Below are 57671 nucleotides of genomic sequence, written 5' to 3' on the forward strand. Positions count from 1 at the left end.
CGCATACCGGCCACCCAGCGCAAGGTCGCCGCTGATCGGCTCGAACCATCGCGAGAGCCGTTGAGGGTTTGTGCACGCGTTCCACAAGTCGGTGACATCGGTGTCGAATGTGCGCTCCAGAACAACCTGGTGCACGCCGCCACTGGTCACAAGCTGACGAATCACCGAATTGATCTCGCTGGCAATGTTCATTGGGCATCGCTCTTCGTCGACGATTTCCCTCGGCGCACCTCAGCGTCAAGGGCAGACAGCGCATCGCCCCACAAGCCCCGGAACTGCTCCAGCCACGTGTCGATATCACGCAGCGCGGCCGGGTCGAGCGAGTAGAGGCGTCTCGTGCCCTCTGCGCGCGAGTGCACAAGGCCCGATTCACGAAGTCTTCGCAGATGACGAGAGGTGGCAGGTTGCACAAGCCCGAATTCCGTCTTCATCACGTCAGTCAGCTCGCCCGCGGACACCTCGTTGTCGGCGAGGCACTCAACGATGCGGCGTCGAGCCGGATCAGCAAGGACTGCGAGAGCTTCCATGCAGTGAATATAACAGATTGTGTTATATACATCTAGGAAAACTTTCCGACGCGACAACGGTGGAGTCAGCGCGGGAGCCGAGGCCAGCACCGGAGCTTCAGTCTCGGTCGTCGGGAACTGTGCTCGGTTCCTCCATCTCCACGACCACCTCGGCGTCGGGAGATGCCTCTTTGAATACCCACGTGCGGTAGGCGTAGAAGCGGAAGATCATGGCCAAGCCGACGCCGATGATGTTCGTCGAAATGTTGTACGTCAGCTGGTCACGCATGTCGAGCAGGTACCAGGTCACGCCCAGCGGGATGACGGTGATGATCATTCCGGCCATGTTGACGGCGATGAAGAGCGAGATGCCGCGCAGATTCGAGCCAGTGGTCCGGTCCCCATAGGTCCAGAGCCTGTTACCCATCCATACGACGGCCATCGAGATGATGGTGGAGACGATCTTGGCCTTGATCGGGCTGCCCTCGAGCAGCGGGGGGATCGACCCCAGGCCGTATGCGAGGACATTGGACAGGCCCACGTCGACGATGTATCCCAAACCACCGACAGTGAGGAACTTGAACGCTTCCGCCGCGAGGCGCCGCACACGGGCCGACAATGACTCTTTCATTACAGTCACCGAGTCTAATCGGCCAGGTTTCGGACTCGCTGAATGCCCGCGATCGCGGCGTGCCCGGGGATCACGGGGTCTCCCCCGGCGCCGAGGTGGTGGTGCGCTCCCCCGGTTCCGGAGCATCCGCGGCCGTCGCGGCTCGCTGGGCTGTCTGGGCTCGTCGGTTCCGCCACATCGCCAGGACGAACAGCAGCGCGGTGGTCACGGCCAGCGCCGGCCAGAACGTGTACCGGAAATGGTTCGACGGGACGATCGGGAAGTATCCGAACACATAGAACAGCGCCGAGGTGGACAGCATCGTGATCTCGGGCAAGAAGGTCCGTGTCCCGGCAGTCTTCACCGCCCTCGCACCCACCGACGTCGTCTCTCGAGTTCTGGCGCGATAGGCGAAGACCAGGAGGAGACCTGCGAGAAGAGTCCAGAACCAGGGCTTGAACAGCATCGGGAAGGTGTCGAGTGCGAAGTCCTCCACATAGGGCTTGACGATGTAGTCGGCCTTGGCATCACCCTGCTCGATGCCGACATCCGCCGCGGCCCCGTGCCACTCGGCCGGCCAGTACTCCACGACAGAGGAGAAGAAGTAGAAGGAGAAGACTGCCGCCCGGTACTTGGCATAACGGAGGGGGTGGGTGATCACCTCGGTCACCCACAGGTCCTTCAGCTCCTCCTGGTGGGCGATCGGCGAGAACGGTTCTCCAGTCTCACCCTTGCCGTAGCAGTTCCAGTAGGCGTCCCAGATCTCGCCCTTCTCCAGGCATTTGTCGCGGGCCGTGCTGATCTTGTCCTTCAGCTCGGCAGGAGCGTCCGATGCCTGGAGATCGCCGTTGGGCACGGAGAACATGACGTCGTCAAGGAAGATCTGCGAGATCTGACCGGTGGCCTCCACGTCCTCCTGCGACGCGATGGCCGCATCCGTGGCCTTGAGGCCTGCGCCCAAGACGACGAGGACCAACAGCGAGGCCACCGCCGTCGCAATCCCTCGCCGGGCAGCGAACCGGGCACCAGCCCCTCCCCCGAACTTGGCAAAGCGTCGACTGCTGCGCAGCCGCTTGACCAGGAGGTATCCGATGTAGACCGCTATCGGGACGATGGCGAAGATGGCGTTCTTCCTCAGTCCGAACGCATACACGAGCAGCACCAGAGCCGGGATCCAGAGCAGCCAGGTCTTCGGGACGAAACGAGTGATGATGAGGAGGACGACGGCCAGCAGTATGGCCACGGCCATCTGCGTGTCCTTCCACATCGTCGTCATCTGCGACACCACCCACGGGGTGGCCATGATCGCCGGCCCAAGCAGCGACGCCCACCGTGGTGCGCCCCACCTGTGTACGATCACGCCGAGTGCCCAGCAGGCGAGGGCGAGGATCACGACCTGCAGGACGAACAGGCTTCCGGCTGCACCAGTGATGCTGATGAGAACACGCCACACGGCACTCATCACCGGCGGGTGCCAGTCGGAGAACGGAATGTCGCCGGTGGCTTGGGCATACTGATTGCCGATGTCGACATTGGCGCGCCCCGGGAAGAAGAGCGCGGTGAAGACCACTGCTGGCACAAGTGTCAGCAGGGCGAGGAAGGCGTCCCAGGCGATGGCTGAGGCGAAGAAGCTTCGCAGCTTCGTTGGTTTCGGTGCCGTCATGAGGCGAGCGGGGTCCTCGCAGCAGACGACTGGCGAACAGTCTGACGCGGCAGGTCAAGTTCCGAGGCGCCGGCTTCCGGCACGCTGACCGCCGGTAACCCCAGGTAGGCCAACCGCGAGGTCTCACGTCTGGCACGGCGCAGACCGTCCAAGGTCAGACCCACGCTGCCGAGCAGGAAGGCCAAGCCCATCAAAGCGGTGGCGAGGATGGCCGTCGGGAACCTGGGCACCAGCCCGGTCTGCCAGAACTCCCACACCACGGGCAGCCCGAACAGCAGTGAGGCGAGCGCAAGAATGGTGGTGATGACACCGTAGAACAGCCTCGGCCGTTCATGCCTGACCAGGGCGGAGATGAGCCCGAGGATGCGGAACCCGTCCTTGAACGTCGAGAGCTTGGACTCGCTGCCGTCGGGACGGTCGCGGAAATCGATGGGCACCTCGGTGCTGGGCAGGCGCAGCGACATCATGTGCACGGTCAACTCGGTCTCGATCTCGAAGCGTTTGCTGATCGCGGGGAACGACTTCACGAATCGGCGGGAGAAGACCCGGTAGCCCGAGAGCATGTCGGTGACCTGGGACTGGAACAGCCAGCCGGTGAGCCGATTGAACATCATGTTCCCGGCCTCGTGACCGGGTCGATACGAGGTGGACTCCTGATTGTCCTGACGCACGCCGAGCACATGGTCATACGGCCCAGAGACCAGAGTCTCGATCATCTCGGGCAGATGAGAGGCCTCATAGGTGTCGTCACCGTCGATCATCACGTAGATGTCGGCGTCGATATCGGCGAAGGCGCGCCTGACGACGTTGCCCTTGCCCGGGGAGTTCTCCTTGCGAACGATCGCGCCCGCCTCGGCGGCTCTCTGCGAGGTCCGGTCATTGGAGCAGTTGTCATAGACGTAGACGATGATTCCCGGCACGGCCGCTTTGAGATCACGGACCACCTTCGCCACCGTGATCTCCTCATTGTGGCAGGGCACGATCGCAGCGATCCTGGTGGTGTCCTCGAGCATGCGGTGATCCCCTCGTCGTTCTCGTCCGACCGCGCTACCGAAGCAGCAGGCGACCATGACCCTCAGCTACCCAGGGATACGGGCGCGAAGTGACGATGAGGTTACGAGAACGCGAACTGCGCCGGTCCTTCCTCGCGGCTTCCGCCACTGTTCACACTCCCGTCATCTCCCTCGCCGAGGTGGAGCGTCAGTCCTGCGACAAGTCGACCTTCAATGCTTCAAGAAGCTTGTAGACTGTCGAGGACGGATTGTCGTCGGGGAAGTCAGTGCCGTCATTGCGATGTCGCTTCTCGAGAGATTTAGCTCGACGCACAGCTTCAGTCCGGCGATTCATATAGTCTGCAGCAGCCAAATGCTTGCCGTCGGACTGATCAATAGCGTTGCGCATGCTGATCGCCTGATCGGTCTCTAAGAATGCTGTCTGCGTCGCATGGTGCAAGACCAGCCACAGTTCGAAACACGGATTGCTGACGGCTGTTGCGACACCGTTGTCACGGGCTTAGGTCATTGCACCCTTTAGGTTGGGGTGGGGAACGGGACTTTCAACGTCAAAGACGCACCAGTATTGATCGATGTCCAAATCATTGCGCCGTTTGTCTTCACAGGCTGAATCGACAAGCGTGGACGGGACCGCACCGGTCTCCTCGATCAGAACCTCGACCGCAGTCCTCTCTGCCGACTCCGGCAACCTACTCAGCGCAGATATGTACTCTGGCTCAGTCGCTGCACCCTCCACGTAGATCCGAAACGTCGCGCGAACGGCCTTCGTCTCGGTTGTGCGCTTCAGCGACTTCTTTTTGTCTCGACGTGTTCGAGCGCTCATCCGATCAGCCCCAGCTCACGCAGAACTTCCGGTCGCGACACATCCGGCAACGCGCCGAATCGACCACTGAGATATCCCGCCTCGATGTTGCGCGATCGACGGACGCTTTCGCCGGCATAGTCCGCGAGTGCACCAAACCTCGTTGCTCCGTCCGGCCCTTTCTCCGTCAACCGGATCTCATCGCGATTGAGCCGGTTGAGCAGGTTGGTGTCGTGCGCGGTGAAGATCAGCTGCGCATTATTGGGATTCGAAGAGGGGTCTTGGAAGAACTTCACCAATTGAGCAGTCAAGATCGGATGAAGACTCGAATCAATCTCATCAAAGAGAACAACAGAGCCGTTCTCGATCGCGACCAAGATCGGACCAATCAGGTTGAACCACTCGCGGGTGCCCGCTGATTCAGCAGCGAATTCAAATGCCACTCTCTCCCCCGAGATCTCGTGGACGAGTTGAGCATTCTTACGTGCACCTCCCGTGCTGACCCTGCCTGCACGAATCGCTGGGCCCTTCGCAATTTCAACATCAGATATTCCCAGATCGGCCATCTTCAGCAAGGTCAATGCGTTGTGGCGGCGTTCTGCTCTGCCCCTGACTTTCAACTTCTCTTCGCCATCGAACATCGTGTCCAAGTCAGCATCATCGAAGGCATCGAACAGATCCATTTGCTGATCAGCTGCACCGTCGAACAAGCTCAGTGTCGACTGGCGTTCCAGTTCAGGCAGTCTCGAGGTTCCTTCGAACTGTTTGCCCAACGGGGTCATCTTCAGCAGCTCGTGAGTGAAACCAGAAGTATGAGGTTCGTCAAAACGACGCATAATCGACAGCGCCAAAGTCCTGTCGGTCAAGAGCGCACGAGTTCCCGACAGCTCGCCGAGGCCCCTCTGCAGTGTCAGTTCGTTCCCTTCGCGTTCGAACAGTTTCCGCCGTCGGCCCGCAGGATAGTGATAGAGCGCCTCAAAGCTGACACTATGTCGACCGATGTCGAGGTAGTAGTCGAAGCGAATACCGGACACAGTCATCTCGATGACGAACGATGAGTCGCTGTCCTTCGCATCACCGAACAAGAACGGCTCGACTGGGATCTCCTCATCCCACGACCGCAACGAGGTTCTCACAGCATCACTGACCCACAACATTGCGGCCAGAATGTTGGATTTGCCCGAAGCGTTGGGGCCGAAGACACCCGCCGCCGGCACCAGGGAAGCAGGGAGATTCGTTTGTGCTCTCGTTATCGGCCGCTCATCATCTACCGCAACCATGGAAAGTTCCGCTAGCTCTCGCATGGAGCGGAAATTTTCCACTTCAAACCTAATCAGCATGCCATCTCCCTACGTTTTAAGTGCATTTTTCGTCGTAGATTGCCGAAATCGGAATATTAAATGCGCCTACGAATAGAATACCCCGCGAAACGACCACTAGCAGCACTTCGCTCTGAGAATCGCTTCCCCGTGCCGAGTTGTGGGCGATTTGTGCTGATTCAGCGATGAAATTCAGCACAAAACGCCCACTCTTCCAGGACCTCGCTGCCACTCCACCGCACCGTGCCACTGACCGGGCGACCCCCGAATCCGCGTGTTCTTGGTCACGAACGGCCAGTTGTGCGTCTTTTTATGACGCCCGTGCCCGAAGCAGAGCGGCCGCCTTGGCATGCTGAATCATCGGCACTACTGGACCGTAGGTTCATGCTGCCGATTCCCATCCCCCACCCACGCGAGGAGACGCCTGTGATCGAGCTGGCCAGTCTGCGGAAGACCTTCGGAGACACCGTCGCTCTCGAGGAGATCGATCTGTCGGTCCCCGCCGGAGAGATCCATGGCATCGTCGGCCGTTCCGGTGCCGGCAAATCCACACTCATCAGGTGTCTGACAGGACTCGAACGTCCGAGCTCCGGCACGGTCTCCATCGACGGCACCGACATCACCGACCAGTCCGGTTCAGGACTGCGCGAGGCCCGCCGCTCCATCGGCATGGTCTTCCAGCACGTGAACCTCCTCGATTCGCGCACCGCCCTGCACAATGTGGCCCATCCCCTCCAGATCGCCGGAGTCTCCAAGGCCGAACGCCTGGCCAAGGCCCGTGAACTGCTCGAGATCGTCGGCCTCGGCGACCGTGCCGACAACTACCCCGCCCAGCTCTCCGGCGGACAGAAGCAGCGCGTGGGCATTGCCCGGGCACTGGCTGCCGAACCCAAGGTTCTGCTGTGTGATGAGCCCACCTCGGCGCTGGATGCGACCACCACGGATCAGATCCTGGGCCTCATCCGCTCCCTGCGCGATCGCCTGGGCATCACCGTCCTCATCATCACCCACGAGATGTCGGTCATCCGCGAAATCTGCGACTCGGTGACACTGCTCGCCGATGGTCGCGTGGCCAAGACCGGCAAACTCGCCGAGGTGATCTCCGAGCCCGGCTCGACCCTGGCCAAGGATCTCGTCCCCCTTCCACCCATCGGTCTCGACGACAAAAGTTCAGCTGAGGGTTCAGAAGTCAGGGCGACCCGCCTTGTTGAGGTCTCCCTGGCCGGGACCAGCCTGCCGACGGTGCTCACCAGCGCACAGGCTGTGGGGGTCGGCGCCGATTCGATCCTCGCCGGCGCCGTCGAAACCATCGAAGGAAAGCAGGTCGGGCGCATCCGCTTCACGGTTGCCTCTGCTGCCGCGTCGAAGGAGCTCATCACCGCTCTGGAAGCCGAAGGAATCTATGCGGAGGAGGCAGCCTGATGGACGATCCAACATGGTTCGACAACCCGGCGATCACGCAGCAGATGCTGCCCGCGACCATCGAAACCCTGCTCATGACAGCCTGGTCGACTGGCCTGGCCGTACTCATCGGCCTGCCCCTGGGAATCTGGCTGTTCACCAGCTCGAAGGGCGGACTCACCGCACGTCCCGTGCTCTACCGGGTGCTGTCGATCATCGTCGACATCACGCGCTCGATCCCCTTCATCATCCTCATCATCGCCCTCATTCCCTTCGCCCGCTTCGTGGTGGGCTCAGCCCTAGGGTGGCAGGCGACTGTGGTGTCGCTGACCATCGGGGCGATCCCCTTCTATGCCCGCCTCGTCGAGAACTCGCTGCGTGAGGTCTCCGAAGGCAAGGTCGAAGCGGCACTGATGATGGGGGCATCGAACGGACAGGTGGTCCGGCAGGTCTACGTCCCCGAGGCGAAGCCCGGCCTGATCGGAGCCGCCACGGTCACCTCGGTGACTCTGGTGTCCTACACGGCTATGGCAGGTGCCGTGGGCGGCGGCGGGCTCGGTGCGCTGGCGATCTCGTATGGTTACCAGCGCTACCAGGCGGACACGATGATCGCCTGCATCATCGTCCTCGTCCTCATCGTCACACTCATCCAGTTCATCGGCGACCGCATCGCCCGCGCCGTCGATCACCGCTGATCAGCACCATCACTGACTTTCACCACACTGACGCAACACATCACTCAAGGAGAACCATGAAGACCAAGCTCATCGCCATCGCTGCGAGTGCGACCCTGCTGCTCTCGGGCTGCGGCCTCGTCGGCGGCGGATCCGACTCCATCGGCGAGAAGGACGGCGACATCACCAAGCTCACCATCGGTGCCACCCCGGTGCCGCAGGGTGACATCCTGAAGTTTGTCGACGAGAACCTCGCCGAGGAGGCCGGGCTCGACATCGAGGTCACCGAGTACACGGACTACACACTGCCGAACAAGGCACTGTCCGACGGTGACATCGACGCCAACTACTTCCAGCACAAGCCCTACCTCGACTCCGAGGTCGAAGGCCAGGGCTACGAGCTGACCGCGTTCGAGCCGATCAATCTCGAGCCCTTCGCGCTGTTCTCCAAGGACATCAAGGACGTCAAGGATCTGCCCAAGGGTGCGAAGATCGGCATCAACAACGATCCTGCCAACCAGGGTCGTGCACTGAAGATGCTCGAAGAGGCCAAGGTCATCACCCTCAAGGACGGTGTCGACGCGGTCGATGCGAAACTCTCCGACGTTGAGGACAACCCGAAGAAGGTCGAATTCGTCGAGGCCGACGCCGCTCAGCTGGCGCGCACCCTCGAAGACGTCGATGCCTCGGTCATCAACGGCAACAACGCTCTCGAAGCCGGACTCAGCCCAGCAAAGGACGGAATCCTCCTGGAATCGGCCGAGAACAACCCCTACGGCAACTTCCTCGCCTCGCGGACCGAAAACAAGGACGATGAGAACCTCAAGAAGCTCGACGAGCTCCTCCACTCCCCCGAGGTGAAGAAGTTCATCGAGAAGAAGTGGTCCGACGGATCGGTTCTGCCCAGCTTCTGAGGCTGAGCCTCTGAAGCTCAAGACTTCTTAGGATCGGAACGTCGAACCCCGGCTCCAGTTCCGATTCCGGCTCCAACGGTCGGTAAGTTCTGCTCGATTTTCTCGCGATTCTCGAGCAGAACTTACCGACCGTTGGCGTTTTGTCAGCGATGAGCGGCCACTACCGGAGGAGGTCGTGCAGCGCCCTGGCCGCGGCGCCGAGCTCGGCCTCAGCCGCCGGCTGTGCCGCCGAGGGATTGCTCGATTCGCTCAAAACTGCGACAGCGATGGACTGCCCGTCGGCATGATCGACGACACCGATCTCATGGCGCAGGTGCAGCAGAGTCCCTGTCTTCGACGACCAGGTCATCGCGTCTGAGGCAAAGTCGGGTGCGAGTCTGTGCCTGATAATGTTGCCGGCCAGAAGGCTTCGCAGCTTCGATGCAACGACTGGGTCGATGCGGACGGGGCGCCAGATCTCCTGGAGGAGGTCGACCAGTCCCGTTGCTGTGCCGACATTCGCCTGTGAGACGTCGAGCTGCCAGATTCGGTGACCGGCTTCCTGACTCGGCCCGGATCGAGCAATGTCGTAGACGAGGTGGGCGTCGGAGTCCGGAAGACTCTCCAATGGAGTCTCCACCAGTGCGCCGAGGTGGTGCCTGATGTGAATGCCACTCAGCCCCATCCGCTCAAGTTCGTCTTGAATCTGATTCGGAGCGAGCACGTCGAGCAGAGCATCTGTGGCCGTGTTGTCACTGAAGCTCACCGACAGCATCACGAGGTCCTCGAGCGCGATCTGCGCCGGGTGGCGAAAACGACTCGTTCCGGTCGGCCCGTCCCCTCCGTAGTGATCAGGTCCAATCGCGATCGGCTGAGCTCCGTCGAGGACTCCCTCACTGATGCGGTTGAGCACGGCGAAGGCGATCGGGACCTTCACCACGGAGGCCAGAGGCATCGCCTGATCGCCAGAGGTGGAGATTTCCCGACCGCTGTCTAAGTCACGGACCACGATGGTGGCACGCAGGCCCGCGGCGGCCAGCTGCGCATTGACGTCGTGGATGACGCGGGCATCGCCAGTCATTTCGAACCGCCACTCACAGGCGTCCCCGCAAGGACGTTTTCGCCACGCGTCCCAGCGGGAACGTCATTGCTGCGCGTGCCCGCGGGGACGCCTGCGAGGCAGTCGGCGATCTCATCGCTGAACTCGCTGAGCACGGCGGCATCGTCATCGGAGGTGGCAGCAAGCACATAGCCTCTTTTCAGTTCCGGCTCGATCAGCGGACTCCATTCGAGTCCCAACTCCTTAGCTTCGACGGCACTGCACAGCAGCAGATCACCTTCGCCGAGGACTCCGGCGACTGCCGCGGGATCGGAGGAATCCATGACCACTTGGTACGGCAGCAGTCCCGCCACCTCGGCGGCACGGCGGAGCCGACCACGAACATGTGAAACGTCATCCTCGATCAGCAGTCTCAGTCGCTTCCCCGACAGTTCGGGACCAGCACCGGCAATCCTCGACCTGGCTCGGCGCAGCGCGGCCAGACGCACAGGCCCGGACAATGCCGTTCGGTGCGCACACCCCAGCTCGACTACCCAGGTACCGTCCGACTCCGGCACCGCTTGCAGCGCTGCCCTGACCCTGCGTGCCGACAGGTCATCGAGGCGCCGCGCCGGTAGTTCGGGATGGATATCGATGCTGATGCCACCGGACTTCGCCGAGGCGGTGAGAACGGCCAGATCCCTCGTCGTGCATGAGCGTGGAACCGCCAAAGACACCGGCCGAAGTCGGGCCCGGTCGGCATCGAGCAGCATCGTATCGGCAAGGTCAACCAATCGCCTGGCCGAGGCCAGCATGTCCTGTCCGAATGGGGTCAGGCTCACGCCGCGACCCGAGCGATCGAAGAGTCGTGCTCCAAACCGCTTCTCCAATCCTGCGATCCGTCTGCTCGCCACCGGCTGCGGAACTCCGCTCGCTGCTGCGCCGAGCGTCATGCTTCCCAGCTCGCTCACGGCGGTGAACGTTCGACATGCTTCAATCAGGTCCATCGTCACCATGATATGCATCTTTGATATGCAGATGCCGCAAACTGTCTTCGACCACATCACCAAAGCAGGGAACAGTGGTACTTGCCGGAATCGCCACCAGCACAGGATGCAGACTCAGCACATCTCAAAGGGAGCATTGATGATGACACGAACTTCACGAATAGCCGGCGCAGCAGCACTGTCGCTGATCGCTCTGACGGCGTGCTCGCCCGCAGAGGGCGCTGCCACCTCAGATTCCGCAGCAGATTCCGCCTCTGCAGAGTCGACTTCCCAGGCTTCTCCGACGGCGACTATTGCCCAGGCGGAGGTCGATTCCGCGATAGCCGACATTGAGAAGAAGTACGACGCCAGAGTCGGCGTCCACGCGATGGACACCAGCGACGAGTCCACCATCGAACATCGCTCCGAGGAGAGATTCGGCTTCGCGTCGACAATCAAGTCCTTCGCGGTGGCCGAGCTCTTGGCCAGGACGACACCAGCGGAACTCGACGAACACGTGACTTGGACGAAGGAGGACGTCGAAAAGGCCGGGTATGCGCCGGTGACGGAGAAGCACCTCGGCGATGGTCTGCCTCTGGAAAAGGTGGCCGAGGCCGCCATCAGGGTCAGCGACAATGCTGCGGCGAATATTGTCTTCGACCATATCGATGGGCCCAAAGGATTGGATACCGCGCTCGAGGACCTCGGCGACTCGACCACCGAGGTGATCGATCGCGAACCGGACCTCAACACCATCGACCCCGGCAGCGCCGACAACACCACCACTCCCGCCGCGTTCTCCAGCGACCTCGCCGCGCTCCTCGAGCCCGAGCATCTGTCCGATGAGGACCGGACTGTCCTCATCGACTGGATGAGCGGCAATGAGACCGGGGACCCGCTGATCAGAGCGGGCGCCCCCGCCGGGTGGACGGTCGCGGACAAGTCCGGTCATGCCGATGCGCTGCGCAATGACGTCGCTATCGTGTTCCCGCCGAAGAGGGACCCGATCGTCATCGCGATCATGACGGAGAACAATGACCCGAACACCGAATCCGATGCCGAGCTGATCGAAGACACCGCGCATGCAGTGCTCGGAGCCTTTGAGTGACGCGCACAGCAGACCTCGGCGCTGACCAGCAGGAACGGTAAAGTAGCTGGCATGACCGAATCTCTGACCTTTGCCGATTCAATCCTCATCGAAGCCGAACCGGCCACTGTCTACGCGACCGTTTCAGACGTGACCCGAACTGGCGAGTGGTCACCGATCTGCAAAGAGTGTTGGTGGGACGAGGGCGACGGCCCCCGGGTGGGAGCCTGGTTCACCGGGCGCAACGCCACCCCGGATCGCGAGTGGCAGACGCGAAGTCAGGTCGTCGTCGCCGATGAGGGGCGTGCCTTCGGGTGGAGCGTGGGACCGGGTCGAGTGCACTGGACTTACAGTGTTGAGGACGCGGACGGTGGCACACTGCTCACCGAATCGTGGGAGTTCCTGCCAGAGGGTCAGGCCTTCTTCGACGAGAAGTACGGGGACCAAGCCGCCGAGCAGGTCGCCGAACGAACCGCCGCTGCCCGGGGCGGAATCCCTGAGACCCTCGCTGCCATCAAGAAGGTCATCGAAGGAGCCTGAAGCCTCTGCGGACTCAGTGCTGACTTGAGGAATCAGTGCTGGCCTGACCAGTGGGGACTGTACATGAGTCCGAGTACGTTGCCGAACGGATCGATCACCGATGCGGTGACGAATTCGGGTCCGCGCGGCGTGACCGGCATGTGCGTCTTCGCACCATGGGCCAGCAGCTTCGCCAAAGCGTCCTCGACATCGTCGACGTACCAGTACGTGATCGAGCTGCTTCCGGACGTTGTCCCTTCGGGCGCGTAGGCGCGGTTCATGATCCCCAGCTCGTCCTCGTCTGCCCCGATCCGAAACTCGACATAGGCGGCGGGCCCCTCCTCCGGCTGTCGAAAATATGGTGCGATCCCGAGGAGGTCCGAGTACCACTCGGCTGCCTTGTCGACGTCCTCTGCGGTGAGGACCATGGTCGTCATTCCCTTGAGTGTGCTCATCGTTCTGCTCCTTCGTGAGTGGCGTCTGGCGCTGTGTGCTGATTTCGTCGGCCGCGGTCTGTTTCTCGCTGCCGCCGTCGTGCAATTACCACTCTCACAGCCAAAGTGATCACCAAGTGAGCACTTTTGGTGAAATACTCTTCATATGCGCGCAGACAGGCTTCTCGCCCTCGTCTTGTTCCTCCAGTCACGGGGGAAGGTGACCGCTGCCCAAGTTGCCGCGGAGCTCGAGGTCTCGCTTGCCACGGCACGTCGTGACCTCGAAGCGCTGTCATCCGCCGGAGTTCCTGTCTATGTTCAACCGGGCCGCGGGGGCGGCTGGCAACTCATCGGCGGAGCGAGGACGAACCTCACGGGCCTATCGAGCCACGAAGCCAGCGCCTTGTTCTGGATGCTGGGCACTGCCGGACTGTCAGATCCAGCCACCCGAGTCGCGACTCGCAAGCTGATCCGAGCCCTCCCAGAATCACTCCGCGAAGAAGCTGAGACACTGGCGACTGCTATCCACTACGATCACACCACCTGGGGCGCAGTTCACAAGGGTGATGACGCAAACCAGGCCAGCGACGCCTCCACGACCAGTATCGATCACCTCAGCGCACTGCGATCAGCCCTCATCGCCCGCGGCACCATCCGCATGAGCTACGTCCGCGGCAACGGGGAGCAAGCGACGAAGACCGTTCGGCCTCTGGGTCTCGTGGCCAAAGCCGGGACGTGGTACCTCGTCGCCGGGCCCGCAACGGGTCCCGATGAGCCACGCACCTACCGGGTCGACCGCATCGTCGACATCAGCAGCAGCACCGAAACCAGCGGCGGCGATGTCTCCACCTCCGACGAGTTCGATCTCATCGACTATTGGTCGAAGCACGTCAAACAGGTGGAGGCGCTGCGATCATCAGTTACGGCAATCATCCGTGCTCCGAAGTGGGCACTCCCGATCCTCACGAACCATTTCGGCAGCTACCTCTCCGTGATCTCCAGTGATGGTGAGTTCACCGTCGCCGAGGTGCGGGCGAACCTCATCATCGCCCTGGCCGAGCAGTTGGCCGGGTGGGGGCAGCAGATCGAAGTCCTCGAACCATCTGAGCTGCGCCGAGAGCTCGCCCGCATCGGAGCCGAGCTCTCATCGATGTACTCCGACGGTTGAGCAACTGCTCCGACGGTTGAGCCGAGAAGCCGTGGTGATGATGCCACAGTGATGGCAGGATGCGGAGTAGGAATTCAATCGCATGACGCGTCCAGGAGGAAGAGCATGGCCAGAACAATCGGAATCATCGGAGTCGGCGAGATCGCCTCGGCGATCGTCGAAGGAGCATCTGCCGGCGACGATCGCCCTGATTTCTTCCTCTCCCCGCGCAATGCCGAGCGTTCAGCCAAGCTGGCGAGTGACTTCGATCGGGTCGAGGTCTGTGAGAGCAATCAAGACGTCATCGATCGCAGTGAGCACGTCATCCTGGCCGTGCTTCCTCAGCAGACCGAGGCCGTACTCGCCGAACTCAACATTCCCGCTGATCGCACGGTCGTCAGCGCGATTGCCGGAGTCTCGGTCGAGTCGCTGTCCCCGCTGTTGCCGCAGAACCCGACCATCGTCCGGGTTATCCCGCTTCCACCCGTTCGGGAGCGCCAGGGCGTGACTGCGGTCTACCCAGCGCATCCCGAAGTGGAGGAGTTCTTCAACGCCCTCGGCGGGACTGTCGTCGCGGACACAGAAGAGCTCTTCAGCACACTCTCGGCCACGACCGCGACAATGTCGGCCTACTATGCCTATCTCCAAACGATCGCCGATTGGCTCGTGGGCCAGGGGTGGGACCGGGCTGATGCCGATCGCATCGTCCGCGGCCAGTTTGCGGGCCTGGGCAACAAGCTCGCTGCAACCGATTCCTCATTTGCCGACCTCGTCACCGGGCACGAAACCCCAGGCGGCCTCAATGAGATGCTCCATCACGAGTGGATGAACGAGGACAACAGTGCCGCCCTGTCGGCCTCACTCGACCGCGTCTTCGCACGGGTGACCGGCACCAGCTGACCTTCGCTGACGACCGCGCGCGCCAGCTCGCTGCGCCCGGCGTCAGCTCGCAGCACCTCAGAGCATCTCAGAACAGGCCCGTGATGTTCCCGTCCTCGGTGACATCGATCTTGAGCGCCGAAGGCTCCTTAGGCAGCCCGGGCATCGTCATGATGTCGCCGGCGATGACGACGACGAAGCCGGCACCGGCCGAGAGCCGCACGTCTTTGACCTCGATGATGTGATCCTTAGGAGCTCCGCGAAGAGTGGCATCTGTGCTCAGCGAGTACTGGGTTTTGGCAATGCAGATCGGGGCGTCGCCGTAGCCTTCATCGGTGAACTGCTTGAGCTTGCGCGTGACCTTGGTCGGCAGGTCAACATCAGCTGCACCGTAGATCCGCTGCGCGATCGTGCGGATCTTCTCCTCCAGCGGCCAGTCGAGTTCGTAGCTGTACTGTGCCTGCGGCGACCCATCCGACGAGCTGCCTGCAGACGAAGCGCTCGGTGGTGGAGCTTCTGCGTCACCCGAGGCCGTTCCCGCGACAAACAGCGACCCGTCCTCGACGGCAGCCCCCGCATTGCCCGCACCACCTGCGGCCTCAACAACCGCCTCGGCGAGTGCAAGTGCACCCTTGCCGCCATCGGCCCAGTGGGTGGACTCAACGGCCGAGATGCCTTGCGATCGCAGGTGCGCAATCGCGGTGGCCATCTCCTCATCGGTGTCGGTGGGGAACCGGTTGAAGCACACGACCGGGGTGATCCCATAGATGTTGAGCAAGTTGTTGCAGTGGTGCTCGAGATTATTCATGCCGCCGAGGATCGCCTCAGTGTTGGGCGTCTGCACGTCCTTGACCTCGATGCCGCCGTGGTACTTCAGTGCTCGCAGGGTGGCGACAACGACTACGGCTGAGGGCCAGATGCCGGCGGCGCGGCATTTGATGTCGAGGAACTTCTCGGCGCCCAGGTCGGCACCGAAGCCGGCCTCGGTCACAGTCCAATCGCCCAGGGTCATCGCGGCCTTCGTCGCGAGCAGGCTGTTGCAGCCGTGGGCGATGTTGGCGAAGGGTCCGCCGTGGATGAATGCCGGTGAGCGCTCGAGGCTCTGGACGAGGTTGGGCGCCAGCGCATTGCGCAGGAGAGCAGTCATCGCCCCGGCAGCACCGATGTCATTGACCGTGATGGGTGTCCGCGATCGGCTGTGGGCGAGGACGATTCGTTTCAGGCGCTCCTTGAGGTCAGTCAGCGAGGTGGACAGGCAGAAGACCGCCATGACCTCGCTGGCGACGACGATGTCAAAGGCATCCTCGCGGGGCACTCCCCCATTGATGCCGCCGAGGCCGACGACGACTCCGCGCAGCTCCCGATCGTTGAGGTCGACGACGCGGCGGATGTGGACGCGCCTGACGTCGACGTCGAGTTCGTTGCCGTGATGGATGTGATTGTCGAGCATGGTCACTGCGAGGTTGTTCGCCGCAGCGATGGCCGCAAAGTCACCGGTGAAGTGGAGGTTGATGTCCTCCATCGGTACGACCTGGGCGTATCCGCCGCCGGCTGCTCCGCCCTTCATCCCGAAGACCGGACCCATGCTGGGTTCACGCAGAGCGAGGATGGCTTTGCCGACCTCCGGTTTCGACCGTGCCAACTCGTTGAGTCCGTCGGCCAGTCCGATGCTGGTCGTGGTCTTGCCTTCACCGGCAGGCGTGGGGCTCATGGCGGTGACGAGAATGAGGTGACCGTCGGTGTTGGATTCGGCGGCCTTGTTGAGAACGTCGATGGAGACCTTGGCCTTGGTCCATCCGTAGGGGATGATGTCTTCCTGAGCCAAACCCAGTCCAGCGGCGACGTCGACGATGGGATCGAGCTCGGCGTTGAGCGCAATATCGAGATCTATGGTCATAGTGCCATCATGCCGCTTCTGGGCCGGTTTGTGACCACCAAACGCGAGTGAATTCGCACCATGTGCGCTGAGTTCCGTCCACCGCAACAATGCAGATCCCGGCACCGAGGTGGTGGTGTCCACTCGAGGACGCACGACTTCGCCGAGGCGGCAGTGTCGCTCGAATCACGCCACAGGCACTTCGGCGGTCCTGCTCCGAGTCGTCGTGTCTTCAACCTGTTGGGAGCGTCGAGCCACCAGGTAGGCTGGAAAGACGATGATGGCGCTCACGCTGGCCATGGTGATGGCGAATCCGGTGTTACCGAGAACGACGCCGAGCGTGAGCGCACGATTGAGTCGTCGGCCCAGAACCACGATCGCGGCAGACCCCACGATTCCGCCGTCGGCCGCAGCCCTGAGAACGGCTCCTGTCGCCTGTTCGCCCAACCCCACACCATCGGCGAGGATTCTCGGCACCGTCCCTATTGAGTCTTCGCTCGTCCCCAGATGAGGAACACGATGAGCGGCGTGATTCCGGCGATCGTCGTTGGCCTGCTCCCCGTCTGGACCACCTCGGCGAACGACTCCGCAGGTGCGGGAACGTCGACCCGCGCCCCCACATCGGCCCGCTCCCCCATGTCGGCCCGCTCATCGGCAAGCGGTGGCCCGATGGCGGAGGGATGCCCACGTGGTGGCGGCCTACCGCGACCGATACCAGGCCACCGAGTCGAAGCCACTCGGACCGATCCCGGAGACGGACGTACAGAAGGTCGACCGGAGCCGCTCCCACACCGCGTTGCGCCGAGTCATCTCAAAGAGCAATCGACACAATCCCGAAATAGCCGCGATGCAACAAACCAGAGACACTATCCGCATGTGAATGCAAAGCTAGACAGAGAGTGTTGGAATGTCGGGTCGCCGAGCGGCAAACATTGCCAGTAGTCGCCTACTTTCTATTTGGCGATATAGGCCGCTCGTGCTGCGAGTGCTAGTTCCCAGTCCTCCTTCACATCTGCCGCAGTCGGTTTGATGTTCATGTGTTCATTCGCATGAGAGTGACCAGTCATGCGCTCACACGCACGTGCGAAGAGTGGCTCGATCACTTCAATTGCGACATCAAGCCGGGAACTATCGATCTTAGAAAGCCTTGTCATCATGATGTTGTGACGATACCTTTGGGTGACATTCTGAAGAAGTTCCTGCTCCACAAACGCCTCACACCAGGCGCGAATCAGGTCGTATGACTCCTTGATGAGTGCGTCTTGAACCATGGGCTCAGATTGGGGGACGTCCTGCAGTTTGACGTTAATCCTTTTGCCAAGGTCCGCGGGTGTATCGAATCTAGGTTCCACGTCGGGGGCCAAGAGCCCCTTCACCTCTCCACCATCTCTGACCTCGTAGAGCTTCGTGCGTAGCTTCTTGTTCTGTCGAGCAGCAATAAGTGCAGAGGCAAACATAATGTTGTGTGTCAGAACGATCACCTGATGAGTCTCAGCGAGATTCTGGATGCGATCCGCGACTTCCCCGAGGCGGCGGTAATCAAGACTCGTCACTGGGTCGTCGAACACCAATGGTGCTTTCGCGCCGCGCATTCGGGATTCAGCGAGAAAATCGGCCAACGCGAGAACCTTCTGTTCCCCTTCCGAGAGCACCGCAGACGGGCGATATGCAGCCACGACCTTTTTCCGCTGCGCCTGCCCGCTCCTGCCTTGGAATCGGAGGCCGACCTTTGGCGCCCGTAGACGGGCACACTCCTCATTGAACAAACTCTCGAAGTTGCTGTTCACGAGATCTTCGCTTGCGAGCTTCGACTGACGAGTTATCTGCTTTGAAACTCCGTTAGAGATCAATCGGGAAAGTTCTTCCAGCTGCAAGGATTCGCGAGCTCGCCGCACAAAGTCCCGAGCTACGTCGATGTTTCGGCTCAGTTCAATCCGCGCAACGAGCTCTGACAACTGCTTCTGCTTAGTTGCTAGCGAACTCGCAGCGTTATCCACTCCTTCTGCTAGCTCCTCAACGACTTTGCGAGCTAAGGTAAGGGTTTCCGAGACTGAACTGACGACTGCTTCCGGTTCTCCCTGGAAGAACTCCTCAGGAATCGGCCTCCCATTAGTAGTGGCCTCGGCAGTAGCTCTTGCTGTGGCGAGAAGTTCAGAAGCCTGTCCTGCCCACTCGGGTGCACTATCACTGTCTCGCTGCTCGGCGGCGTATTCAATTGCGCGGGTGAGGTCGACTTCCTCAAGAGCTAGTTTAGAGCGCATCTGTGCAGCTTCTGCGTCCTTCACCTGACGCACGAGTGTCTCGTCCAAGAATGTGCGATAGCGAGTCAGAAGATTCAACGCGGCTGGACTCAACTCCTGCCTGCAATACAGGCACGAATCGCCGGCGCCGGGGTAGGTGTCGAGATTCAAATGCTGTCGATAGTTGTCGCCGACGACAATGAAATCTTGCCAGTGCTCGTCTACAGGCCCCGGGAGCTCTTCGGCTTTGAAGAGTTCCTCGCGTGCTTCGTCGCTTCTACTCTCGGCGGTTTGCAGGGCCGCTCGGGCAGTCTCATAGGTCTGAGCATCAAAATCTTTCGAAGCGCTGAGGACACGGTGTAGGCGTGTCAAGTGAGCTACAGAGTCTCGTGCTCGGGAAAGAAGCGCGTCCTTGGCATTTGAGCGCAGGAGGCCAACTTCGCTCTCCAGGCGCTCCCTATCGGCAGTCGCCGTATCAGGTAATGTTGCTAACTCCTCAAGTTCTTCAATGTTGGTGCTCGCGCCAAGAGACTCGATCAGCGGGTACACGTCTGTGCCGGGGTTAAACTTCGAGAGTAAGTGGTTGCTTCCCGGGGTAAGTGTTTCTACTTGGACTGAGATCCGGCGTTGTATGCCCTTAATTCCCGTCGAGACATGAGCGAAATGTGCGAGTTCAGCCGGTGTATAGACATAACCCAGTTCGCTATCGATATGCATGGAGACTGCGCTCGCGTCAAAGACACTGATACGGGTGAACGGAGAAAGCCCTGCTTCGTTCTGCCACTGAGCAGTCTGCTCAGATCCAGACAAACGGAATGAGATGGTGGCTTGCGGCGAAGATGAATTGCCAAGTTCAGAGACACGCGCGTTAGGCAAAATGTCCTCTGCGGTGCGCACCGCAGCAACACGCTTCAGGATTCTTGAATATCCTGTCTTGCCCGAGCCATTTTGCCCGAACAGAACTGTGAGCGCGGGGTCGAAAGCCAATTCTTGATCAGCGGCTAGCGCATTAACCCCCTGAACATCCGTCAAAGTGACGAGTTCAAGTGTCTCCTCGTCGGCCTCCGTGGCCCCGGCAAAGCCTAGCGTTGGAATCTCGGGTACTTCCTCACCGGAAATCTCCTTCTCCGCGAGAAGGGTTGCGTAAACTTCGTCCAGAAACGCTTCGCTGGGAGCTTGGCGTGAGAGAACAATCTCTGCGACAAGCTGGCGAATCCACGAATCTTGGCCGTTCGCCCAGTCGACGAGAAGTCGACGAGGCGTAGCATCACCCAAGTTCACAGATACTTCGTGCTCGACCAAACCAACCCCGTCCCGGCGACCAGCCCCGAGGGATTCGTATCGCCTAGCAAGCTCAAGACATCATGATGCCTCAATGATGCCCGACAAGTGCTGCAGAGACCACCGAGTCGATGTGGAGAGTAGCTTCAGCTAGCCGGGCACACGGGCCCCGCAGATCAGTCGTATTCGATGAACCTTGCACGGACAGTAGCAGATCGGTGATTTCGGAGCAGGTCGCTCAGCTCTCCGAGTTTCTCTGCAGGGTATACGGCCACGCCCTGGGCCAGGCCGTCGGGCAGGGCGCAACCGTCTTCCTGCATCAGGGCGCTGCGGATCACTGAATGGGTACGTCCGCGGTCCTGAGGGTACTGGTGCGCATGCTCTATTAGGCTGAACCCGGTCTGTGCCCGTACGGTTGGGTTCTCATCGACGACCATTGTCGCGAGGAAGGGGAGCTTGCGTTCAGAGTTCCAGGCTGCAAGCGTGCGCACGAAAGCAAGCGGGTTGTCTCGTCGTTCGCTGAGGAGGAGCGCTTCGACTTCTAGATCGAGCACGACACCCGCTGCGACACGTAGATGGTTCACCGCGGCTGAGTACTCGTTGGCAGCACCGAACGGGTTACCCGTTGAGGAACCGCGGAGCGTGGGCGCGAGTTCTCTGAGCTTCTGTTGTACCAGCGGCGGCACGTTGGCGAACTGTGATGCCAGCCGTCGGATTGCGCGCTGTTGTTGAGTTTCTTCGATGATGCATGCCTCTAGGGCATCAGTGATTTCCGCCCACAATTCCGCGTCGTTGGTATTGAGAGCTGCGAGGACCAGGTCGTCCAGCTGATCGCTTGCGTAGTGAGTAACCTTTATTGTCCCGTCCTTGCCGCGAGCGTCCTCGATCATGGTTCGTACAATTGATGCTGCATTCTTCCCGAACGCGATAAAACTGTCGTAGTCCCCTGCGCCAGCTACAAGGAGGGAACGGACCGCGCTCACGTTGCCGTCAATTGCTTCTTGACGAAGTTCAGCAATGGCGTCGTCATTGACCGGCCCGAGAACTTCTAACATGTCGATGCGGTGATGGTCTTCTCTGGCGGTAGCGGCCCTGTAGAGCTTGTCAATGAGAGAGATGTCAAGTCTAGCGGTGGAGAGTGCGTTCGCTAGGGTGACATATGGCCGAGCGATTGATTCATCGCAAGTTGCGAAGTCTTCAGTGATGAGGTCGGCGATCGCATTGTGGGCTGTCATTGAGGCCGCCTTCAGAACGCGAGTGAGAGCTTTGTCTGCCTCATCCCATCGATAGCTCCACGCACTGCCATGGACGCGGAAATGTCCATCGTTTTTGAGTAAATCCAGAATGCGCTGGACAACATGGTCGGCAGCGTCTACGTCTAGCAGATCGCCCGCTTTCGCTAATACCGTCATCGTCGCGCCCTCGTCGCGCTTGGTCCATGTACGGTATGCGATCGCATTGACCAGGGACTGCAGAGCGTCCAGGGGCCCGTCGAGCCACATCTTTCTCGCGGCGTCCTTGGCAGCCTTCTTTTCGCCGATGAAGACGAGCGCCGTGAGGGCTGCCTCAACATGGTTCGGGTTGGACGTCGAGGTGAAGGTGAGTTTCGCGCTTATCGCTGTGAGATGCCGCCAGGAGTTCCAAGCACCGCTGAATGCGGCGGTCCACGCGATCGTAGCCAAGTCGTCACGGGCAGTGCTGCTGATGAAGTGCACCGTGTTGTTCGCTGTCCAGCCCTCGAACCGGTACTTCAGGTCCTTTTCAAGCGCCCCATTGACCTCCTGAGCACGCCACCAATTCCCAGCATGGTCTTGGGCGGTGATGGCGGCCTCAAGATCGCCGACTCCAAATCCAGCGTTCGCGTACAAAACGGACGCCGCGGCACCACGGATGGCACTGACTGAAAGATCGCCGTCGAGGGCCTTCGTTGCAACCAGGGCTTTCTTGGCAGTGGCGACCGCTTCCTTGGGCTTATCCAGCTCAAAGAGGAACGCAGCCTTATGGGTCAGGAGCCATCCAAGGTCGGCGGGCTTGGTCGCCCTGGAGGGTACTAGAGCGTCGACGGCTTCTTCAGTTCGTTCGTCTTTGTATGCGACACACGCCCGAACGACAAGGCACGCGTCGCGTTCGAAACGGTGTCGGGCATCAGCTGCAAGTTGCTCGAACTGAACGCTACTACCGGCAGAAAGGAGCTCGCGGAGCGCGTGTACGAAGCGCCAGCTCCACTCCTTGTGGCTTTCCCAGTCCTCAACGTTCGGACACTGACCTTTACCGGCGCATTGGGCAAGCTCGGCGTACCGGTTCCTCAGTAGCATCGCTACGGCTTCCTCGAAGCAAATCCTATCGATTGTGCGGTTCGGATGCGGTGCGATGAGGCGAGGGAGGATGAGGGCGGTGCGGAGTCTGTCCGCAGGGCCAAGTTCGTTGAGCTTGCCGCTCCAGACAGCACCTTCGAGAGCGTATTTCCGCTTCGACACCGCCACCTTGGTCAGCGCTTCAATATTGGTCTCGTCTACGGTCTGGGAGAATGGGACGAAAATCTTGCGACCCTTGCCGGTAGAAACGATTGCGTCACCATTCACCTCCGTCCAGTACGCGATCTGATTCTGGATGTCGACCAGGACAAGCAGGTAGGGAAGGCCGAAGGAGAGCCAGTGGTCGAAATGGTAGGTATCGGATTCTGCGAACCACCAACCTGGCTCGCCTTTGTACTTGTTGGCCGGCTTCAAGTACTCGGTGGGGCTCGCTTTGACCTGGATGAAGACGGGGGCGCCCAGGTCCCAGGCGTTCTCCGAGTCGTCCGGTGCCGCTTCATCGCGTGCGAACGTCACGAGGTCGGTCCCGATGTCCTCGCTGAGCTTGACCGGGGGTGCCCATCCGATGTCTGCGAAGATGACTTGGGCCTTAAGCTCGCCGCGCGAGCCTGTCTTCTTGGTGGAGTGCACCGGCGTTGTCATGACCCTAGTACATCAGATTCACCTTCTGGGTCTCAGTACATCCTGCAGCATGCACTCGGGTTCAGGTACTAGTTTTACGGCGTCAGGCGTCGCGCGTGATCGTTCCTGAGCCGACCGGCCGCCACTGTCGCCAGTGAAGTTGCGGCGAAGCAGCGGCGGCTGACGACCAGAGCCGACAGTCGCCTTGGTTACTTACCGAAGCTTCCTGGTCAAGTGGCGGCGTAGACTAAGGATGCTCAGAAAGCCGGGGTGTACTTTCCATTCCTCGACGAAGCGCCCGTACTACCGCCTCGCATCGCCGCCACCGAAGCGTTCGGCCCCAACGTCGTCCGCGCCCGCCGGCACCTCACCCCTCGCGGAATCGAACTCACCGAGTACTTCCTCGGCCCTTAGCCCAACACATATGCAGATCGCCTTTCGGACAGCGAAGTCCGTGATGCCGAATCGGCCGGGCTCATCGTCGAGAAACTGCGCATCTCACGCTCCCGAATGGAATTCCACGACATCGGCACCATCGTCTGGATCCTACGCAAATGCCCCTGGTGGGTCCCCGACTTCACCGTCGAAGCCCACCTGCCCCGACTGCGAGAACTCGATGCCCAACTCCGCCGAGGTGAACCGTTCGTCGCTCACTCCACTCGCCACCTCATCGTGGCTCGGAAACCCGACTGACCTGCCTCTAAACTGGGGGCATGGAACAACCCCCTCCCCGCACCGGTCCCCGCCAGTGAACAGACTGTCTCGGGCGGTGCTGCGTCTGTTCGCCGCGCCCCGGCTCAACATACGTGAGGACTATGAGAAGGTCCGTCGGATGCAGCGCCGGCTCGCCGCACTGCTGATGCCGCCGTATCGGACATCGCGCTGGCAGCCCCTCCCCTGCGACGAACGCCTGCAGGTCCCGGTCCGGGTCTTCCAGCCGAAAGTGAAGCGCCGCGAGGATGTCCTCGTCTTCTTCCACGGCGGCGGCTGGGTCACCGGTGACATCGACACCTACACTCCGGCGTGTGTCAGGATGGCGGAGCTCACCGGCTGCGCCGTCGCGTCCGTCAACTACCGGCTCGCACCGGAGCACCCGTTCCCGGCGGGCCTGGAGGACTGCTATGACGTTGCCCGGGTGCTGTTGGACGAACCGCATCGAGTGGGTGCCGCAGATGCCGGCCAGATCATCCTGGTCGGAGATTCTGCCGGAGGCAACTTCGCTGCTGTGATCTCATCGCTGCTGCGAGAGCGCGGACATCGCCCACCGGATCGCCAGATCCTCATCTATCCGGTGACGCATTGGGACCATGATCCGGAGACCTCCCCGTTCGCCTCGGTGCGCAGCCATGGCGGGGACTATCGACTCACCAACGCCGAAGTCGAAGACTACTTCGACCTCTACGTTCCCGACCGCCGGCAGCGCAGGGACCCGCATGTCGCTCCGCTGCTGGCGCCCGACCTCTCCGGCCAACCGGCGACCCTGGTGATCACTGCGGAGTTGGATCTGCTGTGCGACGAGGGTGAGGCCTACGGGCGCGCTCTGGCCGATGCCGGGAACACGGTGCAGACATATCGGGTAGAGGGGGCGCTGCATGGCTTCATCTCGCTGCCCAGATTCTCCCAGTCCGTCCAAGACGCCTACGAGGTGATCAACGCATTCCTCGACGGTGACCCGGTCGAGGGCGAGCACTGCACCCTGCGGGAACCGACATGACCCACCGGGACTGGGTGCGACTCGACAACGCCTCCAACATCTTCCTTGCTGCTCGCAGCGCTGCCGACCCCAAAGTCTTCCGACTCAGTGCCGAGACGGATCATGACGTCGACCCGCAGTTGCTGCAGGAGGCGCTCGACGAGACATATGACCGGTACCGGCTCTACCACGCGGTGCTGCAGAGCGGTCTGTTCTGGTACTACCTGCAGGACAGCGACCTGCGCCCGCTCGTCACCCCAGAGGAGCAGCACACGTGCGCCCCCATCTATCAGGCAGGTCGGCGCAATCTGCTGTTCCGCGTGATCCACCATCGCCGACGGATCAGCCTCGAGGTCTTCCACGCGCTGACCGACGGCACCGGTGCGGCATGGTTCCTCTCGGACCTGGTGAACGCATACAGCAGGCGGCGGTTCTCCGACTCCGACAGGACGCTGCCGCTCGACGGCCCGAGCGGAGCCGACGAAGCACCAGACGAACCCGTACATGCCCTGAGCATCGACAGCTTCGCGCACTACTTCCACCGCCGGCATCAGTTGCATGCTTCAGGGTCCGCTTTCAGTCGTGCAGCCGGACCCGCCGCATTCACCGTCGATGACAGCACACAGTCACCTGCTGCGCGCTGGAATAACGGCCGGTTGCGCCGTCCGGCGGAGAAGAAGGTCCATCATGTCCGAGGAACCCGCACTCCGGACAATCGCACGCGCGTAGTCGAACTCACCATGCCCGCGAATGCGGTGCTCGGGCTTGCGCGCGCCGCAGATGTCTCGATGACCATGTACCTGACGGCACTCTTCTTCGAGTCGATTCGCATTTCCTCGGGCGGTCTGGGAAAGGCTCGCACCCTGGCAGCCTCGGTGCCGGTGAACCTGCGCCAATTCTTTCCTTCGACGTCTGCACGGAACTTCTTCACCACCGTTCGCGTCGAACACACCTACGGTCAGGGAGAGGATGATCTCGGCTCGATCTGCAAGCAGCTTGAGAACCAGTTCCTGCCCCAGGTGACCCAGGAGGCGTTGGAGAAGAAGCTGCGGTGGTTCATCCGAGTCGAGCGGATGCCGGGATTGCGGATCGTGCCGCGCCCGCTCAAGGATGTGATCCTTGGACTGGCCAACAGGCACAGCAATCGCGGTCTGAGCGTCGCCGTCTCGAACCTGGGTCGACTGAGCCTGCCCGAGCCGGCTGAATCACACGTGGGCCGCGTCCTGTTCCACGTCTCCGCAGTCCGCCCTCAATTCTGCGCGACGTCCCATGCAGGACTGCTCACTGTCAGCTTCACATCACCGTTCGTCGAAACCGATCACATCAGGGAATTCGCGCGGATGCTCACCAGTGAAGGGATCGATGTGACGGTCGCAGCGGAACGAGTCACCGAGGATGAGATCGCGGAGGGGCTATTGTGAGACGCTGCCCCAAGTGCTCGATCGCCATTGAAGGTGTTTGGACCCGATGTCCGCTGTGTGCTGCGCCCGCCGAGGTGGACGCGGTGGGCGACGCAGCGCCGAGTCCGCTGCCGACGGTTCCTCTCACGTTCTCGAGGCGTCGGCTGCTCAGGAGACTGTTCCTGACGTCGCTCTTCGTGATCGCGGTGTCCTTCGCTGCCCAGCTCGTGTTTGGCCACCGACCCGAAGGCTTCGGCGTGCTTCGCTCCGGTTGGCTGGGAGTGGCCGCCATGTGGCTCGTCGTCCTCATGGCGGTGAGCAAACGACGCAATGTCGCCAAGGGCACCGTGTATCTCGTCGTCCTCATCGGCTTGGTCTGCGTGTACTGGGACTACCTCACCGGTTGGCGGGCGTGGTCGCTGACGTACGCGGTGCCGATCGTCTGTGCTTCATCCATTGCCGCCCTGCTGATCATGGTCAGGGCGATGCGCTTCGAAGCGACGGAGTACATAATCTACGGCGGTTTGGCGGCAATCCTGGGCCTGGCACCCATCGGGTTCCTCACATTCGGCTGGGTCACCTACCCCCTGCCCTCGGCTGTCTGCGGTGCTCTCAGCATCCTCGCTCTGGTGCTGCTGCAGCTTGCCCGGGGCCGGGAGGTCCGCCTCGAACTCGCCAGACGACTGCATCTCTGAAAGCCGCGCACCCAGTCGAGACCGGCCCTCGCCGAGGCAGCCAGTTCAGTCCCTGGTCTGCTCCGGCAGCATCCCCGCGGCCTCGACCGCGCTGCGCACGATCTCGTCGAGATCGAACTCGGCCTTCCAGCTCAACAGTGCGCCGATGCGGGAGACATCGGCGACGAGCGCGGGCGGGTCGCCTGCACGACGCTCGCCCATTTCGGGCACGATGTCACGGCCGGTCGCCTCGGCGATGGCGTCGATGACCTCCTTCACAGACGCTCCGGTTCCCGTGCCCACGTTGAACACCGTCTCCGAGGTGTCGCCGGACTTCATGTAATCAAGCGCGGCGATGTGCGCCTCGGCCAGGTCCTTGACGTGGACGTAGTCGCGGATGCAGGTGCCGTCGGCGGTGTCGTAGTCGTCACCGAAGATGATGGGGGCTTTTCCGTCAGCGATGCACCCGAGGACGATCGGGATGAGGTTCATGACGGCGGTGTCGGCGAGTTCGGGCCAGCCAGCTCCGGCAACATTGAAGTAGCGCAGCTTCACGGCGTTGAATTTCTGCCCGCGCATCTTCGCCGAGGTGATCGCATTGTCGATCATCCATTCGCCGATGAGCTTCGTCTGGCCGTAGGGGTTGATCGGTCGGCAGTCGAGGTCCTCGGCGACCATCTCGACATCGGGCATGCCGTAGGTTGCGGCCGAGGAGGAGAAGACGAGAGATTCGATGCCAGTACGTTCAGCCGCGGCAAGGACGTTCGTGAGCCCGCCGATGTTCTGGCGGTAGTACATGATGGGTTCTTCGACGGACTCCCCCACCTGCTTCTTCGCGGCGAAGTGGATGATCGAGTCCACCGAATGCTCTTCGATCGCAGCGACGAGGCGGTCCTCGGCATCGGCAGCCGCAAGGTCGAGGCTGACGATCGGCAGACCGGTGACTCGGCTTTCGATACCGGTGGAGAGATCGTCGACGACGAGGACGTCATCACCGCGCTCGGACAGCAGCCGCACCACGTGGGAGCCGATGTAGCCGGCCCCTCCAGTCACCAGAACACTCATGTGCCGATCTCACTTTCACTAGCTCTCTCACAGCGGTCGATACGCTGCGTCATACCCACATCAGAATACGTGACCATCCTGCTTCCCAGACATCAGGACGCACTGAGTGAGCAGTGTGGAAATACCCGAAGTCAGCTCGGCCTCTGGTCAAACACCGCCATCACTGCGAGAGTGAGAATGTCGGCGAACCGCCCGGCCCCTGCCCCGTGGAGGACACCATGGACGAAAGCACTTGTTGCGATGCATCTGCTCCTCATCTCTGACCCTGGCCCGCCGAGCCGTCGGGTCGAGGCGATCAAGGACGAGTTCGAAGAGCTGCTGCGGCAGAGTTTCTCTGTCGACGTCCACGTCGACACCTGCACCGAGACGATTCGCGTGCAGACAGATCATCAGTTGGAGATGTCGACCCTCGATTCGATCGTGGACAGGTACCCCAGCGCTGACCTCGTCATCATGTTCACCGACATCCCCCGGCACACCCAGGACAAACCGCTCATCGCCGAGGTGCTGCCGGACCGCAAGGTTGCTGTGGTCTCGAATCCCACGCTGGGCGCGTTGACCACCCGGCGTCGCCTGCTGAAGATCTTCATGAGCTGCACGAATCAGCTGCTGCCCGATGGCCACACGGCTCCGAAGCACAGTCTGCCCAGGTGGGGACAATGGTCGAGCCGGGCCGATTCCGGGCGCCGCACCCTGCATGCTCACACCTTCACCGGTGGGACGCGCCTGGTGCTGGGCATGACCATGGCCAATGAACCGCTGCGCATGGCACGGAAGCTCTCCCGCGCTCTGGCCGCAGCCTCGGCGACGGGGGCCTTCGGCATCTTCTACAGTTCGATCTGGCAGATGTCACATCACCTGTCCACGGCCCGCCTGATATCCATCGGACTCATCGCGATCGCAGTGATGGTCGGGTGGCTGCTGACCGTCAACGGCCTCTGGGACAGACCGGTCAGAGGCCGTCGTGCTCAGGTCGTCTTCTACTACAACCTGTCCACCGTTCTGACCCTGATCATCTGTGTGGGTGCGCTCTATATTCTGCTGGTCGCGGGCATTCTGTTGGGCAGCCTCATCGTCATCGACCCGGATTTCATGGCCCAGACCATCCACCGGCCGGAGGCGAAGTTCACCAATTATCTCGACATCGCCTGGCTCAGCGCCGCGATGGGGGTCGTCGCCGGTGCCCTGGGCTCAACCTTCGACAGCGATGTCGATGTGAAGAACATGACCCACGCTCAGCGCCTGCGCTCACGTGTCTACGTCGCGGAAGAGGGCTGATCCTGACCGGACATGCCGGCAAACGCGTCGGACATGTCGGCAAATGAGTACGGCGGCCAGGGGCCCAGGAATCGGATGGAAACGGCTGGCTGCTCGTTCTGAATTGAGGTCAGCTCGGCTCCCAGATTCTGGATGCCTGGTTCAGTGACCAAACACGAGGCCATGAGGATCGGAGTCTGTCTCGCTTCCCGAGGCGGGGTACGATACTCCTCGATACCCAGGCACTGTTCGGCGATCCGAGCTCTCAGGGCAGGATAGAGGTCGTCGGCCTCTCGATCTGCAAGCTCCTTCTCGGTCTTCTCCAGACGCTTCTCCAACAGTCGACGGACTCCCGCAGGGCGGTCTTCCATATCGTCTTTGATTCTCCGAACCTCGCCGTTGGCTTCGACGAAGGCGCTTCGGTCCAGCGAGATCTCGACTCGCAGCTCCGAGGTGCCGTCCAAGTCGCCCAAACGCGCAGACAGCGCACCCTTCGACTCCTCCAACCACCTTTCGAGCTGGACGGTCGACGTTGCTCCCGATTCGGTGTCCGGGCGCACGATCACATTGAAGGAGACCGGAAGCACGCTTCCTGCTCCCTGCCATCCGTCCTCAACGACCTCGCTGTGCTGCAGGATCCATCGCTTCACATCGTCATCAGGACCGTCGTAGGGCCCGCCAGTGTGCGTGTGGACCACCGCGCGGGGCCCCTCGGGGTTCCCGATCAGATGCACCGCCGACCCGTCGATGCCGTTGACCTTGGGCGTGTAATCACCGGCGGGCACAATGGCGTAGACATAGAGCTTGGGCGCCGCAGCGCCATTGTCGTCTGTCACTTGATATCCTTCGAGGTCTCTTCGGCCCATCTGGCTGGGTTGATGAGTTTGTCGACCACCTCGTCGACGACGTCGTCGAGTCCGCGATGCAGATCGTCAACGGAGCCGGTGATGCCGTGCTCGGCCTTGATCTGGTCCATGGCCTCATCGAGTTCTAAGAGTGCCTCGCCGAGGCGGTTCTGTTCGTCCTCGGTGAGGTCACCGCCTTCCATGCGCCGCACGGCCTGCGTCTCCAGCGCTTCCTGAATCACCTCGACGAGGGTGACGACCAAGGTGAGGACGCCGTGCTTGAGGCTCTCTTCATCCACATTCAGTGCCATGACTCTCCTTCTTCGGTCTTCTCGCGCGAATCGTCGGCAGCCGGATCCTGTTGCTCGAATGCGCTCCATTGTTCGAGCTCGTCGCACCAGCCGTCGATGTCATCCGCGGCCAGTCGTATCGAAGACTGCTCGGTCTCGACGAACAGAATACGTGCCTTGTTGGTGGGGTTGTCGTGCTTCTCCCAGCGCAGATTCCGCACTTGCGAGGCAGAGATCCTCACCAGCGCGCGGCTGTCCATCGGGGACTTCCAGGTGAGATCACGGCCCGTCAGGACTGCCTCGCCGCCCCGCCATGTCCCTCCGCTCGACAGCGTCTCCAGGTACCACATTCGGCCCTGCTTCAGCGGTTGTGGCGACGAGCTCGAGACTCGACCTGTCGAGGGTTGCAGTGCGGCCCCTCGCTGTTCCTGAACCAGACGGATCAGGCGTTCGGGTTCAAGGGCGGACAGCTTCGATTCGCTGCCATCGTTGAGTCGGACGAGGATGCGAATGCGCTCCTCGCCCCCGATCGAGGGCTCCGACAGCGGCGTGATGGATTCTATTGAACTCAGCTTCGCCTGCCACAGTGTCTCCGCCGGATCGCGTCGGTGGATGATCAGTCGCTGCGAGGTGAGGTAGGCGCTGCCGGGTCGCCAGGTGCGATAGAAGTTGTCCTGGTAATGTCCCCCCGCCATCTTGGCCAGGATCTCTTCGTCCTCGGCCAAAGGCAGGTGCGCGCGGACCGACTGCTGGACCCACTTTCGGGTGTCTTCATCCCATTGACGCATCATCCCGTATTCGAGCATCGTCTCGATCCCAGCAATGGTCGCGCGCAGGTTGATCCCGATGAGAGGTATGTCTGAGACGGAGATGATGAGGTCGAGATTCAGGTACACGCCCTTGTTGAGGAGCACCTCAATGAGATCAGGCAGGGTCGCCCGGGGATCCCGGGTGGGCTGCATGATCGCGTCGTCGGCCATCACCGACCTACTTGCGCTCGGATGACTTCTCGGACTCCGTGGAGGACTGTTTGAGTTCCGCAGCGCCGCCGGACTCCACTTGCTTGGAGTGAGCACTCTGCCATCCGCACCAGGGGCAGTACGCGTTCATCAGCTGCGCCAGCTCGGCGCGCTTACCGCATTCTGGGCAGGTGTCCTTCTGCTCGATCGCTTCCTTCCAAGCCACAGTGTCGCGATCCGTGCCGGCGGGGAAGTCCAGTCCATAGCGTGCTGCTGTCTCGAACGACGCCAGGGCTGCCCTGATCCGAATGCCGAGGAGTTCGACTCCTGCCACTGAGACCATGATGTCGGCGTTGAGGACCAGGCCTTTGTCCAGCAGCGTCTCCACCACGTGGAGGAGAGTCCCCTCCTGGCTGCGCTGTGGCTGCATCGCACTGTTCGACTGGTTCGTAATACTCATATCGTCGGCTTCCTATCGGCTGCTGTCCCGAGTGTGGTTGTGTGGTCGTCGGTCTGGCCCGGACCCAGTGGACACGAGTCAGTGGACCCAACCGCTGAGGCTGATCACTCGGATGGCCGTCCCCGGACATAGCGGTTCTGTCGGCTGTACTCGAGGAGTTCGCCCTGCTCGTCGAGCTGGATGTCGTATTCGGCCAGCAGATCGGCGGTGTCGGGAACGCGACGAGATTCCACGACTTCGAGTCGCACGGCCCAGTGGTCATCTGCCCAGCGTGCACCGACGACCGATTCCGGGGACCGGCCAGTGAGCGCACTGAACTGTTCGACGGCCTTCTTGACTGCTTGCACAGTCGAGACCCTGGCTGGTTCCGATGCCGTCGTCGACTCCTCGGACTTCGGTGCGCTGGACTTGGGCGCGCTGGATTTCGTCGCACTCGATGTGGTCGCGCTGGCCTTCGATTTCACAGGACGAGATTTCGACGACGCCGCAGCGGTCGACCGGCGTGGTGATTCGGACGAGGCTGTCCGCCTCGGCCGCCTCTTCTCGCCGCTGTCCTGCTGAGGCGAGCCTTCGGACGAGGCCCCACCCTGTGCGGCCTGCTTCTCGTCCGTGCTTGTCTCTTCGCTCATGGGTTCTCCTTCGATTTACGTCGACGAGTGGATTCCAATAGACGCGCGACCAAATCTCGCTCCAGCTTATCGGCTTCCTCATCGCTGATGGCGCCGGAATCTTTGGCCGCGGAAACCTCTTCCAACTGCCGTCGAATCGCACTGGGATCGTAATAGCGCTTCTCAGCTTCGCTGTGAACCTGCTCAGCCACCCAGACGGTCCCCTTGAGAGGGGCCAGAGGAGCACCGAGGATCGCTGAAAATATTCCCATGACGACTCCTACATCTCAGGAACGAAATCGTAGGGAGCCTGCGGTCCGACGAACCGAAACCGCATGCGGTCCTGATTCGCCTCCGCCAACTTGTCAATGGCGTCGTCGAACTCCGCCAGTGACTCCTGGGCAAGCAGCACAGCGACTTCGAACACGTCTTCAGCCTGTCCACTCTCACGCACCGACATATCGGCGGTCAGAGGTTCGAGCTGATTGAGAATCGGTGGACCCTCCGTGGTCTTCCAACTCTCCATGGTCTTCACCACGATTTCGCCGAGGCGGATGCGTTCGTTTCGTGTCTCGTCCTCATCCGTGCCGGCGATGGTCTCCCTCAGCTCCGCAGCCTCCGGGTTGTCGAGAAGGATCTCCCGAAGGATCGTGTCCCGGTCGTAGCGGACCAGCAGGGTGTACTGGGACAGTCCAGACAGTCCTTCCAGGGCTTCGACGTATTCGGCTTCGCGTGGGGCTAATACTTCACCGGCAATGTCGGCGTCCGCTGGGATGACGGTCCCGAACGCCAGAGGCAGCACTGGTTGCTCAGCGGCAATCCCGTCGAGGACCGCAATGTGGGCCTTCAGATCGTCCGGGGTACCCAGAACGTCTGTCTCAACGAGATCGGACACCACTGCTGCGACCCGGCCGGAACCGACGGCATGCAACTGACTTGCCTGCACACCGCCGGTTCCCTCCGGCAATCCCGTGTCTGCGAGAACGATGCCGTAGAGATACTTATCGCTGTCAGTATCGATGTCTACGCTCACTCGGAACCAGACGAACTGCGGGCGGGACGTTTGGTCCGACGACGCGGTTTCTCATCCTCGTCATCCGAATCATCAGGTGTCAACGCGTTCTTAACACCTTCCACGGCTCCTTGGGTCTTGCCCTTAGCGCCGTCTTCGACCATTCCGCCAAGCATCTCCGGCAGATCCCGTCCACCCTGCTGGGTGAGGTCGAGTCGGTTGGTCGCCTCGGCGAAGCGAAGGTACGTGTCGACACTGGCGATGACGATGCGGGCGTCGATGGTGAGGATTTCGATGCCGACGAGTGAGACGCGCACATAGGCATCGATCACGAGTCCTTTGTCGAGGATGATCTCGACGACGTCAGCCAGAGAGCTCGATGATGGACGATCGACATAACTGCCACGTGAACGTTCAGCGGTGTTGGTACTCATCTTCTTTACCTACTTCCGATTGGAAGGACGCTCAGTTGCGTCCGCTTTCGTCTTCGGTTGCTTCTTCGTACTCTTCTGGCTCGCCCTCTTCATACTCCACAGGCTCGCCTGCGTCGTCGATCTCCTCCTCTTCGACGGGCTCTCCGTCTTCGACAAGTTCCTCTTCGGCTGGCTCGTCAACGTATTCTTCTTCCGACTCCTCGTCGACAGGTTCGTCGACGTATTCGCCTTCAGCGTCTTCGTCGTCTACCGGCTCGGTTTCGTCTTCGGGCTCGCCTTCTTCACGAGGCTCTTCGTCCTCTTCATAGGGCGCAGCGTCCTCGTACTCCTCTTCCTCAGCCTCGTCGGCCTCAGCCTCGTCGGCCTCAGCCTGAGCCTGCTCCTCTTCGAGAGCATCCTCGTGTGACATGACAAGTTCGCTGTCGCGGATCTCGCCACGCCATCCTTCGACGCCGTCCTGATCGATCATGATCTCGTTCATCACGTGATGAACGAAGAACTTCAGTTCGAGCCGGAATCTGCGAGGCACTGTGAACCAGAGGGCACCGACTCCCTCGACGAATCCCTGTTTGTGGTATTCGCCGCTCGCGATGATGCGGGTGAGCCTGGGAGCCACCTCGTGGAAGGAGACGGCGCCGCTGATGTAGCCCTTGTCACCGGTCGATTCCCAGACGATGTGCGAGTCCGGGACCTGCTCGATGATCGTGGCCTCCCACGTGCGGTGGGACCAGACGGCCTGGCCCTTGACGCTGATCTTCACGTCATCCGTGCGTTCGACGTTCTCGACCTTCTTCATGAAGTCGGGCCAGTTCTCGAACATTGTGAACGCGTTGTACGCGACTGACAGCGGCACACCGACATCGGCCGTCTCGATGATGTTCGAGAACTTGAAATCGCCGGAGCCACCGGAACCGCCGGAAGATCCCCCGCCGAAGACACCCTTGATCTTGTCCTTGGCACCTTCGGTCGCTGCGGACAGAGCCGCCTTGGCCGGCGATTTTCCTTCCGCAATCTCTTCGGCCCCGGCTTGGGCAGCCGCGCCCATGGAGTCCGATGAACCGTCAAACCGGTCAGACAGCTTATCGACCTTGTCACCGGCAGACTTGATCGCCTTGCGGCCCAGGGTCTTGGCGTAGTCCGCCGCTTGATCCTTCAAGCCGCTGAAAATGGAGTCATCACTCACTGGTGGCCTCCTTGGTCTTGCGTGAAGCTGCAGGCTTCTTCGCAGCAGTCGAACGCTTCCGTGTCGGCGTCGACTTAGCTGTCGATGTCGACTTCGAAGCCGATGCCGACTTGGATGCCGGTGTGGACTTGGACGCCGCGGCCGACTTTGTGCCCGACCGGCGCTGGGTGCTCGCAGTCTTGGCTGCTCCGCTGGTCTTCTTAGCCGCACCGCCGGAGCTTGCCCGCTTTGCGGTGGAGGTACCACCGGACTTGCTTGCAGACCGGTTGGCTGTCGAGGAACGCCTCCGAGCGGGCTTCTTCGGAGCCGCTTCTTCTGCTGGCTCTTCTACTTCTTCGTCTGATTCGACGGGCTCCGCAGCTTCGGGCTCCTCGTCTGCCACGTCTTCTTCAGGCAGCTCTTCCTCAGCCTCCGGTGCCTCTGCCTCGTCGAGGTCTTCGGGTGCGTCGGCTTCCGCGTCTTCGTTCTCCGGGTCCTCCACATCATCGACCGAAGGGTCGAGGTCGTCTGCAGCTTCGTCGAGGGAAGATTTCATCTTCTCGGTATGCTCTTGGAGTCGACTGCTCAACTCGTCGATGCCCTTGGTTGCGAGTGCCTTAGCCGCGCCCTTGCCCGAGTCGGCCAGGCGTCCGGTGATCTTGTCTTGCAGTTCTTTGAGCTCTGGGGAGGCATCCGTGATTTCTTTCAATCCTCCGATGAGACTCTCGCGGTTCTTCACCGCCGTTGTGCCCGCCACGGTGGAGGCGATTGTCAGCGCCATGCCCAACTTCTTCGTTCGGCCGAGCATGTAGCCCGCCAATATCAGGCCTGTGAGTTTCATCTTGTTGTTCACTGGGTACCTCCGAATCTGCGCTTGTAGCGCTTGTGGTAGTTGGACCCTTGAGCTTGGCGATTTGCTCGTGCGATAAGCAATGCTCGCCAGCCGTGTCACGATGTGGATTGTTTTGTGCTCCTGGACGACAGTCAGCTGGTGACGCTGCTGGCCGTCGCCTGGATCATTCGCAAAGTCCTCACTTCGTCTGCGAACTTCTGTGCTTCAGAAGCCGAAGGCAGTCTGCCCTTGAACCTCAATCTTCCGCGTGATTTCGATTCCGTCAAGAGGGACTCAGACTTTCTAAGGCGGCTTTCAGACCACCGGTGCTCCGTTCGTGAGTATTGCCTGTTCAGACACTTCGCGGGATAGGAACAAGCCTTCCTGTAAGGACATGACTGCCAGCTCGCCCGACGCTCACGCTCGGCGGCCCCACTACCTGCACCGATCAAGCCGACATGGTGTTATCGAGCCTGATCAAGTCATCAGTAAGTCATGACTCTTTCGAGTTGAGCCGCCACAACGAGAAATCCCGCATTCGTCGATACCCGCGGGTACCGTCGAATGCGGGAATTCAGCCAACTTTGGCCAGCCAGCTGTGGTGAGTCGGCCGTGATCAGTCGGCCAGGGCTGTGGCTGCGTCGTAGCGCAGGATCGCTGCTATTCCGTCGGCGACGTCAGCGTCGACAAGTCCGAAGCCAGCGGAGGACAGCACAGCGTCAGCCAGAATCGCTCCTTCACCTTCGGAACCGACATCGTAGTTGAGGAGCACAGTTGCCACGGCTCCCCGCTGAACGGCTTGAGAGACCTTCTCGTGTCCTTCCACCGCCAGGTCGTGAGCCTTGCTATAGGACAGGTTCTCCACATCTTCGGTCTGCTTCGCCTGGACACGGTCGGAAGCCAGCGATTTCAGGGCGTCGTAGAGGGCATCTTCTGCAGAGTCGTCATCCGTGCCTCCCTGATCTGTTTCTTCGAGGAGTTCGGTGACTCGGGCCGAAAGCTCGGCCTTCACTGCGGTGCGGCCCTGTACCTCGCCGGCCACGACAACGAGGTCTGGTTCGCGGGCGCGAACAATCTCATCGACGTGGTCAGCAACTGCGCGAGCGTTGTCTTTGACGATTTCGTCGGCCCGACGTCGGATCTGGTTGTGCGAGAGCGCACCCTGACGTGGTGCATGAATGTCCTCGTCGTTGTCACCGCTGACGACTGACTCATCCTGCTGCGTCGCCTCGTGTTGTGGGGATACTCGCAGCTCGCGGATGGTCGCACCCTCCTGGTTGGCGATGACGAGGACCATATCGACCAGGCGGCATCCTTCACGGACATAGGCACCCAGCTCGGGGACCTGTCCGTAATGTGCGGTGTCACCGGTGCCGAGAGCGGCATCCCAGTGCTCGTCGAGGACGACTCCCGCCGCGTTGGCGACGACGATCCGCCCATCGGTCTGAACTTCAGTGATGTCTTCGACGATCAATGTGTCGTCGAGGTGCTGAAGGATCTCGTCTGCCGCGCCAGTGTTCGCGAGGTTCTCACGGAGCTCATCCCACCTCAGCCGCACCTGCTTCTCGGCATCGGCAGCAGGAGAACGCCCTTCCAGATACACGGTGGCGAAGGGACCCTGGTTGTCATATACAGTGCGTAGATTTTCGAAGTTCATCATCAGCTCCGTTCATATTCGATGCCAGGTATGTGGACTCGACCCCAGACTTGCACCTATCGCCAATGGTTGTAAACAGCCTGAGCTAAATGAAAACTACAGACTCCGGGTGGAATGGTGTGGTGTTCGCCTGTTCAGGTGATAGCGGCAGTATCGATGAGATGTTCGGCAATCGCCAGCGCCGAGGTGGCCCCGGGCGAGGGTGCATTCCGAACGAACATCGTGGCTCCCGCACGATCGATGACGAAATCATCGACCAGGGTCCCGTTGCGGTTCATTGCCTGAGCCCGGATTCCACGGGTTGCTCGGTGCCCGCCTGCCCCGTCGAGGGCGGGAACGTATCGGGCGGCCTCAGCGACGAACTTCTCGATAGAGAGTACGCCGCCGATTTCACGGGCGGCCGTTGCCATGTTGCCGGCCGCGAACTTCCAGAATCCCAGATCTGTTGCCACTGCCAGGGAGTCCGGGACGTTGAGGCCAAGCCCCTTGTACCCTTCCCGGGAGAAGGAGAGGAACGCGTTGGGTCCGATCATCAGGCCGCCGTCGATGCGGCGGGTCACGTGGACACCGAGGAAAGGGTATTTAGGGTCAGGTACCGGGTAGATCAGGCCGTTGACGATGTCATTGAAACGCGGTTCGAGGATGAAGTACTGGCCGAAGAACGGCACGACGCTCGGGTTCTTGTCCTCGCCTGAGCGCGCCGCGAGTCTGTCGGCTTGCAGCCCGGCACAGGTGATGACCTGGTCGTATTCCTGAGAGTCGACACTCGAATGAACAATCGCCGTACTGCCGTCGATCCCGCTGCGCTGGTCGATTCGATTCACTTCTGTGGAGAATCGAACTCGACCACCCTTGCTGCGGAAGTCGGCGACGAGGGCTTCGGTCAGCCCGCGATAGTCGATGATTCCGGTGTGTGGTGAGTGCAGCGCAGCCACTCCCTCGGCGTTCGGCTCCACCCCTAACAGTCCGTCGCGGTCGAGAAGCTCGACATCGGGGACACCATTCTCTCGGGCACGAGCATGGATTCCTCCCAGGCGTTCCACTTCGACGTCATTCGTCGCAACGACGACCTTTCCGCACTCTTCGAATGCGACATCGTGTTCGCGTGCGAAGTCGAGCAGCAGCGAGACACCTCGCCTGCAGAGCAGTGCCTTGAGACTTCCGGGCTCATAGTAGAGCCCGGCATGAACAACGCCCGAGTTGTGGCCAGTCTGATGCGCAGCCGGGTGGCCTTCCTTTTCGTACAGTGTGACGTCTGCGCCATCATACTTCTGGATCAGCCCCCTGGCGACAGCCGCACCGATGATGCCCGCGCCGATCACAGCGAAACGCCTCTTCACGCCCACACTTCAACCCCTTCGTCTGCTGTCGCGGATGCTTTGACCCTATTGCCGTCCCACCCACCGCGCAATCAGACGGCTGGCAGGCTTTGCTCAGCTTCTCACCTGCCGGCTTGGTCTCGAATCAGCCGCAGTTCATGCAACTGGTCGCGGTTAGGTCTCTTTTCTAACCAAATTGTCATGAATTCAATTACCCCTGCGCAACCGTCGTAGTTACCACAGAATGACTAGTCTATTTTGACCGCGCGGGCACTTTTTCACTGCTCACAGGCGATTGACCGAGCCAGGAGCTTACTTCTCTGCAACCCTATTGCTGCCGCTGACCTGGACAAATATCCATTCTTGCAGATCAGAAGCTCACTTCAGCCTGAAGCATGGCCATCTAGCTTCACCGCCACTCCACCGCCAGACAGAAATCTGACACCAAAAATTCATAGTGCAGACCCCATCAACTGCACGGTAAGTATAACGACATCGTAACTTTGTCCGTGATTTCGTGATTACTTTTTGGTTACTACATAGGGTTGTGAGGGATCTGCCAGGAGACTGCCTGTTTCCGTCCAGCGGATGTTCAAGTTTCGAACGATGTGGAGAACCATGAAGATGCTCCGAGGCCGGCACACGACCGGTCGTAAAATTGCTGTCGGAGGCGTTGCAGCCGCCACAGCGCTAGGGCTCACCCTGATGACAACGTCACCGGGTGAAGCTGCCGCACGGCCAGACAACGGCCCGCAGGAAGACTCTGAAGCACTTGGTCAGCTGATCGAGTCGGATCTGCTTGGAACGCAGTTGGCTGACGTGGCCGCAGCGTACAGCAGTTCCCCAACTAGCACCGCTGAAGAAGCGACCCCCTTGGACGTCGAGGCTCTTAACGCCCTCAAAATCGACCTTGGGAACGGACTGTCCCTGCCGCTGGTAAGTGGACCCGGCGGTGCCGGGCTGCTTGATCTCGGTGAAGTCGGTGCACTCAACGCTTACGGCCATGCGCCAACGTATGATTCGTCAAAGGCAAGCGCTGGTGCAGTTGGGAAAGACGGAGCACTCAACCTCGACCCAGACAATCCCGGTGACTTCGGCAATGCAACAGTCAACCTGACCGACCTGCTTGCCCAGCTGAATGTCGACCCGTTGTCGGACCAGATTATCGACGAGCTCTCGCTTGAACTTGGTGCGCTCGGATCGACCGCAGAAGGCACCGGCGCTGACGTCACCTCCGAGTACGTTGTCGCGGACGCCAAATTCAACCTGTCCAGCCCTCTGGTAGAAGGTGTCTCCGGAGGCCTCGATGAGGCACTTGGCGGCGTTGGCGACACAGTTAACACCGCCGTTGGCACCGATGGCGCTCTCGGTCAGATCCTGAGTGATCTGGACATCGACCTCAGGGTTCTTGGCCTGGGGGTCGCTGTCACTTCCGGTGACATCGGAGTAGACGGTCTCGACGAGGCCCTTAAAGGGCTCAGCTCCGAAATCATCAAGACGCCCCTTGAAGACGGCGATCCTGCGGTCGACGGCGACGAGATCGTATCGATCGACCTTGCGTCGGGCGAAGTCACCGTCAATGTGGCCAACGCTGCCGGTGATCAAGGACTGAATGGGCTTGACCCCAACACGCAGCTCCTGAATGACACCACCCTCAACAACATCAGCGCTGCCGTCACCAAAGCACTTGGGACGCTGACGACGAAGGTCACCGATGGAGTCACTGAAGTTCTCAACAGTACTTCGGTGACGCTGAACCTGAATGCGGAGCTTTCCGCGCTCCTCCTAAACAGTGATGCCGACATTAAGGTTGAAACTACCCTCGGACAGTTGGCCGGCACAGACACTGAGACAGATCCAACGGTGTCAGTTACATCGACAAGCGGCGGTGCCCTCGACGCTCTACTGAAAGCTCTTGGCATCAGCATCGATCAGCTGACTGCCGGTTTAGTAACACCACTTCTCAATCAGCTGGTCGACACACTCAGCTCAACCCTGGGCGGCGTCATCGATGGGATCGGAACTGATCTCACTGAGAACTTGGACGGACTTCTCGAACCAGTTATCACTGGACTCGACGGAGTGTTCGAGAGTCTCAACCTTGTCGCTGATGTGACCATCAACGAACAGCCGACAAAGAAGGACCCGGTCCAGGAGAGCGAAGTTAAGGGTGACAATGGCCCTGGCTTCACGGTGAACGCCGTCAGCCTCGAACTTTTGAACGGTTTGACGACTACCCAGGCCCCTGGTGACATCGCTGACATCAACCTCGGCTCTTCCTCAGTCCGTGCGACTGCTGAAGCACCAGAGGAACCAGGCGACGAAGAGGCGAACACCAATGCCGCAGCTTCGGCAGCAGCCTCGGCAACCGCTGACGACGACTCCAACGGATCCGCTGAAGTAGCAGCCCAGGCCGCGGCAATGGCTGACGCCACTTCGGACGAGACTGCAGCAGCCGATGCCACTGCAGCCGCGGCCGCAGAATCTGCGGCAACCGAAGATGCTTCGTCGGAAACCTCTGCTGACGCGACAACCGAGACAAACGCCTCGGCGACAACAGCAGCAGAGGCAGCGGCCCAGGCAGACAACAGCGACAACACGAACGCGGAATCCTCCGCTGCCGCTGACTCCGATTCAGGCTCTGCCGCTGAGGCAGCGTCGACTGCTGACTCATCTTCAGAGGCTTCGGTCGAGGCCGCTGCAGCTGCCGATGCAACTGCTGATCCTGATGCTGCAGCCGCAGCAGACGCCGATCCGGAGGCAGACGTGAACACGAACGCTGCAGCTTCGGCAGCGGCCTCGGCAGACGCTGATGACGATTCCAATGCATCTGCTGAAGTAGCAGCTCAGGCTGCGGCTCTTGCCGATGCCAGCACTGACGAAACTGCAGCCGCAGATGTCAGCGCAGAAGCAGCAGCTGAATCAGCAGCAACCGAGGACGCGTCTTCCGAGACCTCCGCTGATGCAACGACCGAGACAAACGCCTCGGCCACCGCAGCAGCAGAGGCAGCGTCTGACGCTGACAACAACGACGCGGCCAACGCGGACACGTCTGCAGCAGCAGATGCCGACCCGGCAGCAGCAGCCAGTGTTGCCGCGAACGCGGATTCTTCGTCGGAAGCCTCGGCCGCAGCCGCAGCGGACGCCGATGACTCTGCAGCGGCTGACGCCTCGAATGAGTCTGAAGCCAACGCAAATGCTTCGGCAGCCGCTGCAGCATCCGCTGACGCAGACAGCAATGACAACGCAGTTGCTGAAGCAGCAGCACAGGCAGCCGCTACCGCAGACGCCGAAACCACGGCGTCCGCAGCAGCAGATGCAAGTGCTGAAGCAGCAGCCGAGACAGCAGCGAACGAAGAAGCTTCCTCGCAGGCCTCGACTGACGCCACATCGGACCCGAACGCTGCAGCCGCAGCTTCGGCCACCGCCGCAGCAGACGCAGACGACAACGAGACGGCAAATGCCGACACCACCGCTGCCACTGACGCTAATGCGGTAGCAGCAGCCTCGGCTGCCTCGAACGCCGACTCCTCCGCTGAGGCCTCCGCAGTAGCAGCGTCAAACGCTGACGCGGATAGTGCTGAAGCTGAAGCCTCTGCAGACGCCGATCCGGACAGCGCAGCCTCGGCTGATGCTGACCCAGAGGCATCGGCTTCAGCCGACGCAGATCCTGAGGGCTCGGCAACCGCTGCGGCTGACGCTGCAGAGGCTGAAGCGGAAGCTACCGCTTCTGCCGACACTGATGGCGCAGAGGCCAGCGCTTCGTCGGATGACGACGCGGATAAGGCATCTGCATCCGCGGATTCCGATCAGGCAGCCTCGGCCAGCTCCTCGAGCCAGTCGAACGCTTCCGCAGGTTCGAACGCCTCGGCGAGTGCCGGTGCGAGCACCAACGCCTCGGGCAGCAGCGACAGTGGAGACCTCCCACGGACAGGCGCCGACGGCGCTCTGACCATGGTCGGCTTCGCAGCTCTGCTCATCGCAGGCGGTGCAGCCGTGGTCTTCGGAACACGTCGCTACCGAGCCTCGGCAGCAGGTAAGCACTGATATATAGGAGACTCAGCCACTGAGCTGAACACCCGCGGCGGCGGGGACGGAGTGAAAACTCCGTCCCCGCCGCCGTCTATTCATCGCACGAAAACCCGAACCCTAGCTTTACCACCTGGTAATTTACGACACGCACTCGTGACAATTTCGTCATATTACGCTCCGTGACTCAGCGCACTGAGTCAGGACTTTTGTTCGAACAAAAGTATCGACGTTTCAACAGCTGAGACACAAGGATGCCTGCCGGAGAAACGCGGCGTGAGTGCGACCCCGCAATCTCAGGGCAAAGCCCCGCTCCTACACCAAAAACTCCCCAGAAGACACCCTCCGGAGGCATTCACCGAACGTTCACGTCACCACCAACCACCTGGACACATGACCAGACCGTTACATTCTCGTTATATTTCACATTACTTTCGCATTATTCTCCAATGACCTTGTAGGGTGAATTTCGTTCGGCCGAAAAGCATCATGGCACCTTGTACGCAAACACCGTCGGTCGATCCTCACAAATGGAAGTGGAGAAGTATGAAGAAGCTCCGTAACGGGCAACCGCCCGTGCGTAAGATCGCCGTCGGCAGCGCAGCTGCAGTCACCGCTCTGGGACTGACCGTTATGGTCACCTCGCCCAGCGCAGCCGCCATCGAGCAGGACCCCAACGAAGAGGCTGAAGCACTTGGCCAGCTGGTCCAGTCGGAACTCCTCGACGATCAGCTCGTCGATGCCGCTGGCGCGTACAGCAGCTTCCCCAGCAATCCGGAGGAAGCTAAGACTCCCCTCAATGCAGAAGCACTGAGCGCCCTCGACCTGGATCTGGGCAATGGCGTCTCACTGCCCGTCATCAGCGAGCCCGGCGGCGAGGGCCTCCTCAAGCTCGGCGAGGCCGGAGCACTCAATGCATACGGCAATGCGCCATCCGCGGACAGCGCCAAGGCCAGTGCCGGTGCAGTCGGCAAGGACGGCGCCCTCAACGTCGATGACATCAACAACGGCGACTACGGCAACGCCGAAGTCGACCTCACGCAGGTCCTGGGACAGGCCGGTCTCGATGGAGTCACCGACAACATCGTCGACGAGCTCTCGCTCTCACTAGGCGCAGTCGCATCCACGGCAGAGGCAAACGGCTCGGAAGACCCATCCTCTGAATATGTCGTGGCCGACGGTGTCATGACCGTCTCCAGCCCCGCAGTCGGCGGACTCTCCGACGAGCTCAACAAGGTCGTCGACGGAGCCGGTGGCACTCTCGAAGATGTCATCGCCGAGGAAGGCCTCGCCGACCAGTTGGCCAAGGCCGGCATCGACATCAACACCGGTGTCGCCAACCTCAAGCTCGGCGGCGAAGGCACCACCGTCAGCGTCGAGACCCAGGACGCCCTCAACAGCGTCGTCGAGAACCTTGTCAACGAGAAGCTCGCAGACAAAGCAGGAATCGTCTCGATCGATCTCAAGAACGGTGACATCAAGATCGACCTGGCCAAGGTCGTCAATGGTGAGAACGGTGAGGACCTCAACGGCCTCGACCCCAACACTCAGGTACTGACCTCCGAGACCATCGGAAAGATCACCGACGCAGTTGCCGAAGCTCTCGGAACGCTGAGCGGCAAGTTCAACGAGACCCTCAAGGACGGCCTCAACGACGCGCACGCCAAGATCTCCCTGCCCGCTGAGGGCTCAGTCGCTGGCATCCCAGCTGACGGCAAGATCGACATCGACGCGACCCTCGGCCAGCTCGCCGGCACCGGCGAAGGCGATCCGAAGATCACCACCGACCTCAATGTCGCTGGCATCGAGCTCGGTGACCTGATCAACTCGATCACCGGCCCCCTGCTCGAAGGACTCCTGGGAGTCACCGAACCGATCATCGGCGGAATCCTGAACTCCACCGCCGATCAGGTCACCGGCGGAGTCACCGACATCGTCGACCCGATCCTCTCCGGCCTCGACCCCGTCTTCGAGGGACTCAACAAGATCGTCGATCTGACGATCAACGAGCAGCCCACGAAGCGCGATCCTGCCGAAGACAGCAACGTCAAGGGCACCGAAGACGCTGGCTTCACCGTCAACGCAGTCAGCCTCGAACTGCTGCCGAACGTGGCTGCGCCCAACCAGGCTCAGGCTGCTGACGCCGTTGCCGACATCAACCTTGCTTCCTCCTCGGTCCGTGCGACCGCAGCCGACGAAGCTCCGGGCGATGACGCAAACGCTGATGACACCGCTTCCGCTGATGCTGATGCTGATGACTCAGCTTCCGCAGATGCTGACGACTCCGCAGCGGCAACCGCTGACGCTGATGACTCGGCTTCGGCAACCGCAGATGCTGACGACGCAGCCGCTGCCAACGCTGATGTGAACGCTTCGGCAGACGCAGATGACTCGGCTTCGGCAACCGCCGATGACAACGCCTCGGCGACTGCTGATGCAGACGATTCGGCTGCTTCCAACGCTGACGTGAACGCATCGGCAAACGCTGACGACTCCGCAGCTGCCACCGATGACGCCAACGCCGCCGCTGACAACAACGACGAGGCAAACGCCTCGGCGAACTCAGCTGACGACGCAAACGCCAGCAACGATGCCAGCGCATCGGCTGCTGCTGACGGTGGCGACCTGCCCCGCACCGGTGCCAACGGCACCTTGGCTCTGGGTGGGCTCGCTGCCCTCCTCGTCGCCGGCGGTGGAATCGCAATCTACCTGACGCGCCGCAACCGCTCAGGTCTCTGAGACTGAGTCTCGTGACCGTGTGAACGGTTGACACCACGCAGAAGGCGGGGTCGGAGTGAGAACTCCGGCCCGGCCTTCTGTCTGCCTGCAAACGTCGGCCTGAACTCTTCCGTCTGAAAAAGGGTCAGCTCCCCGAACGCATGTGAACATCACACGGTTACAGTCCGCGTCCGGCCTCCCACGGCTCTTCCGAGGAACCGGTGATCAACGCGTTGACGGACATGGCCTGCGCATCGGTGAAGGAGGCGATGTAGTCCACGACTGCCCTTGCCCGCCCCAACCTGACGATGGCGCTGGCCCCCTCCTCGCCGAGGCTGGACGGATCCCTGTCGTAGAGCTCCTGGTACTCCTGGGTGGCGGCCTCAACCGAATCGAGGAGACGCCTGGGAATCGTGGTCGCCTCGTCGGGATCGCGCAGCCAGTCGTGAAAACCCTCAACCAGTGAGGCGATGATCCGGGTCTGCCCCCGCTGATACACCGCCAGATCTGAGCGTTCGAGCACGAACCTCGAGTGGACGAACTTCAACACCACCACGTCGTGCCAGGCGGTATCGGACAGACGCACATGCCCGCTGCGGACATGCGGCTGCGCATCGACGACGATGGAGGCCTTGAGCCGATCGATCCACCGCCTCGTGAACGCGGTGACGGCACGATCTGCCTCCAGTCCCCCGTCGTAGGGCACCGCCAACAGACCTTCGACCAGATCCCGGTTGACCCGCTGCACCGACTGTCGGAACGCATCCTCATCGGCGATCCAGGGGTCCTTCTCCTGAATGTGGCGCCACATCGACTCGAGCGCATGGCCAGGCCGGCGCCGATCCAACTCCGTGTCATGCAGCTGTTCCAGCTCACGACAGTCGCCCAGCCACCGGCCCAACTCGGCAGAGACGCTGGTGTACTGCAGAATGTTCGACCGGTAGAAATCGTCGAGGTCATGGACCGCATAGGCGATATCGTCGGCGACGTCCATCACCGCGCACTCCAGCGTCTGCTGGTACCGACCCATCCGCGGGAACACCGACAGCGCATCGTGCATCTCGGCCGTCTCAGTTGCGTAGGCAGAGAACTTCATCGCCCCCTGCGCCACCTCGTCGCCGACTCCCCTGGGCATCTCGGCCGAGCTCAGCCGCTGATGCTGCGTCCAATCGCTGCGCGCCCACGGGTACTTCAGCACCGCGGCCTTGACCGCCCGTGTGAGGTTGAGCCCCCGTGCCGTGGCGTCACAGCTGTCGAGGGCCGTGAGGATGCGGAAGGTCTGCGCATTGCCCTCGAAGCCATCGGGCAGGCGCAGCACCGACCGTGAGACACGGTCAAGTTCCTTCTCGCCGAGGTGGCCGAACGGAGGGTGGCCCATATCGTGGGCTGCGGCGGCAGCCTGAACCACCACCGGATCGCACCCGCCGAGTTCGGCGAGCACTGACCGGGTGCGCTCATCGGAGTTATTCAAAGTGATGGCGATCGATCTAGCTACGGCAGAGACCTTGAGCGAATGCGTCAGCCGATTGTGGATGACCGTGCCCGAGCCTGCCTGTGGGATGACCTGGGTGACGGCGGCCAGTCGCGAGAAGAAGGGGGAGAAACGGATCCGTTCGATATCGACGCGGAACTCGTCCTCGCCAGGTTGACCCGCCTCGGCGACGTCACGTTCGCGTCCACCGTCAGTGTGAAGTTTCAGTCTCTCCGTCATGATGGCTCCAGCCTACAGAATCGCCGTCCGGGATCAGCCTGGACGCGTGAAGGTGTTGCGCCCGGTGATCGCCAGCCACAGTCCTGCCGCGAGCATGACCACGCTGGCGACTGCCATGATCACGTCACCGAGGCTGGTGACTCCGTCGCTGGCCAGCACCGTGCCGACTGCAATGAGGCCGGCCAGGCCGAATACGGCCACTGCGATTCCGAGGATCCTCAGAGTCGACGGTGTTCGTCCGCGCGCAAGCATGAACAGGTAGCCGCCCAGAAGGCCCAGAGACGCTGCGCCGCCGACGGCTTTGACAATGGTTGTGCCGGGTTCATCGTTGAGCGTGACCAGGCAGAATACTCCGATGCCGCCAAGGAGAAGCATCGGCAGGGCGAACATCATGATCACTGCTTCGACACCCGAAACGAATGTGAACAGCGGGTCGTTGACCGGTACCCCTGAATCCGATACCTGGGCCTCGGCATTGTGCCTGTGGTCAGGGATATGTTGCTTCTGCTGAAGTTTGAGTCGACGGTCGTGACGGACGTGGACGACGATCGTGAAGATCGGCCACGCGATGAGAACGAAGAATCCGACAAATCCCACGCCCAGGGCGAAGTTGGGGAGAGCATCCGACAACAATCCGGAGAGGAAGATGAAACATACGCCTGGGAAGAACATGCTCACCAGGTGGCCTGTGAACGTCAACTTGTGCTCCAGGATTCTCTCGACCCTACGGCCCTCTGCTGAGCGGCCCGGCACTATCGTAGCCGCCGGCCACCTCCGCGAGCGCACGGGCCACCTCGGCGAAAGCACCGGGAAATTCCTTGAGACTTGCATCACAGTGGCGTAGCGTCATAGGAACCATAGGAGGTGAGTTCATTGGTTGGAGTCAACGAAGATTTCTATCAGCCCGGCACGCATCCGGGCGACCTCATCGATGTCTGGGATGAGGAAGCCGGAGAGATGGTCACGCACATGATCATCCTCGACGAATTCGGAAACGGTACGAGGACGCGTCCCCTCTACGACGACGAGAAAGAGGCAGCCGCGGAATAGCCGCCCCTCACCACCAGGCCCGAACGGTCTCGGTGGGACCGTCCACCTCGGTGAAGCCCGCGTCGACGACGCTCACGGGCCGTTCACCTGCCGCCCATTCGGACTTCGTCGGGGTCACCACGCGCAGGCTGAAGCCAGATGCCCGCCACCGGTCACGCGCCTCGGCGGGCATCTGCTCGTAGGCCAACTGCGCACCGTGACCGCACTGCGCTGCGGCCTTGCCCGTCGTCAGCGTCACCAACGGTGAGAGTTCGATGGTCACGACCGCCTCGGCGACCGACACCGAGGTGCCGCCCTCATCGGGGAACTCGGTGCCGCCGACCTGCAGCTTCTTCAGCTCCTTCGGCAGGGGTTCGACCGGTCCGGGAGGGAACACGAGCGCCTCGGCAGGACCGAAATCCTCATTGCCGCCGAAGGTCACCTCCACACAGCCCAGGGCTCGTGCGTCCTCGAGCTTCTGCCCATCACCTCGGCGCACGACCTTGCGGATTGCCCCGTCACGCCAATACTCGACCGCCTCGTGCCACTGCCCTTCCGGCCGCGAGCGCGGGTCGTCGAGGAAGGCGACGACGGCTCGGGCGGTGGCTTCGACGACGTCGATGTGGCGGGCGATGTTCGTCTTCGACCGCCGGACCACGATCGGCAGTGACCACGGAACCTCGTGGTCGGACTCGTGTCTGCGCATGTGCTCGGTCATGTACTCACTCCCTACCGTGTTGAAAGCACTCTCCCTTCTCAACATCGTTGCCTATCGGATATTCCGATCGTTGGAAGTCGGTGCAGAGGTAGACAGGCAGAAACCAGAGAGGCTCATTTGCTAACTTCATACCATGGACTACTCATTGAAGAGTCAGTGTAATCGCATCATCCGAGCGTATGGTGAACCGTTTCTGCAGTTTATTTTCGCTCTGGACGGTGAAAATATCACGCCCGAATTGCTGAGCGTGCAGGACCACCTCGTGCTCGATGAACTGCAGAGTGTCGCTTCCAAAGCCTCATACGATGTCACTTTTGAGACCGAAATATCGTTCAATGCAATGCTTCATTTCCTTCCAACAAGTGACCGACAACTCGGTCGAGCCGCGCTGCTTCGCCGCGCGGCAAAGGGCGACAACCCGCCTGCTCCATCGACGGACGACAAATTCCTCCAACAACTGTTTGATTGCGCAGCAATGTGCTGGCCGGGGGTCTTGCTGCTTCGGGGCTACAATGACTCATTCCACCGGCTCGGCGTTTCGTTGGGAGTCCGAGCCGAATCCACGACTGCGATGGACGCCGCCGCTCGCGCACTGCTGGCTGACCCGTCCCTCGGCAAGCTATTCCCTAGCCCTCGACCAGACCTATTGAGGTTGTCGCCTTCGGCGGTCTCTTGCGAATGGACGCTTTCCATTGACCCAGGAGGTACTGTTTCAGCCTTTGCTGGCGCTGTGATAGCGCAAATGTTGATGATTTCAGCGGTGAGGCTTGAGAGTGCGCAGCTGGCATGGACGCTTGAACATTTCTGGAATGAATTGGCAACCACGGTAGTTGCCTACCGAGATCTTGCCGAAGGCATTGAAGCCAAATTCCCAGTCGTGGTGGGACTTGGCGGGCTACAGACCCCAGAGCTCAGTTCGATGAGATTCGAGGGAGGGCACACGATTCGAAAAGTGTCGGCTGTCGATACGCATCTTTTGGGACGTTTTGGTCTTGGCTCACATACGGTCACTCTCGAAATCCCTACGAAGCTGATGGCCACAGAATTCATTCCTCCTGAAGAAAGAACCGAACGCCTCGGATTCAGGGATGCAACGAAGATAGTAGAAAGGGAACTCGATGCCATCCGCCTAGCTCTATTGACGGGTACTAAAAACGGCCGCCGTATACCGACGACACGATATTTCACTCGCTTTCTGAACCCACGATCCCCAGGATCCGCCGAAATATGGAGCACTTCAAATCTTGAGCAAGTCCAGCAAGCTGTTGACGGTGTAGTCAGCCAGGCTGACCTCGAGGAGATCCGCGACCAGCACCGGGCACTAATCTCCCCCTTGAAGAAGATAATTCACGTAGATATGCCAGTTCGGCGGTTGCTTCAAGCGGCCGGAAACCGAAGTCACCCTGAAGATGCTCTAGTCGACGCCTTCGTAGCAATCGAGGCTCTATTGAATCCAGGGTCGGGCAAGTGTCTGACCGAGAGACTGACGTCAGCAATTGCGGCATTGCTACAACCAAACAACCCAGATGGGCACGAGCAAACCAAACTTGACGCTAAAGACCTCTACGACTTGCGCAGCATGATTGTTCATGGCAACCGCAGGGCCCCTGCCAACCTCCACCAGCAAGCCAGGGAGTCAGTGGATCTTGCTTGCCGAATAATCAACGCCCTGTGTCTTGCCGAAAACCAAGAGCTCCGTGGGATGAAAGCGTCTACACGGAACAAGAAACTCTTAGAGTACACCTCGACGCCTGATCATCCTCCGGCTTGCACCTAGCGAGCACTCGCTCGATCGAGTCGTCACCTCACCGCCCGGCGAGCGCCTGCAGCAGATCCTTGGCCCGCCGGTCGACGTTCTCCGTGAGCATCTCGTTGCTCAGGAATGAGAACCCGAACCCCTCCTCGAGCCAGGCTCCGTGCAGGCTCCCGCCAGCACCAGAGTGCCCGAAGGCTCGATCGACGGGCCCATAGGTGCCAATCGGGTCTGTGAGTTCGAAACCGAGACCGAAGTGCAGGGGCCGATCGTTGAGGACATCGAGTCCAACCGATCGGGTCTGCAGTGCGTTCTCCATGGCCTCGGGTGCAACGATTCCCCCGCCGAGTCGGCCGGGCGTGACCAGCAGTGTACAGTTTCGCCATCGCTGCGGCAGTGCCCATTCCGCCCCCGGCCGAGATCTCCGCTGCATGGAAGGCTCGCGTGTTCATCGGCAAGGTCGGTGCCAGCAGCGAGGCATACATTCGGTCGATGACGGCCCGGCGCGTGGGGTCGTTCTTGAGGTACGTCGAAATCGAGTAGCCGGGCGCCTGGATGATCGGGGCCACACGGTCTTCATCCTCAGCGGGCAACCCCAGGTGCAGGTCGAGGCCAAAAGGTTGGGCGAGGTCCTCGTGCAGCCATTGGGCCACGCTGCGGCCGGTGGCGCGGAGGATGATCTCCGACATCAGGTACCCGTAAGTCACTGCATGGTAGGCGACCTTCGTTCCCGGTTCCCACAGTGGTGCTTGCTGCGCGAGGATGGAGGCCATTTTCCGGGAGTCGAGGAACGCCCACTGTGCTTCATCCGCGCGCGGCCTGTAATCAGCATCCAGCGAAGGGTCCGGGTCAACATAGGGCAGGCCAACCGTGTGTGAGAGGACCTGCGCGACGCTCACCGTCTCCTTGCCCGCGGCCGCGAACTCCGGCCAATAGTGGGCAACGGGAGCCTCCACATCCAAGAGCCCCTCCCCCGCGGCTTTGGCCGCAATGGTCGCGACCAGGCCCTTGGTCCCGGAGAAGAACACCGCCAGTGTCCGTTCATCCCACACCCTCGCCGAGGTGTCTGCGCGCTTGCCGGCGACACCGGCCCGAAGCTCGATGACCGGTTCACCCGCGCGGTAGACGCTGAACTCCATCCCGCCCTGGCTTTGCGCGGCATGTCGTTCGAAGGTGTCGGTGAGGCGTTCTGCAACGCCTGGTCCGAGGAGTGCATCGGCGTTGTGGCTGAGCTGGGATGTGGTGGTGGGCTGCGGCTCAGTCATCGGGGTTCGGCTGCTCCTGTTCAGAGGCTATGTTTGCATCTTCACAGTACTGAAATCGTGAGCAAGCTTTCGAAGGAAGCCGACCAGTGGACAAACTGAGAGTATTTCCTGATCGGTCACGGTCGAGTGCCATGCGAAGGGAGCCCCAAAGTAGACGCTCAACACAGATGAGCGACAGTTACTCTGCCGGTGAAAACACGAGCTAGTGGTTACTGAAGGCCTCCTGCAACCACCAGGCTCCCCCATCCGACGAGATCTGTGCGTCAATGATCAATGGACAGGTCGGTTTGCTCGCCAACCAATCGGCAACAGCGGAAAGAGAAGAGATTTCGGTGACGGTGATGGCCTCAGCACCGAACCCTCGAGCGATGCGCGCAATATCTGTGCGTTCGAACGTAACAGCATCCATAGGCGGAGTTCCCGCCTGAGATCCGAAGTGATGCACCTCGGCGCTGTAGGCCGCGTCGTTGTACACGATGCAGACCAAAGGCAGTCGCAGTCGCACGGCCGTCTCCAGATCAGCAATGGCCATGTGGAATCCACCGTCCCCAGTGCCGAGCACGGGAAGCCGCCCCGGCTGAGCCAGGGCCGCGCCGATTGCGGTGGCCAGTCCAAGACCGATCGACTGGAACGCCTGAGTGAAGCATAAGCCCTTTTCATCCGGTACCCCGAGGAATTGCGCCGGGTAGCCCATGAAGTTTCCGGAGTCCACAGATACGATGCGTTCGCTCGGCAAAATCTCGTCAAGCCTCAGTGTGAGAGCACGCGGTTCGACGCCTGTTCCTGACGTGTCCCTCTGATTGACGGATTGCTGACGCCAATCTCCGATAGCAATCGAGGCCCTAGCCTCGTCGCTTCGATATCCGGATCTCGGCGTACCTCCGTGTTTGACTATCCAGCCTTTCTGGGCTGCCTGCGCCGTCGCACCAGCGTCACCGATCAAGGCCAGGTTAATAGTCCGGTATCTGCCGGGGGCGTTCGGGTCGACATCGATCTGGACAATGCGTGCGTCTTCGCCCAGCAGCCGCCCCTGTCGCGTGGTCCAATCATTGAGCGCGCAACCGAAACTCACGACCAGGTCTGCGTTGCGGATAAGCTCAGCGGTGTTCGGCGAGGAGAACCCACCGGAAATCCCAAGGTTGAACGCCTGACTCTGGTGCCGCACATTGTTGAATAGCCCTTTCGCGACCGCAGAAGTAGCAAGGAGCGCACCCGTAAGTTCAGCGAGTTCGGCAATCGCTTCACCTGCTTGCCGACCACCCCTGCCCACGATGAATACTGGACGTTGCGCCCGGTCGAGCTCCGCAAGCAAAGACTCGATGCTGCTCGGAACTATTGGAGCCCTAGTCAACTGCTCCAGCATCCGGTCGACGGACTCATCGACATCTGCCGCGGTCACAGCCGGGCTCGATTGCACATTGAGCGGCATGCTGAGCACAACTGATTGCCTGTCGACGACAGCTTGATACCACGCTCGGAGAACGTCGGTGAGCACGGTGTCAGCCCGGTGCAGGCGATGTGGCATCGCCCCGACCGAGACAGCGAGTGCGTCCTGGTCGATGGTGAAGTTCGAATGCACATCTCCCTGTGCCGGCTCGGCGGCGAGCAGTATCAGAGGAGTCCGCGACTTGGCGGCCTCGCCGAGGCCGGTAGCAGTGTTCGTCAACCCGCAGCCCTGGTGAACGCTGACCAGCGCCGGCACATCACTCATCCTCGAATGGGCGTCGGCCATGGTGACAGCACCACCCTCGTGCCTGGCCGCGAAGTACTGCACGCCGGTGGCGACAAGTTCATTCGTCACCTCGAAATTGCCAGAGCCCACAACTCCGAAACAATGGGTGGCGCCAAGTCGAGCGAGTGTGCGGGCAACAACCTGGGAGCCGATCAGGAGCGTGGTGCTCTCGGTTTCTGCCTCGTAAGTCACTGAATGCCTCCGGTGGAGCCATCGACCAATGCGTAGACTCGCACTGGAGATCCGGTGCCCCCGGCGATTGGCAGTGGCGCGATCACAATGATCGCGCCTCTAGCCGGCAACTTCTGCAAGTTCCTGAGCGAAGTGATCCCATATTTGTCATGGCCGAGCAGATGGTAGTGCATGGGAAAAGCTGGCTCGAGCGCTGCTGCTCCCCCGGCGTCGATGCCGACGGTCTCGACACCAACGCCAGAGATCTCGGAACGTTCGGCCAGCCATAGGGCGCACTGAGACGTGAAACCGGGAGTGTGTGAGCTTCCATCGTATTTGTTGAGGAAGCTCTGCCGGTCGCCCGCCCGGGAGTCCCAGCCTGTTCGCACCAGCACCCAGCAGTTTTGTGGAAATGCACCGTTCTCCGCTTCCCAGGCCTCAATATCGGCGACATCGATCAGATGGTCCGGATGCTCGTTCGCCTGTGCTGAGAAGTCGAGTACGAGTGCTGGTCCGATGAGACGTGCTGGCTCCACCTGCGAAACATCCTTACCTTCCCGTCCAGAAATCCAGTGAATGGGTGCGTCGATATGGGTGCCGATATGTTCACCGGTGTGAATATTCGCGTGCTTCCAGTACGGTCCGCGATCGTCGTATTCAGCCTGATTGTCGATCGAAAAATCAATGAGGTTATTGAACGGATCGGGCAGTTCCAAGGTTGGGGTGCTGCTCGACAAGGGCGCAGTCAGATCAACTATTTCGAGTCCCCCGTCGCCTAGCGCTTGAGCTAGCGCGGCAGTGGCTGATTCGGCGCTTACAGGTTGAGACATTGACAAGCTCCTTCGCTTTAAAGCGACTCCAATTGACAGATGGTGCTGGCGGATCGTTCTATGGCGCACCGCAGAGACTTGAACGCTCTCAGCCGCTGAAGCTGAATTTCTTCTGCAGAGTCCGCGCTGTGCGATCCGGGTTGAGCAAAACAACGGAAAGCAAGCCAACACAAGTCAGATAGATCCCGATGAGGATGAACGACGAGTTCATTCCGTCGGCCAATCGACTCGCCATCTCTGCAGTGTCACCAGCTCCTTGCGGGTTTGCCAAATAGCCAGCCCTGTCCATCAACATCCCCACCATCGCCGGAGCTATCACACCGCCGATCGAAGCGAACCCCGTCAGCGTCGCCATTACTGCAGCTCGCTGCTTCGAACAGACACAGAACGCGATTGCGGTGGGAGCCAGTGGATAGATCAGCGCAAGGCCCGCCCCCACGGTCAGAAATCCCACCGCTCCATACCCGTGCATATGAGGGAGAACTGTGAAGCACAATCCTGAGATCAGCAGGGTCGCACCAAATAGGGCACCCATTGCCCAGCGCACAGTAACACCTCGTTTCATCAAGTACCGAGAAGCGAACCCCAGAATCAGCAACGCGCCGGCTCCGACGATCCACGGAAAAGTCGAGACGAGCCCGATCATTTCCGGCTTCAGGTCGACAACCGAGGACAGATACTTCGGTGACCACGTTGAAAGGAATCCTTGAGCCCAAAAACAGCCGGCACCCGCCAGCAGCGCGACGACGAACATCCACGAGCCCAAAACTCGGCGTATGGGAACCATTCTGAGAAGATCCGAGTAGTCGGCAATACTGGATTTCGCGTTCAGATTCGCCTCACCATTCGTGTCCGTCTCGGACCCAACATCCGTCTTGGGCCCAGCATTCACCTCGGCGCCGGGCTTCTCTGCGGGCGCGCCAGCGTGACCGTAAGGACCTTCTCGTCCGAGCATCAGCCAAGCCAGAGTCCACAACAGACCAACGATTCCGAGCAGCCCGAAGGCCCACCGCCACCCAAGGTCAGGATTGGCGATCACCCATGCCAGTAATGGCGCGGCGATGATCGGACCAACTGCCGACCCGGCTGCAACCACGCTGCTCGGCAGTCCACGTTCTTTCGGGCTGAACCATGCTTGGGCGTGTTGAAGGGAAATCGGAGTGGCGGGCCCTTCGGCTGCGCCCAGAAGAATTCGAGTGACGAGAAGTACCGCAGCCCCTCCCCCGAAGAGCATCGGAAACTGCAGCACAGCCCACGAGACACCCATCGTCAGGAGGATCCACCGAGTCGGAACCTTGCCTGCGATGAAACCCACCGCTATTCCGGCAATAGAGAATAGGAAGAAGAATGCGCTTCCAATGAATCCGAACTGGCCAGACGTGAGACCGAGCTCCTTCATGGCAGGGCCTGCAACGAGGCCGATGACCGCTTTGTCAGCAAAATTGATGATCTGAAAAGCAACGAGAAGCCCAGTGACGATCCAGGCACGCCGGTTCATCCGCCCCTTGCGCACTGCCGCACGGAGGGTGTGATCAGCCAAGTCCTCATGTGTGGTCATACCGTCGCCTCCACAGCACCGACGCTCTGTGCGACTACATCGCTGACTGCAGTCACGCTGGGACGGATTCTATAGACATCGTTGTCCTCAGCGATCACGACTTCACTGTCGTAGTCTTTCCGCACCGCTGAGAGCATGGTCGTGAGGTCCGCGGCCCCTGGGGTATTCGGTACAACATGGTGGAGCACAAGTGACTTCGCTCCGGATAGCCTGGCAACCTGACCGACGTCCATGTAACTCGTGTGAGATTCGCGCAGATGCACTTCGATCCCATCACGAGTCGGACCATCAGGGAATGTGCTGAGAATGGCGGGGAGGTCGATGACTTCGTGCAGCAGCAGGTCGACGTTGTTGGCAAGTTTTATGCAGTTCGTCGAGTAGGCGGTATCACCCGAGATCGCAACGGAGCCATATTTGGAATCAATGCGGAATCCGAACGCTGGGAAACACAGGCGGTGGTCGACGAGGATGGCCGAGATCGTGACCAGCTCATCCGTATAGACCACAAAGGGCTCCATTTCAGGGTGCCGATTATCAACGGCGTCGGCGCCCGCTGCGTCCGGTATCTCGATATTGTGCGCACGAATCCACTCATGAGGCTCCGTTCTTCTCTCGTCAGCCATCCGAATCGCAATGTCGGAGGCAAAGACCTTGTCCAGCAATGAGTCGACGATATCGGTTGTACTCGACAGACTCCGACCCTTGAGTTGGTCTGCTAACGCTCTTTCGTGATCGCCGTCCATCGCTGGAATACGCGAGGGCCTTCCAGGTCCATACAGATCAATGGGCGCACTGAACGACTCGCCGGGAACCTGCCACCCGGTGGTGAGATACGAACCGAGATCATATATGTGGTCAGAGTGATGATGCGTCAGGAACACCGCTCGCAGATCGCCCCAGTCCGCATGCCTGCGATAATTGCGAATGCTTCCCATCCCACAGTCGAAGAGGTAAGTCGTGCCATCGACTCGAACTGCAGTGCTGGTCCCAGCCCGGGAGCTCGAGACGATTGGTCCTCCGCCAGTGCCAAGGGTGTGAACGCTCATTCCGTCCAGTGATGCTGAAGTCACAATGGAACCTCTCGTAGGTAGCGTGCATCCACGGGCATTGCTCAAAGCGGTCTAGTTCACGCCAAGATGCTGCGCCGCGTCAGAGTTCGGCCTCATCACCGAACGTGCTCCAGAT

52 protein-coding genes and 1 pseudogene (1 of these 53 running past the window's edge) are annotated in these 57671 nt (G+C 60.9%); 17 read left to right on the forward strand and 36 right to left on the reverse strand.

The features are described 5' to 3' along the window. The 7 genes and pseudogenes from LQ788_RS15180 to LQ788_RS15210 form a co-directional block, all read right to left on the reverse strand. Window positions 1–192 carry the 5' end (the start) of an SRPBCC family protein gene (locus LQ788_RS15180; RefSeq protein ID WP_231442367.1) on the reverse strand. Its footprint begins 426 nt before the window's first position, so the window shows 192 of its 618 coding nt (coding positions 1–192); it begins with the start codon at window positions 190–192; the stop codon falls past the left edge of the window. Then, the gene (locus tag LQ788_RS15185; protein ID WP_231442369.1) at window positions 189–527 is read right to left on the reverse strand and encodes an ArsR/SmtB family transcription factor; all 339 of its coding nucleotides are present in this window, start codon (window positions 525–527) and stop codon (window positions 189–191) included. Before LQ788_RS15185 ends, LQ788_RS15180 begins: the two co-directional genes overlap by 4 nt. A 97-nt stretch (window positions 528–624) precedes the next feature. After that, on the reverse strand, window positions 625–1137 hold the full coding sequence (locus LQ788_RS15190; protein WP_231442371.1) for a GtrA family protein: 513 nt from the start codon (window positions 1135–1137) through the stop codon (window positions 625–627). A gap of 70 nt (window positions 1138–1207) precedes the next feature. Next, window positions 1208–2779, reverse strand: a complete 1572-nt coding sequence (locus LQ788_RS15195) for a glucosyltransferase domain-containing protein (RefSeq protein WP_231442373.1) — start codon at window positions 2777–2779, stop codon at window positions 1208–1210. After that, window positions 2776–3792, reverse strand: coding sequence for a glycosyltransferase (locus LQ788_RS15200; protein ID WP_231442375.1), 1017 nt, complete (start codon window positions 3790–3792; stop codon window positions 2776–2778). Before LQ788_RS15200 ends, LQ788_RS15195 begins: the two co-directional genes overlap by 4 nt. Before the next feature lie 187 nt (window positions 3793–3979). Next, window positions 3980–4615: pseudogene (locus LQ788_RS15205) on the reverse strand (RloB family protein). Further along, the gene (locus tag LQ788_RS15210; protein WP_231442376.1) at window positions 4612–5934 is read right to left on the reverse strand and encodes an AAA family ATPase; all 1323 of its coding nucleotides are present in this window, start codon (window positions 5932–5934) and stop codon (window positions 4612–4614) included. Before LQ788_RS15210 ends, LQ788_RS15205 begins: the two are co-directional and overlap by 4 nt. Window positions 5935–6339: 405 nt before the next feature. Between LQ788_RS15210 and LQ788_RS15215 the strand changes: the two genes are divergently transcribed. From LQ788_RS15215 to LQ788_RS15225, 3 genes are read left to right on the forward strand one after another with little or no spacing between them, the layout of a single operon-like run. Further along, a complete protein-coding gene (locus LQ788_RS15215; RefSeq protein WP_231447457.1) occupies window positions 6340–7335 on the forward strand; it encodes a methionine ABC transporter ATP-binding protein in 996 nt (331 codons plus the stop codon). Beyond that, on the forward strand, window positions 7335–8009 hold the full coding sequence (locus LQ788_RS15220) for a methionine ABC transporter permease (RefSeq protein ID WP_193084525.1): 675 nt from the start codon (window positions 7335–7337) through the stop codon (window positions 8007–8009). The genes LQ788_RS15215 and LQ788_RS15220 overlap by 1 nt, the downstream gene beginning before the upstream one ends. Window positions 8010–8065: 56 nt before the next feature. After that, complete coding sequence (locus LQ788_RS15225; protein WP_231442377.1) at window positions 8066–8902, forward strand: MetQ/NlpA family ABC transporter substrate-binding protein; 837 nt, start codon at window positions 8066–8068, stop codon at window positions 8900–8902. Between the two features lie 160 nt (window positions 8903–9062). On the opposite strand, the gene LQ788_RS15230 is transcribed toward LQ788_RS15225, so the two are convergent. Next, a complete protein-coding gene (locus tag LQ788_RS15230) occupies window positions 9063–9962 on the reverse strand; it encodes a serine hydrolase (protein ID WP_231442378.1) in 900 nt (299 codons plus the stop codon). Continuing rightward, the gene (locus tag LQ788_RS15235) at window positions 9959–10927 is read right to left on the reverse strand and encodes a LysR family transcriptional regulator (RefSeq protein ID WP_231442379.1); all 969 of its coding nucleotides are present in this window, start codon (window positions 10925–10927) and stop codon (window positions 9959–9961) included. The genes LQ788_RS15230 and LQ788_RS15235 overlap by 4 nt, the downstream gene beginning before the upstream one ends. Window positions 10928–11066: 139 nt before the next feature. Between LQ788_RS15235 and bla the strand changes: the two genes are divergently transcribed. Then, complete coding sequence (bla, locus tag LQ788_RS15240; protein ID WP_231442380.1) at window positions 11067–12014, forward strand: class A beta-lactamase; 948 nt, start codon at window positions 11067–11069, stop codon at window positions 12012–12014. Window positions 12015–12065: 51 nt separating this feature from the next. Then, window positions 12066–12533, forward strand: coding sequence for an SRPBCC family protein (locus LQ788_RS15245; protein WP_231442381.1), 468 nt, complete (start codon window positions 12066–12068; stop codon window positions 12531–12533). A gap of 32 nt (window positions 12534–12565) precedes the next feature. Here LQ788_RS15245 and LQ788_RS15250 read toward each other — a convergent pair whose 3' ends face one another. Then, window positions 12566–12967: a VOC family protein gene (locus LQ788_RS15250; protein WP_231442382.1), complete on the reverse strand. Its 402-nt coding sequence runs from the start codon at window positions 12965–12967 to the stop codon at window positions 12566–12568. A gap of 145 nt (window positions 12968–13112) precedes the next feature. Here LQ788_RS15250 and LQ788_RS15255 point away from each other — a divergent pair, with 145 nt between their 5' ends. Further along, entirely contained in the window at window positions 13113–14114 is a 1002-nt protein-coding gene (locus tag LQ788_RS15255; RefSeq protein ID WP_231442383.1) for a helix-turn-helix transcriptional regulator, read from the forward strand. A gap of 105 nt (window positions 14115–14219) precedes the next feature. Continuing rightward, the gene (locus LQ788_RS15260) at window positions 14220–14993 is read left to right on the forward strand and encodes an NAD(P)-binding domain-containing protein (RefSeq protein WP_231442384.1); all 774 of its coding nucleotides are present in this window, start codon (window positions 14220–14222) and stop codon (window positions 14991–14993) included. A gap of 67 nt (window positions 14994–15060) precedes the next feature. On the opposite strand, the gene LQ788_RS15265 is transcribed toward LQ788_RS15260, so the two are convergent. The 5 genes from LQ788_RS15265 to LQ788_RS15285 form a co-directional block, all read right to left on the reverse strand. Next, window positions 15061–16869 (reverse strand): formate--tetrahydrofolate ligase, encoded by a 1809-nt coding sequence (locus LQ788_RS15265; protein ID WP_231442386.1) that lies wholly within the window; start codon window positions 16867–16869, stop codon window positions 15061–15063. 165 nt (window positions 16870–17034) lie between these two features. Continuing rightward, a complete protein-coding gene (locus tag LQ788_RS15270; RefSeq protein WP_231442388.1) occupies window positions 17035–17325 on the reverse strand; it encodes a hypothetical protein in 291 nt (96 codons plus the stop codon). 5 nt (window positions 17326–17330) lie between these two features. After that, the gene (locus LQ788_RS15275) at window positions 17331–17585 is read right to left on the reverse strand and encodes a hypothetical protein (protein WP_231442390.1); all 255 of its coding nucleotides are present in this window, start codon (window positions 17583–17585) and stop codon (window positions 17331–17333) included. 216 nt (window positions 17586–17801) lie between these two features. Then, window positions 17802–20390: an AAA family ATPase gene (locus LQ788_RS15280; RefSeq protein WP_231442392.1), complete on the reverse strand. Its 2589-nt coding sequence runs from the start codon at window positions 20388–20390 to the stop codon at window positions 17802–17804. A gap of 155 nt (window positions 20391–20545) precedes the next feature. Next, complete coding sequence (locus LQ788_RS15285) at window positions 20546–23326, reverse strand: DUF4365 domain-containing protein (RefSeq protein ID WP_231442393.1); 2781 nt, start codon at window positions 23324–23326, stop codon at window positions 20546–20548. A 249-nt stretch (window positions 23327–23575) separates the two neighbouring features. Here LQ788_RS15285 and LQ788_RS15290 point away from each other — a divergent pair, with 249 nt between their 5' ends. From LQ788_RS15290 to LQ788_RS15310, 5 genes are all read left to right on the forward strand, one after another. Beyond that, window positions 23576–23719, forward strand: a complete 144-nt coding sequence (locus LQ788_RS15290; RefSeq protein ID WP_231442395.1) for a hypothetical protein — start codon at window positions 23576–23578, stop codon at window positions 23717–23719. Window positions 23720–23815: 96 nt separating this feature from the next. After that, on the forward strand, window positions 23816–23998 hold the full coding sequence (locus tag LQ788_RS15295; RefSeq protein ID WP_231442397.1) for a hypothetical protein: 183 nt from the start codon (window positions 23816–23818) through the stop codon (window positions 23996–23998). 55 nt (window positions 23999–24053) lie between these two features. Next, entirely contained in the window at window positions 24054–25019 is a 966-nt protein-coding gene (locus tag LQ788_RS15300; RefSeq protein ID WP_231442399.1) for an alpha/beta hydrolase, read from the forward strand. Then, window positions 25016–26419 (forward strand): alcohol acetyltransferase, encoded by a 1404-nt coding sequence (locus LQ788_RS15305; protein ID WP_231442401.1) that lies wholly within the window; start codon window positions 25016–25018, stop codon window positions 26417–26419. Before LQ788_RS15300 ends, LQ788_RS15305 begins: the two co-directional genes overlap by 4 nt. Then, window positions 26416–27093: a DUF6320 domain-containing protein gene (locus LQ788_RS15310; RefSeq protein ID WP_231442403.1), complete on the forward strand. Its 678-nt coding sequence runs from the start codon at window positions 26416–26418 to the stop codon at window positions 27091–27093. The genes LQ788_RS15305 and LQ788_RS15310 overlap by 4 nt, the downstream gene beginning before the upstream one ends. Before the next feature lie 45 nt (window positions 27094–27138). Here the strand turns inward: LQ788_RS15310 and galE are convergent, their stop codons facing one another. Beyond that, the gene (galE, locus tag LQ788_RS15315; protein ID WP_231442405.1) at window positions 27139–28137 is read right to left on the reverse strand and encodes a UDP-glucose 4-epimerase GalE; all 999 of its coding nucleotides are present in this window, start codon (window positions 28135–28137) and stop codon (window positions 27139–27141) included. A 177-nt stretch (window positions 28138–28314) separates the two neighbouring features. Here galE and LQ788_RS15320 point away from each other — a divergent pair, with 177 nt between their 5' ends. Then, on the forward strand, window positions 28315–29415 hold the full coding sequence (locus LQ788_RS15320; protein ID WP_231442407.1) for a hypothetical protein: 1101 nt from the start codon (window positions 28315–28317) through the stop codon (window positions 29413–29415). Here the strand turns inward: LQ788_RS15320 and LQ788_RS15325 are convergent. The 12 genes from LQ788_RS15325 to lhgO form a co-directional block, all read right to left on the reverse strand. Next, on the reverse strand, window positions 29394–30230 hold the full coding sequence (locus tag LQ788_RS15325) for a GvpL/GvpF family gas vesicle protein (protein WP_231442409.1): 837 nt from the start codon (window positions 30228–30230) through the stop codon (window positions 29394–29396). The two genes, LQ788_RS15320 and LQ788_RS15325, sit on opposite strands and share 22 nt — an antisense overlap. Further along, the gene (locus tag LQ788_RS15330) at window positions 30227–30550 is read right to left on the reverse strand and encodes a gas vesicle protein K (protein ID WP_101584685.1); all 324 of its coding nucleotides are present in this window, start codon (window positions 30548–30550) and stop codon (window positions 30227–30229) included. Before LQ788_RS15330 ends, LQ788_RS15325 begins: the two co-directional genes overlap by 4 nt. Beyond that, on the reverse strand, window positions 30541–31509 hold the full coding sequence (locus LQ788_RS15335; protein WP_231442410.1) for a gas vesicle protein: 969 nt from the start codon (window positions 31507–31509) through the stop codon (window positions 30541–30543). Before LQ788_RS15335 ends, LQ788_RS15330 begins: the two co-directional genes overlap by 10 nt. Before the next feature lie 7 nt (window positions 31510–31516). Continuing rightward, complete coding sequence (locus tag LQ788_RS19875; protein ID WP_275902034.1) at window positions 31517–31948, reverse strand: gas vesicle protein; 432 nt, start codon at window positions 31946–31948, stop codon at window positions 31517–31519. Window positions 31949–32052: 104 nt separating this feature from the next. Next, the gene (locus tag LQ788_RS15345; RefSeq protein WP_231442412.1) at window positions 32053–32577 is read right to left on the reverse strand and encodes a gas vesicle protein GvpO; all 525 of its coding nucleotides are present in this window, start codon (window positions 32575–32577) and stop codon (window positions 32053–32055) included. Continuing rightward, entirely contained in the window at window positions 32574–32828 is a 255-nt protein-coding gene (locus LQ788_RS15350) for a gas vesicle protein GvpG (RefSeq protein WP_231442414.1), read from the reverse strand. Before LQ788_RS15350 ends, LQ788_RS15345 begins: the two co-directional genes overlap by 4 nt. An 8-nt stretch (window positions 32829–32836) precedes the next feature. Further along, a complete protein-coding gene (locus LQ788_RS15355; RefSeq protein WP_231442416.1) occupies window positions 32837–33589 on the reverse strand; it encodes a GvpL/GvpF family gas vesicle protein in 753 nt (250 codons plus the stop codon). Then, on the reverse strand, window positions 33586–34002 hold the full coding sequence (gene gvpJ, locus LQ788_RS15360) for a gas vesicle protein GvpJ (protein WP_231442418.1): 417 nt from the start codon (window positions 34000–34002) through the stop codon (window positions 33586–33588). The genes LQ788_RS15355 and gvpJ overlap by 4 nt, the downstream gene beginning before the upstream one ends. A 31-nt stretch (window positions 34003–34033) precedes the next feature. After that, window positions 34034–35185, reverse strand: a complete 1152-nt coding sequence (locus tag LQ788_RS15365) for an SRPBCC family protein (protein WP_231442419.1) — start codon at window positions 35183–35185, stop codon at window positions 34034–34036. Continuing rightward, the gene (locus tag LQ788_RS15370; RefSeq protein WP_231442421.1) at window positions 35178–36005 is read right to left on the reverse strand and encodes a hypothetical protein; all 828 of its coding nucleotides are present in this window, start codon (window positions 36003–36005) and stop codon (window positions 35178–35180) included. The genes LQ788_RS15365 and LQ788_RS15370 overlap by 8 nt, the downstream gene beginning before the upstream one ends. 607 nt (window positions 36006–36612) lie before the next feature. Next, window positions 36613–37656, reverse strand: a complete 1044-nt coding sequence (locus LQ788_RS15375; RefSeq protein ID WP_231442423.1) for a baeRF2 domain-containing protein — start codon at window positions 37654–37656, stop codon at window positions 36613–36615. A 131-nt stretch (window positions 37657–37787) separates the two neighbouring features. Beyond that, entirely contained in the window at window positions 37788–38993 is a 1206-nt protein-coding gene (gene lhgO, locus LQ788_RS15380) for an L-2-hydroxyglutarate oxidase (RefSeq protein WP_317207045.1), read from the reverse strand. A 597-nt stretch (window positions 38994–39590) separates the two neighbouring features. Here lhgO and LQ788_RS15385 point away from each other — a divergent pair. After that, window positions 39591–43019, forward strand: coding sequence for a choice-of-anchor G family protein (locus tag LQ788_RS15385; RefSeq protein ID WP_231442427.1), 3429 nt, complete (start codon window positions 39591–39593; stop codon window positions 43017–43019). A gap of 528 nt (window positions 43020–43547) precedes the next feature. Then, the gene (locus tag LQ788_RS15390; RefSeq protein WP_231442429.1) at window positions 43548–45740 is read left to right on the forward strand and encodes a choice-of-anchor G family protein; all 2193 of its coding nucleotides are present in this window, start codon (window positions 43548–43550) and stop codon (window positions 45738–45740) included. Between the two features lie 157 nt (window positions 45741–45897). Here LQ788_RS15390 and LQ788_RS15395 read toward each other — a convergent pair whose 3' ends face one another. Continuing rightward, window positions 45898–47430, reverse strand: a complete 1533-nt coding sequence (locus LQ788_RS15395; protein ID WP_231442430.1) for a deoxyguanosinetriphosphate triphosphohydrolase family protein — start codon at window positions 47428–47430, stop codon at window positions 45898–45900. A gap of 33 nt (window positions 47431–47463) precedes the next feature. After that, complete coding sequence (locus LQ788_RS15400; protein WP_231442432.1) at window positions 47464–48129, reverse strand: hypothetical protein; 666 nt, start codon at window positions 48127–48129, stop codon at window positions 47464–47466. A gap of 165 nt (window positions 48130–48294) precedes the next feature. Here LQ788_RS15400 and LQ788_RS15405 point away from each other — a divergent pair, with 165 nt between their 5' ends. Beyond that, the gene (locus tag LQ788_RS15405) at window positions 48295–48480 is read left to right on the forward strand and encodes a hypothetical protein (RefSeq protein ID WP_231442434.1); all 186 of its coding nucleotides are present in this window, start codon (window positions 48295–48297) and stop codon (window positions 48478–48480) included. A 7-nt stretch (window positions 48481–48487) separates the two neighbouring features. On the opposite strand, the gene LQ788_RS15410 is transcribed toward LQ788_RS15405, so the two are convergent. Then, on the reverse strand, window positions 48488–49177 hold the full coding sequence (locus LQ788_RS15410; RefSeq protein ID WP_231442436.1) for an aminoacyl-tRNA hydrolase: 690 nt from the start codon (window positions 49175–49177) through the stop codon (window positions 48488–48490). A gap of 133 nt (window positions 49178–49310) precedes the next feature. Here LQ788_RS15410 and LQ788_RS15415 point away from each other — a divergent pair, with 133 nt between their 5' ends. After that, window positions 49311–50954 carry a HEPN domain-containing protein gene (locus tag LQ788_RS15415; RefSeq protein WP_231442438.1) on the forward strand — a complete coding sequence of 548 codons (1644 nt, stop codon included), beginning with the start codon at window positions 49311–49313 and terminating at the stop codon, window positions 50952–50954. Between the two features lie 23 nt (window positions 50955–50977). Here LQ788_RS15415 and LQ788_RS15420 read toward each other — a convergent pair whose 3' ends face one another. The 5 genes from LQ788_RS15420 to LQ788_RS15440 all read right to left on the reverse strand — a co-directional run bounded on the left by LQ788_RS15420 (window position 50978) and on the right by LQ788_RS15440 (window position 57532). Next, window positions 50978–52195: a serine hydrolase domain-containing protein gene (locus LQ788_RS15420; protein ID WP_231442439.1), complete on the reverse strand. Its 1218-nt coding sequence runs from the start codon at window positions 52193–52195 to the stop codon at window positions 50978–50980. Between the two features lie 202 nt (window positions 52196–52397). After that, window positions 52398–54119: a thiamine pyrophosphate-binding protein gene (locus LQ788_RS15425; protein ID WP_231442441.1), complete on the reverse strand. Its 1722-nt coding sequence runs from the start codon at window positions 54117–54119 to the stop codon at window positions 52398–52400. Further along, window positions 54116–54928: a cyclase family protein gene (locus tag LQ788_RS15430; protein ID WP_231442444.1), complete on the reverse strand. Its 813-nt coding sequence runs from the start codon at window positions 54926–54928 to the stop codon at window positions 54116–54118. The genes LQ788_RS15425 and LQ788_RS15430 overlap by 4 nt, the downstream gene beginning before the upstream one ends. 88 nt (window positions 54929–55016) lie before the next feature. Next, window positions 55017–56486 (reverse strand): MFS transporter, encoded by a 1470-nt coding sequence (locus tag LQ788_RS15435; RefSeq protein WP_231442446.1) that lies wholly within the window; start codon window positions 56484–56486, stop codon window positions 55017–55019. After that, complete coding sequence (locus tag LQ788_RS15440; RefSeq protein ID WP_262908358.1) at window positions 56483–57532, reverse strand: MBL fold metallo-hydrolase; 1050 nt, start codon at window positions 57530–57532, stop codon at window positions 56483–56485. The genes LQ788_RS15435 and LQ788_RS15440 overlap by 4 nt, the downstream gene beginning before the upstream one ends. Window positions 57533–57671: the final 139 nt, after the last annotated feature.

Origin of the sequence: Brevibacterium zhoupengii (genome assembly GCF_021117425.1) — a bacterium.
Classification (GTDB): domain Bacteria; phylum Actinomycetota; class Actinomycetes; order Actinomycetales; family Brevibacteriaceae; genus Brevibacterium; species Brevibacterium zhoupengii.

Coding starts and splice junctions, on each gene's coding strand:
- LQ788_RS15390 (WP_231442429.1), top strand. CDS start 43,548: ATGAAGAAGCTCCGTAACGGGCAACCGCCCGTGCGTAAGATCGCCGTC.
- LQ788_RS15395 (WP_231442430.1), bottom strand. CDS start 47,430: ATGACGGAGAGACTGAAACTTCACACTGACGGTGGACGCGAACGTGAC.
- LQ788_RS15220 (WP_193084525.1), top strand. CDS start 7,335: ATGGACGATCCAACATGGTTCGACAACCCGGCGATCACGCAGCAGATG.
- gvpJ (WP_231442418.1), bottom strand. CDS start 34,002: ATGAGTACCAACACCGCTGAACGTTCACGTGGCAGTTATGTCGATCGT.
- LQ788_RS15225 (WP_231442377.1), top strand. CDS start 8,066: ATGAAGACCAAGCTCATCGCCATCGCTGCGAGTGCGACCCTGCTGCTC.
- LQ788_RS15210 (WP_231442376.1), bottom strand. CDS start 5,934: ATGCTGATTAGGTTTGAAGTGGAAAATTTCCGCTCCATGCGAGAGCTA.
- LQ788_RS15190 (WP_231442371.1), bottom strand. CDS start 1,137: ATGAAAGAGTCATTGTCGGCCCGTGTGCGGCGCCTCGCGGCGGAAGCG.
- LQ788_RS19875 (WP_275902034.1), bottom strand. CDS start 31,948: ATGAGTATTACGAACCAGTCGAACAGTGCGATGCAGCCACAGCGCAGC.
- LQ788_RS15375 (WP_231442423.1), bottom strand. CDS start 37,656: ATGATGAACTTCGAAAATCTACGCACTGTATATGACAACCAGGGTCCC.
- LQ788_RS15200 (WP_231442375.1), bottom strand. CDS start 3,792: ATGCTCGAGGACACCACCAGGATCGCTGCGATCGTGCCCTGCCACAAT.
- LQ788_RS15345 (WP_231442412.1), bottom strand. CDS start 32,577: ATGAGCGAAGAGACAAGCACGGACGAGAAGCAGGCCGCACAGGGTGGG.
- galE (WP_231442405.1), bottom strand. CDS start 28,137: ATGAGTGTTCTGGTGACTGGAGGGGCCGGCTACATCGGCTCCCACGTG.
- LQ788_RS15335 (WP_231442410.1), bottom strand. CDS start 31,509: ATGGCCGACGACGCGATCATGCAGCCCACCCGGGATCCCCGGGCGACC.
- LQ788_RS15430 (WP_231442444.1), bottom strand. CDS start 54,928: ATGTCTCAACCTGTAAGCGCCGAATCAGCCACTGCCGCGCTAGCTCAA.
- LQ788_RS15250 (WP_231442382.1), bottom strand. CDS start 12,967: ATGAGCACACTCAAGGGAATGACGACCATGGTCCTCACCGCAGAGGAC.
- LQ788_RS15195 (WP_231442373.1), bottom strand. CDS start 2,779: ATGACGGCACCGAAACCAACGAAGCTGCGAAGCTTCTTCGCCTCAGCC.
- LQ788_RS15265 (WP_231442386.1), bottom strand. CDS start 16,869: ATGACCATAGATCTCGATATTGCGCTCAACGCCGAGCTCGATCCCATC.
- LQ788_RS15230 (WP_231442378.1), bottom strand. CDS start 9,962: ATGACTGGCGATGCCCGCGTCATCCACGACGTCAATGCGCAGCTGGCC.
- LQ788_RS15285 (WP_231442393.1), bottom strand. CDS start 23,326: ATGACAACGCCGGTGCACTCCACCAAGAAGACAGGCTCGCGCGGCGAG.
- LQ788_RS15385 (WP_231442427.1), top strand. CDS start 39,591: ATGAAGATGCTCCGAGGCCGGCACACGACCGGTCGTAAAATTGCTGTC.
- bla (WP_231442380.1), top strand. CDS start 11,067: ATGATGACACGAACTTCACGAATAGCCGGCGCAGCAGCACTGTCGCTG.
- LQ788_RS15295 (WP_231442397.1), top strand. CDS start 23,816: ATGGAATTCCACGACATCGGCACCATCGTCTGGATCCTACGCAAATGC.
- LQ788_RS15305 (WP_231442401.1), top strand. CDS start 25,016: ATGACCCACCGGGACTGGGTGCGACTCGACAACGCCTCCAACATCTTC.
- LQ788_RS15370 (WP_231442421.1), bottom strand. CDS start 36,005: ATGAAACTCACAGGCCTGATATTGGCGGGCTACATGCTCGGCCGAACG.
- LQ788_RS15350 (WP_231442414.1), bottom strand. CDS start 32,828: ATGGGAATATTTTCAGCGATCCTCGGTGCTCCTCTGGCCCCTCTCAAG.
- LQ788_RS15435 (WP_231442446.1), bottom strand. CDS start 56,486: ATGACCACACATGAGGACTTGGCTGATCACACCCTCCGTGCGGCAGTG.
- LQ788_RS15440 (WP_262908358.1), bottom strand. CDS start 57,532: ATGAGCGTTCACACCCTTGGCACTGGCGGAGGACCAATCGTCTCGAGC.
- LQ788_RS15415 (WP_231442438.1), top strand. CDS start 49,311: ATGGACTACTCATTGAAGAGTCAGTGTAATCGCATCATCCGAGCGTAT.
- LQ788_RS15260 (WP_231442384.1), top strand. CDS start 14,220: ATGGCCAGAACAATCGGAATCATCGGAGTCGGCGAGATCGCCTCGGCG.
- LQ788_RS15330 (WP_101584685.1), bottom strand. CDS start 30,550: ATGGCACTGAATGTGGATGAAGAGAGCCTCAAGCACGGCGTCCTCACC.
- LQ788_RS15410 (WP_231442436.1), bottom strand. CDS start 49,177: ATGACCGAGCACATGCGCAGACACGAGTCCGACCACGAGGTTCCGTGG.
- LQ788_RS15255 (WP_231442383.1), top strand. CDS start 13,113: ATGCGCGCAGACAGGCTTCTCGCCCTCGTCTTGTTCCTCCAGTCACGG.
- LQ788_RS15320 (WP_231442407.1), top strand. CDS start 28,315: ATGTCGGCGAACCGCCCGGCCCCTGCCCCGTGGAGGACACCATGGACG.
- LQ788_RS15235 (WP_231442379.1), bottom strand. CDS start 10,927: ATGGACCTGATTGAAGCATGTCGAACGTTCACCGCCGTGAGCGAGCTG.
- LQ788_RS15420 (WP_231442439.1), bottom strand. CDS start 52,195: ATGACTGAGCCGCAGCCCACCACCACATCCCAGCTCAGCCACAACGCC.
- LQ788_RS15245 (WP_231442381.1), top strand. CDS start 12,066: ATGACCGAATCTCTGACCTTTGCCGATTCAATCCTCATCGAAGCCGAA.
- LQ788_RS15185 (WP_231442369.1), bottom strand. CDS start 527: ATGGAAGCTCTCGCAGTCCTTGCTGATCCGGCTCGACGCCGCATCGTT.